The 54,640-nt window shown below is 71.0% G+C and carries 53 protein-coding genes (1 of these 53 cut by a window edge); 27 read left to right on the top strand and 26 right to left on the bottom strand.

Going from position 1 to position 54,640, the window contains the following annotated elements; genetic code table 11:
* Positions 1-87 precede the first annotated feature (87 nt).
* On the top strand, positions 88-1,104 hold the full coding sequence (locus ACN4JJ_RS00005; protein WP_440707850.1) for an alpha/beta fold hydrolase: 1,017 nt from the start codon (positions 88-90) through the stop codon (positions 1,102-1,104).
* On the top strand, positions 1,101-1,493 hold the full coding sequence (locus ACN4JJ_RS00010; protein ID WP_440707851.1) for a RidA family protein: 393 nt from the start codon (positions 1,101-1,103) through the stop codon (positions 1,491-1,493). The genes ACN4JJ_RS00005 and ACN4JJ_RS00010 overlap by 4 nt, the downstream gene beginning before the upstream one ends.
* Before the next feature lie 239 nt (positions 1,494-1,732).
* On the opposite strand, the gene ACN4JJ_RS00015 is transcribed toward ACN4JJ_RS00010, so the two are convergent.
* Positions 1,733-2,278 carry a Dps family protein gene (locus ACN4JJ_RS00015; RefSeq protein ID WP_440707852.1) on the bottom strand — a complete coding sequence of 182 codons (546 nt, stop codon included), beginning with the start codon at positions 2,276-2,278 and terminating at the stop codon, positions 1,733-1,735.
* Between the two features lie 145 nt (positions 2,279-2,423).
* Here ACN4JJ_RS00015 and ACN4JJ_RS00020 point away from each other — a divergent pair, with 145 nt between their 5' ends.
* The 4 genes from ACN4JJ_RS00020 (at position 2,424) to ACN4JJ_RS00035 (ending at position 6,007) form a co-directional block, all read left to right on the top strand.
* Complete coding sequence (locus ACN4JJ_RS00020; protein ID WP_440707853.1) at positions 2,424-3,314, top strand: SDR family oxidoreductase; 891 nt, start codon at positions 2,424-2,426, stop codon at positions 3,312-3,314.
* Between the two features lie 58 nt (positions 3,315-3,372).
* Positions 3,373-3,519 (top strand): hypothetical protein, encoded by a 147-nt coding sequence (locus tag ACN4JJ_RS00025; RefSeq protein WP_440707854.1) that lies wholly within the window; start codon positions 3,373-3,375, stop codon positions 3,517-3,519.
* Positions 3,520-3,609: 90 nt separating this feature from the next.
* Positions 3,610-4,167: an SDR family NAD(P)-dependent oxidoreductase gene (locus ACN4JJ_RS00030; RefSeq protein WP_440707855.1), complete on the top strand. Its 558-nt coding sequence runs from the start codon at positions 3,610-3,612 to the stop codon at positions 4,165-4,167.
* Entirely contained in the window at positions 4,154-6,007 is a 1,854-nt protein-coding gene (locus tag ACN4JJ_RS00035) for a glycoside hydrolase family 15 protein (RefSeq protein WP_440707856.1), read from the top strand. The genes ACN4JJ_RS00030 and ACN4JJ_RS00035 overlap by 14 nt, the downstream gene beginning before the upstream one ends.
* Here ACN4JJ_RS00035 and ACN4JJ_RS00040 read toward each other — a convergent pair.
* Entirely contained in the window at positions 5,998-7,293 is a 1,296-nt protein-coding gene (locus tag ACN4JJ_RS00040) for a Glu/Leu/Phe/Val family dehydrogenase (RefSeq protein WP_440708772.1), read from the bottom strand. The genes ACN4JJ_RS00035 and ACN4JJ_RS00040 overlap by 10 nt on opposite strands.
* Positions 7,294-7,587: 294 nt before the next feature.
* Positions 7,588-8,130, bottom strand: a complete 543-nt coding sequence (locus ACN4JJ_RS00045; RefSeq protein ID WP_440707857.1) for a Pr6Pr family membrane protein — start codon at positions 8,128-8,130, stop codon at positions 7,588-7,590.
* Positions 8,131-8,362: 232 nt separating this feature from the next.
* Between ACN4JJ_RS00045 and ACN4JJ_RS00050 the strand changes: the two genes are divergently transcribed.
* Entirely contained in the window at positions 8,363-10,048 is a 1,686-nt protein-coding gene (locus tag ACN4JJ_RS00050; RefSeq protein WP_440707858.1) for a cellulase family glycosylhydrolase, read from the top strand.
* A gap of 42 nt (positions 10,049-10,090) precedes the next feature.
* Here the strand turns inward: ACN4JJ_RS00050 and ACN4JJ_RS00055 are convergent, their stop codons facing one another.
* Positions 10,091-10,570, bottom strand: coding sequence for a MarR family winged helix-turn-helix transcriptional regulator (locus ACN4JJ_RS00055; protein WP_440707859.1), 480 nt, complete (start codon positions 10,568-10,570; stop codon positions 10,091-10,093).
* A gap of 23 nt (positions 10,571-10,593) precedes the next feature.
* Here ACN4JJ_RS00055 and ACN4JJ_RS00060 point away from each other — a divergent pair, with 23 nt between their 5' ends.
* Positions 10,594-10,848 (top strand): hypothetical protein, encoded by a 255-nt coding sequence (locus ACN4JJ_RS00060; protein WP_440707860.1) that lies wholly within the window; start codon positions 10,594-10,596, stop codon positions 10,846-10,848.
* A 91-nt stretch (positions 10,849-10,939) separates the two neighbouring features.
* Here the strand turns inward: ACN4JJ_RS00060 and ACN4JJ_RS00065 are convergent, their stop codons facing one another.
* On the bottom strand, positions 10,940-11,548 hold the full coding sequence (locus ACN4JJ_RS00065; RefSeq protein ID WP_440707861.1) for an HD domain-containing protein: 609 nt from the start codon (positions 11,546-11,548) through the stop codon (positions 10,940-10,942).
* A gap of 367 nt (positions 11,549-11,915) precedes the next feature.
* Between ACN4JJ_RS00065 and ACN4JJ_RS00070 the strand changes: the two genes are divergently transcribed.
* The gene (locus ACN4JJ_RS00070) at positions 11,916-12,404 is read left to right on the top strand and encodes an FBP domain-containing protein (RefSeq protein WP_440707862.1); all 489 of its coding nucleotides are present in this window, start codon (positions 11,916-11,918) and stop codon (positions 12,402-12,404) included.
* 2 nt (positions 12,405-12,406) lie between these two features.
* Here the strand turns inward: ACN4JJ_RS00070 and ACN4JJ_RS00075 are convergent, their stop codons facing one another.
* Genes ACN4JJ_RS00075 through ACN4JJ_RS00085 form a run of 3 tightly spaced genes read right to left on the bottom strand, consistent with a single transcriptional unit; the run spans position 12,407 to position 15,669 of the window.
* The gene (locus ACN4JJ_RS00075) at positions 12,407-12,952 is read right to left on the bottom strand and encodes a DoxX family protein (protein ID WP_440707863.1); all 546 of its coding nucleotides are present in this window, start codon (positions 12,950-12,952) and stop codon (positions 12,407-12,409) included.
* Between the two features lie 51 nt (positions 12,953-13,003).
* Positions 13,004-13,870: a VOC family protein gene (locus tag ACN4JJ_RS00080; protein WP_440707864.1), complete on the bottom strand. Its 867-nt coding sequence runs from the start codon at positions 13,868-13,870 to the stop codon at positions 13,004-13,006.
* Between the two features lie 56 nt (positions 13,871-13,926).
* On the bottom strand, positions 13,927-15,669 hold the full coding sequence (locus ACN4JJ_RS00085; protein ID WP_440707865.1) for an L-aspartate oxidase: 1,743 nt from the start codon (positions 15,667-15,669) through the stop codon (positions 13,927-13,929).
* 76 nt (positions 15,670-15,745) lie between these two features.
* Here ACN4JJ_RS00085 and ACN4JJ_RS00090 point away from each other — a divergent pair, with 76 nt between their 5' ends.
* Positions 15,746-16,675, top strand: coding sequence for a LysR family transcriptional regulator (locus ACN4JJ_RS00090; protein ID WP_440707866.1), 930 nt, complete (start codon positions 15,746-15,748; stop codon positions 16,673-16,675).
* Positions 16,676-16,765: 90 nt separating this feature from the next.
* Here ACN4JJ_RS00090 and ACN4JJ_RS00095 read toward each other — a convergent pair whose 3' ends face one another.
* The 9 genes from ACN4JJ_RS00095 to ACN4JJ_RS00135 all read right to left on the bottom strand — a co-directional run bounded on the left by ACN4JJ_RS00095 (position 16,766) and on the right by ACN4JJ_RS00135 (position 29,351).
* Positions 16,766-17,179, bottom strand: coding sequence for an SIP domain-containing protein (locus ACN4JJ_RS00095; RefSeq protein ID WP_440707867.1), 414 nt, complete (start codon positions 17,177-17,179; stop codon positions 16,766-16,768).
* A gap of 88 nt (positions 17,180-17,267) precedes the next feature.
* Positions 17,268-19,586, bottom strand: coding sequence for a cell wall-binding repeat-containing protein (locus ACN4JJ_RS00100; RefSeq protein ID WP_440707868.1), 2,319 nt, complete (start codon positions 19,584-19,586; stop codon positions 17,268-17,270).
* 110 nt (positions 19,587-19,696) lie between these two features.
* Positions 19,697-22,876 carry a fibronectin type III domain-containing protein gene (locus tag ACN4JJ_RS00105; protein ID WP_440707869.1) on the bottom strand — a complete coding sequence of 1,060 codons (3,180 nt, stop codon included), beginning with the start codon at positions 22,874-22,876 and terminating at the stop codon, positions 19,697-19,699.
* Between the two features lie 5 nt (positions 22,877-22,881).
* The gene (locus ACN4JJ_RS00110; RefSeq protein ID WP_440707870.1) at positions 22,882-23,931 is read right to left on the bottom strand and encodes a hypothetical protein; all 1,050 of its coding nucleotides are present in this window, start codon (positions 23,929-23,931) and stop codon (positions 22,882-22,884) included.
* Entirely contained in the window at positions 23,928-24,821 is an 894-nt protein-coding gene (locus ACN4JJ_RS00115; protein ID WP_440707871.1) for a heme ABC transporter ATP-binding protein, read from the bottom strand. The genes ACN4JJ_RS00110 and ACN4JJ_RS00115 overlap by 4 nt, the downstream gene beginning before the upstream one ends.
* The gene (locus ACN4JJ_RS00120; protein ID WP_440707872.1) at positions 24,818-25,963 is read right to left on the bottom strand and encodes a FecCD family ABC transporter permease; all 1,146 of its coding nucleotides are present in this window, start codon (positions 25,961-25,963) and stop codon (positions 24,818-24,820) included. The genes ACN4JJ_RS00115 and ACN4JJ_RS00120 overlap by 4 nt, the downstream gene beginning before the upstream one ends.
* On the bottom strand, positions 25,960-27,105 hold the full coding sequence (locus ACN4JJ_RS00125) for a heme/hemin ABC transporter substrate-binding protein (protein WP_440707873.1): 1,146 nt from the start codon (positions 27,103-27,105) through the stop codon (positions 25,960-25,962). The genes ACN4JJ_RS00120 and ACN4JJ_RS00125 overlap by 4 nt, the downstream gene beginning before the upstream one ends.
* A 110-nt stretch (positions 27,106-27,215) precedes the next feature.
* Positions 27,216-28,241, bottom strand: a complete 1,026-nt coding sequence (locus ACN4JJ_RS00130) for a DsbA family protein (protein WP_440707874.1) — start codon at positions 28,239-28,241, stop codon at positions 27,216-27,218.
* A gap of 162 nt (positions 28,242-28,403) precedes the next feature.
* Positions 28,404-29,351, bottom strand: coding sequence for an acyl-CoA thioesterase (locus ACN4JJ_RS00135; protein ID WP_440707875.1), 948 nt, complete (start codon positions 29,349-29,351; stop codon positions 28,404-28,406).
* 162 nt (positions 29,352-29,513) lie between these two features.
* On the opposite strand from ACN4JJ_RS00135, the gene lipB reads away from it, so the two are divergent.
* The 9 genes from lipB to ACN4JJ_RS00180 all read left to right on the top strand — a co-directional run bounded on the left by lipB (position 29,514) and on the right by ACN4JJ_RS00180 (position 37,808).
* Positions 29,514-30,194: a lipoyl(octanoyl) transferase LipB gene (gene lipB / locus ACN4JJ_RS00140; RefSeq protein WP_440707876.1), complete on the top strand. Its 681-nt coding sequence runs from the start codon at positions 29,514-29,516 to the stop codon at positions 30,192-30,194.
* Positions 30,191-31,234 (top strand): lipoyl synthase, encoded by a 1,044-nt coding sequence (gene lipA, locus ACN4JJ_RS00145; RefSeq protein ID WP_440707877.1) that lies wholly within the window; start codon positions 30,191-30,193, stop codon positions 31,232-31,234. The genes lipB and lipA overlap by 4 nt, the downstream gene beginning before the upstream one ends.
* A gap of 10 nt (positions 31,235-31,244) precedes the next feature.
* Positions 31,245-31,766 (top strand): VOC family protein, encoded by a 522-nt coding sequence (locus tag ACN4JJ_RS00150; protein WP_440707878.1) that lies wholly within the window; start codon positions 31,245-31,247, stop codon positions 31,764-31,766.
* 34 nt (positions 31,767-31,800) lie between these two features.
* Complete coding sequence (locus tag ACN4JJ_RS00155; RefSeq protein ID WP_440707879.1) at positions 31,801-32,670, top strand: aldo/keto reductase; 870 nt, start codon at positions 31,801-31,803, stop codon at positions 32,668-32,670.
* A gap of 91 nt (positions 32,671-32,761) precedes the next feature.
* On the top strand, positions 32,762-33,793 hold the full coding sequence (locus ACN4JJ_RS00160; protein ID WP_440707880.1) for a cell wall-binding repeat-containing protein: 1,032 nt from the start codon (positions 32,762-32,764) through the stop codon (positions 33,791-33,793).
* 123 nt (positions 33,794-33,916) lie between these two features.
* Complete coding sequence (locus ACN4JJ_RS00165) at positions 33,917-35,179, top strand: glutathionylspermidine synthase family protein (RefSeq protein ID WP_440707881.1); 1,263 nt, start codon at positions 33,917-33,919, stop codon at positions 35,177-35,179.
* Positions 35,176-35,766, top strand: coding sequence for a hypothetical protein (locus ACN4JJ_RS00170; protein WP_440707882.1), 591 nt, complete (start codon positions 35,176-35,178; stop codon positions 35,764-35,766). The genes ACN4JJ_RS00165 and ACN4JJ_RS00170 overlap by 4 nt, the downstream gene beginning before the upstream one ends.
* A 53-nt stretch (positions 35,767-35,819) precedes the next feature.
* On the top strand, positions 35,820-36,455 hold the full coding sequence (locus ACN4JJ_RS00175) for a DNA-3-methyladenine glycosylase I (protein ID WP_440707883.1): 636 nt from the start codon (positions 35,820-35,822) through the stop codon (positions 36,453-36,455).
* 9 nt (positions 36,456-36,464) lie between these two features.
* On the top strand, positions 36,465-37,808 hold the full coding sequence (locus tag ACN4JJ_RS00180; RefSeq protein WP_440707884.1) for an aminotransferase class III-fold pyridoxal phosphate-dependent enzyme: 1,344 nt from the start codon (positions 36,465-36,467) through the stop codon (positions 37,806-37,808).
* A gap of 117 nt (positions 37,809-37,925) precedes the next feature.
* Here ACN4JJ_RS00180 and ACN4JJ_RS00185 read toward each other — a convergent pair whose 3' ends face one another.
* Entirely contained in the window at positions 37,926-39,383 is a 1,458-nt protein-coding gene (locus ACN4JJ_RS00185; RefSeq protein ID WP_440707885.1) for an amidohydrolase family protein, read from the bottom strand.
* A 229-nt stretch (positions 39,384-39,612) separates the two neighbouring features.
* Here ACN4JJ_RS00185 and ACN4JJ_RS00190 point away from each other — a divergent pair, with 229 nt between their 5' ends.
* From ACN4JJ_RS00190 to ACN4JJ_RS00200, 3 genes are read left to right on the top strand one after another with little or no spacing between them, the layout of a single operon-like run.
* Complete coding sequence (locus tag ACN4JJ_RS00190) at positions 39,613-40,320, top strand: SDR family NAD(P)-dependent oxidoreductase (RefSeq protein ID WP_440707886.1); 708 nt, start codon at positions 39,613-39,615, stop codon at positions 40,318-40,320.
* Positions 40,321-40,367: 47 nt separating this feature from the next.
* Positions 40,368-41,618, top strand: coding sequence for an acyl-CoA dehydrogenase family protein (locus tag ACN4JJ_RS00195; RefSeq protein ID WP_440707887.1), 1,251 nt, complete (start codon positions 40,368-40,370; stop codon positions 41,616-41,618).
* Entirely contained in the window at positions 41,615-42,682 is a 1,068-nt protein-coding gene (locus ACN4JJ_RS00200; RefSeq protein WP_440707888.1) for an alpha/beta fold hydrolase, read from the top strand. Before ACN4JJ_RS00195 ends, ACN4JJ_RS00200 begins: the two co-directional genes overlap by 4 nt.
* A gap of 37 nt (positions 42,683-42,719) precedes the next feature.
* On the opposite strand, the gene ACN4JJ_RS00205 is transcribed toward ACN4JJ_RS00200, so the two are convergent.
* Positions 42,720-43,253 carry a helix-turn-helix domain-containing protein gene (locus ACN4JJ_RS00205; protein WP_440707889.1) on the bottom strand — a complete coding sequence of 178 codons (534 nt, stop codon included), beginning with the start codon at positions 43,251-43,253 and terminating at the stop codon, positions 42,720-42,722.
* 89 nt (positions 43,254-43,342) lie between these two features.
* Between ACN4JJ_RS00205 and ACN4JJ_RS00210 the strand changes: the two genes are divergently transcribed.
* Both ACN4JJ_RS00210 and ACN4JJ_RS00215 read left to right on the top strand, forming a co-directional pair.
* A complete protein-coding gene (locus ACN4JJ_RS00210; protein ID WP_440707890.1) occupies positions 43,343-44,512 on the top strand; it encodes an aminotransferase class V-fold PLP-dependent enzyme in 1,170 nt (389 codons plus the stop codon).
* Positions 44,509-46,050, top strand: coding sequence for a Na+/H+ antiporter NhaC family protein (locus ACN4JJ_RS00215; protein ID WP_440707891.1), 1,542 nt, complete (start codon positions 44,509-44,511; stop codon positions 46,048-46,050). Before ACN4JJ_RS00210 ends, ACN4JJ_RS00215 begins: the two co-directional genes overlap by 4 nt.
* Here the strand turns inward: ACN4JJ_RS00215 and ACN4JJ_RS00220 are convergent.
* A complete protein-coding gene (locus ACN4JJ_RS00220; protein WP_440707892.1) occupies positions 46,040-47,269 on the bottom strand; it encodes an acyl-CoA dehydrogenase family protein in 1,230 nt (409 codons plus the stop codon). The two genes, ACN4JJ_RS00215 and ACN4JJ_RS00220, sit on opposite strands and share 11 nt — an antisense overlap.
* 132 nt (positions 47,270-47,401) lie before the next feature.
* Between ACN4JJ_RS00220 and ACN4JJ_RS00225 the strand changes: the two genes are divergently transcribed.
* Complete coding sequence (locus ACN4JJ_RS00225; protein ID WP_440707893.1) at positions 47,402-47,881, top strand: MarR family winged helix-turn-helix transcriptional regulator; 480 nt, start codon at positions 47,402-47,404, stop codon at positions 47,879-47,881.
* 15 nt (positions 47,882-47,896) lie between these two features.
* Here ACN4JJ_RS00225 and ACN4JJ_RS00230 read toward each other — a convergent pair whose 3' ends face one another.
* From ACN4JJ_RS00230 to ACN4JJ_RS00255, 6 genes are all read right to left on the bottom strand, one after another.
* Positions 47,897-48,982, bottom strand: coding sequence for a zinc-binding dehydrogenase (locus ACN4JJ_RS00230; protein WP_440707894.1), 1,086 nt, complete (start codon positions 48,980-48,982; stop codon positions 47,897-47,899).
* A 2-nt stretch (positions 48,983-48,984) separates the two neighbouring features.
* Complete coding sequence (locus ACN4JJ_RS00235) at positions 48,985-49,821, bottom strand: ABC transporter ATP-binding protein (RefSeq protein WP_440707895.1); 837 nt, start codon at positions 49,819-49,821, stop codon at positions 48,985-48,987.
* Positions 49,822-49,835: 14 nt separating this feature from the next.
* On the bottom strand, positions 49,836-50,699 hold the full coding sequence (locus ACN4JJ_RS00240) for an ABC transporter permease (protein ID WP_440707896.1): 864 nt from the start codon (positions 50,697-50,699) through the stop codon (positions 49,836-49,838).
* Complete coding sequence (locus ACN4JJ_RS00245) at positions 50,699-51,571, bottom strand: ABC transporter permease (RefSeq protein WP_440707897.1); 873 nt, start codon at positions 51,569-51,571, stop codon at positions 50,699-50,701. Before ACN4JJ_RS00245 ends, ACN4JJ_RS00240 begins: the two co-directional genes overlap by 1 nt.
* A gap of 2 nt (positions 51,572-51,573) precedes the next feature.
* On the bottom strand, positions 51,574-52,608 hold the full coding sequence (locus ACN4JJ_RS00250) for an ABC transporter substrate-binding protein (protein ID WP_440707898.1): 1,035 nt from the start codon (positions 52,606-52,608) through the stop codon (positions 51,574-51,576).
* Between the two features lie 150 nt (positions 52,609-52,758).
* Positions 52,759-53,478 (bottom strand): GntR family transcriptional regulator, encoded by a 720-nt coding sequence (locus tag ACN4JJ_RS00255; protein ID WP_440707899.1) that lies wholly within the window; start codon positions 53,476-53,478, stop codon positions 52,759-52,761.
* A 193-nt stretch (positions 53,479-53,671) separates the two neighbouring features.
* Here ACN4JJ_RS00255 and ACN4JJ_RS00260 point away from each other — a divergent pair, with 193 nt between their 5' ends.
* Together ACN4JJ_RS00260 and ACN4JJ_RS00265 are read left to right on the top strand one after the other, a co-directional pair.
* Positions 53,672-54,523 carry an SDR family NAD(P)-dependent oxidoreductase gene (locus ACN4JJ_RS00260; RefSeq protein ID WP_440707900.1) on the top strand — a complete coding sequence of 284 codons (852 nt, stop codon included), beginning with the start codon at positions 53,672-53,674 and terminating at the stop codon, positions 54,521-54,523.
* 102 nt (positions 54,524-54,625) lie between these two features.
* Positions 54,626-54,640, top strand: partial view of an NAD(P)H-binding protein gene (locus tag ACN4JJ_RS00265; RefSeq protein ID WP_440707901.1) — the start only. Its footprint extends 915 nt past the window's final position; the window shows 15 of its 930 coding nt (coding positions 1-15); the start codon lies at positions 54,626-54,628; its stop codon lies beyond the right edge, outside the window.

Here is a 54,640-nt window from a genome sequence, read left to right on the forward strand (position 1 = left end):
TTGTGGGAGAGTAGGACACCGCCGGACTTACTTTGAAAAGGGCCAGCCTTCGGGCTGGCCCTTTTTCAGTTAAGGCAGGCTGTAGCAATGAGCGAATCAGACTCCCCCATCCGGCTCGAGGTGGAGCGGGTGACGTCCACCGCCGGTGCCACCCGCGTGACGCGGGTCACCGTCGACGGTTGCACGGCGGAACGGGCATTCGTGCTCGTGGCCGGCGTGGGAGTGGCAGCGACGTACTTCGAGTTCTTGGCGCCGGCCCTGGCTGAGCACGGTCCGGTCTATGCCCTGGATCTGCCGGGGTTCGCGGGCATGCCGCGGCCGCACGAGCAGCCCACCGCTGACTACTTCGCCGAGCAGGTCGACGGGGTGATCCAGCACTACGGTCTGGAGAACCCTGTGGTGCTCGGACACTCCATGGGTACGCAGGTGGTGACCGAGCTCCTCATCCGCCGGCCGGAGCTGACGGACGCGGTGCTGGTGAGCCCCGTGATCAACGAGGCGGAGTCCGCGGCGGGCGTTCAGGGCATCCGCTTCGCGCAGTCCGCTGTGCACGAGACCCCGCACCTGGCCCTGACGGCGCTGTCGGCCTACATCCTGTGCGGTGCCGTCTATTTCTTGACCGTGCTGCCGCACATGCTGCGGTACCGGATCAGCGACCGCATCGAACTCGTGCAGGCCCGCACCCTGTTCATCCGAGGGGAGCTGGATCGCACGTCGCCCCGGAGGTTCCATACGCGGCTCAGGAAGCGAGCTCGGGATGCGCGCAGTTGGGAGATCGAAGGGGCCGCGCATTCCATCATCAACGCACACGCCATCGGCGTGGCGGAGCTGACGCGGCGGCACCTCGAGGGCTCGCTGGCGCGCCGTGGCCGGATGCCGGCGGAGGAAGCCGCGGTGCCGCCGGCGGCGCATGCGGACCTGGCGCTCGTGCTGAGCGCTGTAGGCAGCCGGATGGCGGAGTGGGTGTGCACGCTGCGCGGCGACGACCGGGGGATCGAACGCGCCAAGTCGGCGCACGCCAAGATTCTCTGGCGAGCCTTCCGGCCGCGCGGTGGTGAGGGGCATACTTCTCGCATCGGGAGCGAGAAGTGGAGCTCGAAATGAATCTACCGACGCCGGTCGATCCGCCGGATGTGCCGTCCAACCCCGCCTTCGCGCAGGGGATGATCGCCGCGGCGGGCGCCCGGATGCTGTACATCGGAGGCCAGAACGGGGTCGACCGCACGGGCGAGCTCGCCGTGGGGCTCGAGGCGCAGACGGCCCAGGCCCTGCGGAACGTCCTGGCCGTCTTGGCCGAGGCCGGATCCGCACCCGAGCAGGTGGTGTCGATGACGATCCACCTCGCTCCAGGCGTGGATCCGAACGAGGCCTATGCGGCGTCGGCCACGGTGTGGGGGCGTCGGCGCACGGCCGTGACCGTGCTCTCGGTGGCGCCGGCGCGGCCTGGCGCGCTCGTGGAGATCACAGCGATCGCCGTGGTGCCAGACGAGTAGCGGGAGCGAGTAGCCGAGAAAGCAGAAGTGCCCGCCCGGACTCCGGGCGGGCACNGTCGGCCACGGTGTGGGGGCGTCGGCGCACGGCCGTGACCGTGCTCTCGGTGGCGCCGGCGCGGCCTGGCGCGCTCGTGGAGATCACAGCGATCGCCGTGGTGCCAGACGAGTAGCGGGAGCGAGTAGCCGAGAAAGCAGAAGTGCCCGCCCGGACTCCGGGCGGGCACTTCCAGGCGGCCGGCTCAGCGGCGCTTGGCGGGGGTGCGGTTCTCGGCGCTGACCATCCAGGCGTACTGCTCGAGCTTCTCGATGATGCCGTGCAGGATGTCGGCGCTGGTGGGGTCGGCCTCGTCGACCGAGTCGTGCACCTCGCGGATGGTGCCGACCGTGGCTTCGAGGCGCTGGGTGATGAGGTCGACGGTGTCGGTGGTGAGGACCTCGCCGTTGGGGTACTCCGGCAGCGTCGTGGTGGCTGCGACCGTGTCGCTGCGCCCATCCGGAACCGCGTGCAGCGCGCGGAGACGCTCGGCGACCACGTCGCTGAACTCGCGGGCGGCGTCGATGATCTCGTCGAGCTGCAGGTGCAGGTCGCGGAAGTTCTTGCCCACCACGTTCCAGTGGGCCTGCTTGCCCTGCAGGTGCAGCTCGATCAGGTCGACGAGCACCTTCTGCAGGTCGTCGGTCAGCTCCTTCGAGGCGGTGAAGCCCTTCTCGGCGTTCTGCCGGCGGGTGGTCTTCGCACCGCCGTCGGCGGGGGCGTTCACGGAGCGTTCGAGGGTGGTGGCCATGGTGGTGATCCTTTCGATGATCCGACTAGCGACGCTACGCCCCTTGGGGAATGCCGCCGAGGGGTTGACGGCCGGGATTCAGCTGTCTCGGAGGCTTCTGTCAATCCCATGGCCGGGTGGGCCCGACCGTCGTACGGTGAAGCCCATGTCCACGATCTACACACCCCAGGATCCGATCAAGCAGTACCCCAACCCGCCGTTCCCGCCGCAGCAGCAGTCGGCGCCCGGTGACATCCACGAGATGGACCCCGCGCCCGACCACGGCGAGGAGAGCTACGTGGGCTCCGGACGGCTCGCCGGGCGGAAGGCGATCGTGACCGGCGCCGATTCCGGTATCGGCCGTGCCGTCGCCATCGCGTACGCCCGGGAGGGCGCCGACGTGGCCCTGTCGTACCTGCCGGTGGAGCAGAAGCAGGCCGAAGAGGTCGCCGCCCTCGTGGAGGCGGCGGGCCAGAAGGCGCTGCTGTTCCCGGGCGACCTGCAAGACGAGGCCACCAACGCAGCGCTGGTGCAGAAGACCGTCGAGGAATTCGGCGGCGTCGACATCCTCGCCATCATCGCCGGCACCATGCCGACCGTCGACAGCATCGACGACTTCGAGACCGAAACCCTCGACCACGTGCTGAAGACCAACATCTACCCGCTGTTCTGGCTCACCAAGGCGGCGTCGCCGCACCTGGAGCCGGGTGCGTCGATCGTGACCTGCTCGAGCATCCAGGGCTTCAACCCCTCGCCGCAGCTGGCCGAGTACGCCGTCTCGAAGGCCGGGATCGCGAACTGGACCCGGGCGATGGCCCAGCAGCTCGCCGAGCGCGGTATCCGGGTCAACGGCGTCGCGCCCGGCCCGGTGTGGACCCCGCTGCAGCCAGCCTTCGTGCCGAACGAGAAGATCGAGTCGTTCGGCAGCGAGGCGGCCTACGGCCGCCCCGGCCAGCCGGTGGAACTCGCTCCGCCGTTCGTGATGCTCGCCTCGCAGGAGGCCAGCTACATCAGCGGCGAGACGATCGCCGTGACCGGCGGTACGCCGGTTCACTGACCCGACAGGATCGATCCTGATCGACATCGATGACCCACCCGCTACGAAAGGAACCATCATGAGCGACGACAAGAACACTCCTACGGATCCGAGCGACGAGAAGCGCCCCGACGCCGAGGGACTCCCGGACGGATCGGGATCCGACGGCAGCGACAGCAGCGACGGCGCCGACACCGCCTCCGGTGGGGGCGCCGACGACGAGTGACCTCGCTCGCGTGACGCCGGGGAGCTCTGCAGGGACCACCGCGGAGCTCTCCGGCAGACGACCCACCCCCCCTGTGGAAGGACCCGACGGATGGATCTGGGAATCACCGGAAGGACGGCGCTCGTGACGGGCGGCGACTCCGGCATCGGCTGGCGCACCGCCCGCCTGCTGCTCGCGGAAGGGGTCACCGTGGTGACCTCCGACATCGACGAGGACGAGCTGGACGAGGCGGCCGCCGAACTCGATGCGCCGGAGGACCGCCTGCACGCCTTCGCTGCCGGGATCCTGGTGCAGCCTTACGACGACGAGCTCCCCTACCGCGCGGCCGAGGCCGGCATCCTGGCGCTCGCCAAGGGGCTGTCGCGCTCGTACGCGCTGGAGGGGCTGCGCGTGAACGCGGTCTCGCCCGCCGTCATCCAGACGCCGATGACCGACGCCACGATGCACAAGCGCGGCGAGGAGCTCGGGGTGCCGACCGAGGAGGCGATCGAGTCGTTCTTCGACGAGGAACGGCCCCACATGGAGCTCAAGCGGCGGGGCGAGCCCGACGAGGGCGCCAACGTCGTGTTGTTCCTGTGCTCGGAGGCGGCCTCCTTCGTGAACGGGTCGAACTACCGCGTGGATTCGGGTTCCGTTGCCACGATCTGACTCGCTCCGCACGCCCGAGGGCTACGCCGAACTGCGCGACTACGCCATGATCGGCGATGGCCGCACAGTGGCCGCGATCGCTCGCGACGGGCAGATCGACTGGTTGCCGATGCCCGCGCTCGACACCGCACCGGTGTTCGCCGGACTCGTGGATGCGCACTCCGGCGGATATTTTGCCCTGCGCCCGGTCGGCCCGTTCCGGTCGAGGCGGGAGTACGCGCCCGGGACCAATGTGCTGCGCTCCACGTTCACGACGCCCGGCGGTGAGGCCGTGGTGACGGATGCCCTCGTGACGGGGGTGGCCGGGAGGCTGCCGTGGGCCGAGCTGGCCCGCCGGATCGAGGGCACCCGGGGGTCGGTGGACTTCACCTGGGAGGTCGTGCCGGGGCCGCTGTTCGTGGAGGAGCCGGTGCAGCGGGTGGAGACGCTGTACGGGCCCGTGCTGAAGGTGGGCACGGTGGATCTGGTGCTCGTGGGGTTCGAGCACGGGCGATCGGATGCACGCGAAGGCGAGGACGCGCGGGAGGACGCCCGCTTGAAGGCACGCGGCGAGGCATCCGATGGCCCCTTGCGATTCGAGGGGGCGTTCACGACGTCGATCGGCTCGCGGCACCTGATCGCGCTCTGCGGCACCGACGACGAGCCGATCCATCTGCCCGATCCGCGGATCGTCGACCAGGGGATCGACCGCACCATCGACAACTGGGCGGGCTGGTCGGAGGTGTTCTCCTACGACGGGCCCTGGGCCGAGGCGGTGCACCGCAGCGTACTGGCGCTCAAGCTGCTGATCTACTCGCCCACCGGCGCGATCGCCGCCGCGGCCACCACCGGCCTGCCCGAGAACGTGGAGGGCGGCAAGAACTACGACTACCGCTTCGCCTGGGTGCGCGACCTCGCCTACACCGTCGGCGCGCTGACCCGCTTCGGCTTGCGTGAGGAGACGCACGCGGCCGTGTCGTGGGTGCTCTCCACCATGAAGGCGCACGGCGGCGAGCTCGGCATCTTCTACACACTGCAGGGCGGCACGGCGCCGGGGCTGCAGCGAACGGATGCGGAAGGCTGGCAGGGCATCGGCCCCGTCGACACCGGCAACCAGGCCGGCGGGCAGTTGCAACTGGGTGTCTATGCCGATGTGCTCGGCATCATGCGGCAGTACGTGGAGGCCGGCAACATCCTGGACGGCAACACCGGTGAGCTGCTGTGCGGTTTCGCCGACAGTGCCTGCCGGATGTGGCCGAAGAAGGACTCGGGGATGTGGGAGCTGCCCGAGAAGCGGCACTACACGACGAGCAAGATCGGCTGCTGGCGCGCGCTCGAAGACGCCTGCCGGCTGGCGGAGCTCGGCGAGATCAAGCCGTCCGCCGAGTCGCTCGCGCGGTGGCAGAAGAACCGGCGGTTGCTGGAGCGCTGGATCGCGAAGCACGGGTGGTCGAAGAAGAAGCAGGCCTACGTGATGTACCCGGGCTCCGAGGTGCTGGACGCCTCCGTGCTGCTGCACGCCTCGAGCGACTTCGGGCCGGAGGAGCGGATGCGGGCGACCGTGGACCGCATCGTCGAGGAGCTCGCCGTGGGGCCGCACGTGTACCGCTACTCCGGGGTCGACCGGGAGGAGGGCACCTTCGTGGCCTGCAGCTTCTGGCTGGTGCAGGCGCTCGCCGAGCTCGGCGACCGGACCGAGGCGACCACCCGGATGGACGCTCTGGTCGCGGCCGCCAACGACGTCGGGCTCTACTCCGAGATGATCGAGCCCACGACGGGGCGCTTTCTGGGCAACCTCCCGCAGGGGCTCAGCCACCTCGCCCTCGTGAACGCGGCGACCGCCTTCGGTGATCAGGGGTAGAGGCCGCGGAGACGGTGCGCCTCGGTGACGCGCTGCACCGCCAGGGCGGTCGCGGCGGCGCGGAGGGTGATGCCGTGGTGGGCCGCGAAGTCGGTGACGGCCGTCCAGCCGCTGCGCATCCGCTCTTCAAGGCGGGACTCGACCTCGTCGAGACCCCACCGGAACGACTGGTTCGACTGCACCCACTCGAAGTAGGAGACGATCACGCCGCCGGCGTTGGCGAGGATGTCGGGCACCACGACCACGCCCGCATCGGACAGGATGTGGTCGGCCTCGCGGGTGGTGGGGCCGTTCGCGCCCTCGACCACGATCCGGGCTCGGATGCGGCCGGCGTTCTCGGCGTTCAGCACGCCTTCGACGGCGGCGGGCACCAGCAGGTCGACGTCGAGCTCGAGCGCTTCCGCTCCCTCCAGCGGCGCCGACCCGGGGAAGCCGACCACGGTGCCGTGCTCGTCGACGTGGCGGCACAGTCGCTCGACGTCCAGTCCCGACTCGGCGTGGACCGCCCCGTACTGGTCGGCCACGGCGACCACGTGCACACCGGCCTGGTGCAGGAAGCGCGCCGCGTCACGCCCGACCTTGCCGAAGCCCTGCACCACGGCGGTCGCGCCCGCGGGTTCGATGCCGGCGGACTCGAGGGCGGCGAGTGCCACGTGCACGACTCCGCGCGAGGTGGCGCTGGAGCGGCCGAGCGAGCCGCCGAGGCTCAGCGGTTTGCCGGTGACGACGCCGGGTACGGTGTGGCCCAGACTGACGGAGTAGGTGTCCATCATCCAGGCCATCACGCGCTCGTCGGTGCCGATGTCGGGGGCCGGGATGTCGCGTTGCGGGCCGATGATCGGCAGGATCTCGGTGGTGTAGCGGCGGGTGACCCGTTCGAGCTCGGCGCTGGAGTAGCGGCGCGGATCGATCGCGACCCCGCCCTTGGCTCCGCCGTAGGGCACGTCGAGGAGCGCGCACTTCCAGGTCATCCACATGGCGAGGGCGCGCACCTCGTCGACGTTCACGTCGGGGCTGAAGCGCAGGCCGCCCTTGGCCGGGCCGCGGGAGATGTTGTGCTGGATGCGGTAGCCGGTGAGCACTTCGACGGTGCCGTCGTCGCGACGCAGCGGGATGCTGACGGTGAGCTCGCGGCGCGAGGCCTTGAGCATCGCGTGGGTTCCCTCGTCGTAGTCGTGGAAGGCGATGGCCTCGGCGAGCTGGGCGTGCGCGTCGGCCAGCGCCTGGCTGCCGGGCGAGTGCACCGTGCTCTCGGCGGACTGCACCGTGGGTGCGGGTGTTGCGATGGTCACGGAACCTCCTCGTTCTCTCCGAGCCAACGGTAGGTTCGGCTCTCCGGGGCGACGACTGCCGGACCGGCGCGACCGGCGGGGAATCAAGCCGGTCCGGAGGTGGTGTTTCTGCTCACCCCGGTCCGGGCGTGCCGCTCGGCTTTGCCCGGGCGTCAAGATCGGCGGATCTTCGCGCGCGCGATCCCCGCCACGGGTCGCGGGCGGCGGGCAGGATCGGAGGGTCCGGTCGCCGCGCGCTGCACGAATGGTTAGGTCCCAGAAGCCGATGCGACCGGACCCCAGTCCGTCTCAGCCCTGGACAGCGCTGCGCCGTCGGCGGCCGAGCAGCAGCACCAGCGCCGACACCGCCGTGAGGCCCACGATCAGGGCCACCAGGTAGAGCGCCACCGGGCCGTAGCCGCCGAGCGCGGCCGGGTTGTAGAACGGGTACGGGTAGAAGCCCGTGATCGCGCCGCGCACCAGCGAGTAGAGGCTGTAGACGACGGGGAAGACGAGCCCGATCCAGAGCAGGCGCCAGGCGAGCGGCCGGTGCGGTGGGATCAGGATCCAGTCCAGCAGCACCGCGAGCGGCATCACGATGTGCACGACGACGTTCACCCACGGCAGCACCGCCCCGACGTCGACCCCGGTCAGCAGGAAGTTGAAGACCAGGCCGATGAAGACCATGTTGACCACCGAGATGAAGCGCAGCCGGTCTGCGGTGCCCGACTCGGGCATCCGGCGCAGCGTGCGCACCGCACCGACCACGAAGATCGCGATGGCGATCAGGTTGCCGAGGTTGGTGAAGTACGAGAAGAAGTCGACGATTCCGAAGTCGTTCGCCAGCGTCACCTGGAACTAGGCGCCCACGGCGACGAGCGCCAGCGCGGCGAAGACGAGGCGATAGGCGACGGACCAGAGCGGGGCGACCATGCCGAAACGCTACTGGATCGGCGGCCGGCCGCGCGAGCCCCGCCCCGGCACTTCTCGCCTCCGGCGGCCTCGGGTAGTCTGGGATCGGGTCGGTCGCGGGTTTCCACTCGGGTGGGTGGCCGCGGTCTGGATCTCCTTGGGGGGAGAGTCGATGCGTAGTCGTTCTGGAGCCGGGTCGCCGCTGCGGCGGCGGGTGATCGCCGTGCTGGCCGCCGTGGCGCTCGCCGTGGGCGGGGCGGTGACGTCGGTGGCGCCGGCCTCGGCCGCGACGCTTCCCGGCTTTCTGCACACCAGCGGCGCGAGCATCACGACCGCCTCCGGCAGCACCTACGTGGTGAAGGCCGCCAACTGGTTCGGCATGGAGACCTCGAACTGCGCGCCGCACGGGCTGTGGTCGATCTCGCTGGACCAGGGGCTCGCGCAGATCGCCTCGATGGGCTTCAACACCATCCGGCTGCCGTTCTCGAACGAGTGCCTGGCGCAGTCGTCGTCGAACTCGATCAACCAGCAGGTGAACCCGACGCTGGTGTCGCTCAGCCCGCTGAAGCTGATGGATGCCGTGATCGCGCGGGCGAAGACGTACGGGCTCAACGTCATCCTCGATCGGCACCGCCCCGACTCCGGCTCGCAGTCCGAGCTCTGGTACACCGGCCGCTACAGCGAGAAGCAGTGGATCGCCGACTGGACGATGCTCGCGGCGCGCTACAAGACGCAGTCGTCGGTGATCGGTTTCGACCTGCACAACGAGCCGCACGGCACCGCGTGCTGGGGGTGCGGGGACCCGGCCACCGACTGGCAGGCCGCCGCCACGCGGGCCGGCGACGCCGTGCTGGCCGTGAACCCGAAGCTGCTCATCCTGGTGGAGGGCGTCGAGCGGCAGCCCTCGGGCGGCTCGACCTGGTGGGGCGGCGGGCTCTCCGGCGTCGCGAGCAAGCCAGTGACGCTGAAGGTGCCGAACCAGGTCGTGTACTCGCCGCACGACTACCCGTCGACGGTGTACAACCAGACCTGGTTCCAGGCATCCGACTACCCGGCGAACCTGCCGGCGGTGTGGGAGAAGAACTGGGGCTTCATCGTGACCAAGAAGATCGCCCCGGTGCTGCTCGGCGAGTTCGGCACGACGTACGAGACCACCAGCGACAAGCAGTGGCTGGCCTCGCTCGTGAGCTATCTCGGCACGAAGAAGATGAGCTTCGCGTACTGGTCGTTCAACCCGAACAGCGGCGACACCGGCGGACTGGTGAAAGACGACTGGACGACACCGCAGACCGCGAAGCTGGCCGCGCTGAAGCCGCTGATCGGGGCGGGGTCGGTGGTGACGCCGACGCCCGCGCCGACCGTCACGCCGACACCGACCGCCACGCCTAAGCCGACCTCAACGCCCAAGCCGACGCCCACGCCCACGCCCACGCCGACGCCGACGGCCACGCCGAAACCGACTGCTCCGCCGACTCCGACTCCGACGGCTACGCCGACGCCGACCGCAACGCCCACTCCGACGCCGACCGTCACCCCGACGCCGCCGCCGGCCACGGGCGGGGCGGTCTCGGCGACCTGGATGCTGCAGAGCGCGTGGGGCGAGGGCTACGTCGCCGAGGTGCTCGTGACGGCGAGCGCGAAGACGGCCGGCTGGTCCGTCAGCTGGCGCGATCCGACGGTCACCGGTGTGGTGAACGCCTGGGGCATGACCTGCACGGCGGTGCCGAAGACGTCGATCACCTGCACCGGTGCGGACTGGGCCGGGGCGCTGGCAGCGGGGCAGTCCGTTCGGGTGGGGCTGCAGGTCGCGGCATCCGCGGCACCCTCCTCGCCCGCGCTGACCGTCACGGCTCGTTGAGAAGCCTGTTCGGGGGGCTCCAGCCCCGAGCGGGCGGTCGGGTCAGGTCGTGGCGAGCGGCGCGATGCGCTGGATGATGGCGCTGAGGCGGGCGTGCAGCTCGAGGAGTTCGTCGACATCGACCCCGAGGGCCTCGACGACCTGAGGGGGGACCTGCTCGGCGTGCGCGCGGAGGGCGGCGCCGGCCTCGGTGAGGCGCAGGGCGAGCTGGCGCTCGTCGGCGGCCGAGCGCTCGCGGGTGACCAGCCCGGCGGCCTCCAGGCGTTTCACCAACGGGGAGAGGGTGGCCGGCTCCAGGCGCAGCACCTCGGCGAGCTCGGAGAGCGAGCGCGGGGCGCGTTCCCAGAGCGCGAGCATCACCAGGTACTGCGGATGCGTGAGCCCGAGCGGCTCGAGGATCGGCTTGTAAGCGCCGATCACGGTGCGCGAGGCGACGGCCAGGGCGAAGCAGAGCTGGCGGTCGAGGGCGAGCAGGTCGTCGGCGGGGACGGTGGTCGTGGCATCCGTCTGACTGGTTCCCATAATTAGTTAGTATACTAATTGTTATGGCACGAAAGAAAACCCGCGAGCCCAACCCGATGAACCCGTTCGACGGCAAACCGGGGTTCCTCAACAACCTCAACCGCATCGTGTTCATGTTCACGGGACCGGCGCAGGTGGGCATCGGGCGCGCCGAGGCGCCGTACGTGCCGCCGGCCGATCCGCGCTGCCCGCTCTGCGGCCAGGCGATGGCGCGGCACGAGATCGACCGCACGGGCGAGCGCACGCAGCTGCACTGCCCGGCCGCCGCATCGGTCTGATCTGCTGACGGTCGCCCGATCCGTCGACGCTCAGCTGATCCGCGGTCGGCCGCCTCGGTCTCGGCCGCGGGCTCGGCTCGGCCGCAGTCGCTCAGGGGGCGAACGTCGTCCAGGCCTCGGCCCCGGCGGGGATGCGGCCCGAGCGGTTCAGGCGGGCGGCGGCGCACTGCGGCTTGAGGGTCGCCTGGTCGTGGATCGCCTCGGCGAATCGGGCCGAGAAGTCCCGCCGCGGCACGCGCGCGGTGACGGCGGCGAGCACGGCGGGATCCCAGAGCTGGGGATCGGCGCCGGCCACATCGAGACTGGTGGCGGCCTCGAGCAGGTAGCCCTCGGCATCCTGAGCCGGATCGACGCTCACCCACATGTGCCGCTCGATCACCTCGAGCACGCGGGTGCGGCGCGCCTCTGGCCAGCCTGCCCCGGCCGCGAACACCCAGGCCGCTGCGCCGCCCGCCGTCTCGAAGGGCAGGGAGTGCGAGTCGAAGGCGGGGGTGACGCCGAGGTCGTGCAGCATGGCCGCGACGAAGAGCAGCTCGGGGTCGTAGTCGAGCCCCAGCGAGTCGCCGAGGGTGCGCGCCCAGGCCCAGGAGCGCAGGGAGTGGTCGGCCAGCTCGGGGGAGCTCCAGTGCCGAGCCACCTCGAGGGCCAGGGCGGAGGACTCGGTCGGCGGGCGCAGGAGGTCGTCGATCGGGGCGGGCATCGGGCTCCAGTTCGTCGTGCTGCGGGCCACGCCGAGTGCCGCGTGGCGGGCGGCGGGCGGCGGGCGTCGGTTGTCGACCAGTCTCGCGGGTGTCGGGGAGGCGGATGCGGCGGTCGGTCGAGAATGGCAGGAAACCGCCCATCGGCGACCGGAAATGCCGGGCCCGCCCGGGCTCGGGCCGGGCGGGCGTAGGCTTCAGGGTGTGAACGAGATGGAACGCGGTCTGCCCTCGGGGCGTCAGGAGGTCGTCGGCGCGTCATCCGCCGACGTCAGGTAGAGCATCCGGGTCGTCCGGATCCGCTCCCTGCCCTCCACCCCGCTTCCCGCTGCGCCCTCCGCCGGCGGTTTCTCTGAAGGACATCTCCTCATGCATTCTCTGACCGAAAAAGACATCCGCACCTCGTTCGTGAACGCCTCGCAGCGCGAGCGCGGCACACTCACCCTCCCGGCCGGCTTCGAGGCGCTCGACTGGGCCAGCCGCGACTTCCTCGGCTGGCGGGATCCCAAGCTGCCGGCGGTCGGCTACGTCGTGGGCCGCGTGGCCGACGACGTGGTGGGCGTTCTGCTGCGCCAGGCCGACGGGCGCATCCGCACCCGGCCGCAGTGCTCGTGGTGCGAAGACGTGACACTGCCCAACGACGTGGTGCTGTTCAGTGCCAAGCGCGCGGGCGCGGCCGGGCGCAACGGCAACACCGTGGGCGTGCTGGCCTGCGCCGGGTTCGAGTGCTCGGCGAACGCGCGCCGCCGGCCGCCCCTGGCGTACGTCGGGTTCGACGTGGAGGCGGCGCGGCAGCAGCGCGTTCTCGCGGTGCAGCAGCACGTCGAGAGCTTCCTGCGGACTGTTCGCGAGGGGTGAGCTCAGGCCTCGCCGGGGTCGGATGCGGCGTCGGCTTCGGCGTCCGCTCCGGCCCCGGCACGCGCCATCCGCTTGCCGAGGAGGATGGCTCCGGCGGCGCCCGCTGCCCCGGCCGCCAGCGCGAAGACCCCGGCCTTGGCGCCCCAGCTCGCCTTGCCGAAGGCGGCGTCGACGGATGCCCGGCCCGGACCGGCGGACGCGATGGCGGTGACCGCGGCGATCAGCACCGCGTTGTACTCGTAGCCGCCGCCGGCGTTCCACGGGCCGTTCTTGGCGTGCACCTTGCTGATGGCGGTGACCATCGTGGCCACCAGGCCCGTGGCGGCCACGGGGGTCGCGAGGCCCAGAGCGAGCGCGGCGCCACCACCGGCCTCGGCGATGCCGGCCGCCAGGGCGTTCGGCTTCGCCGGGTGCATCTCGAGGTTCTGCATCATCTGCGTGGTGCCGTCCAGGCCGTGCCCGCCGAGCCCGGTGCTGAGCTTCTGGATGCCGTGGCCGACGAAGGCGCCGCCGACCACGAGGCGCAGTACGAGTAGTCCGAAGTCCATCAGGTCCGATCCCTCCCGCGGATGCACCCGCATCCGTCGTTGGGCCGGAGCCTACGCCGAACGGAGCAGGATGGTGTTGTTCCAGGGGTCGGAGACCGTGACGGTGGCACCGTCGTCGGCGGTCTGCAGGCCGTGGTGGCGCAGGCGTTCGTCGGTCGCGGCCACCGCGTCGGCATCCGGGAGCACGATCTCGACCTGGCCGAGGCCGAGCGTGGGCTGACGGCGGCCGGCGCCGGCGGAGTTCCAGACGTTCATCGCCATGTGGTGGTGGTAGCCGCCGGCGGAGACGAACAGGGCGCTGGGACCGTAGGTGGTGGTGACCTCGAAGCCGAGCTTGTCGACGTAGAAGTCGCGCGCCTGCGGCACGTCGCCCACCGAGAGGTGGACGTGGCCGATGGTGGCGGCGCCGATCCGAGGTTCGTCGACGACCGCCGGGGTGAGGTGCTCCTGCAGGAAGGCGTTGGGGTCGAGGTAGAGGGTCGACATCTCGAGCTGACCGTGGGTCCAGCTCCAGGTGCTGCGGTCGCGGTCCCAGTAGAGCTCGACGCCGTTGTTCTCGGGGTCGGTGAAGTAGAAGGCCTTCGACACCAGGTGGTCGGACGACCCGGTGAAGGAGTTCGGGAAGCGCTGCGCGACCGAGTACACGGCGGCGGCCAGGGCCTGCTCGGTGTCGAACAGGATGGCCGTGTGGAACAGACCCGCCTCGCGGGAGCCCGGGCTCTTCAGCTCGGGGGCATGCTGCAGCACCATCGAGGGCACGCCGCCGCGGCCGAGCACCGCGATGTCGCCCTGCTGCGAGATGACGTCGAGCGCCACGGCGTCGCGGTAGTAGGCGACCATGCGGTCGAGGTTCCCCACCCGGAGCGTGACGGCTCCCATGGTGGTGTCGGGGGCGAGGAGATCGGCTGCGTTCGTCATAGTGTCCAGTAAAACACTTGTCGCCACAACTAAATTCCCCGCCCCCGAGGGGGCTGCTATTCGAGGAGCTTGCCGACCGTGGCGACCTCACGCATGTGGGACGCGATCTCCTCGGGGATCGGGGGGATGGACTCGCGGGTGATGCCCGCGGTGGGGCTCCAGACGAGGTTGACCTGCAGGGCGGGGTCGAGCTCGGGGAAGTCGCTGCGGTTGTGGCATCCGCGAGTCTCGCGACGCTCACGGGCCGCCTCGAGGGTGGCGCGGGCCGCCAGGGCAGCCGACTTGAGGTCGAAGGCGTGGGCGAGGTCGTGGTAGCCGGCGACATCCGGATGCACGCCGATCGCGGCCATGCGCGCCTCGATGGCGTCGAGCTCGGCCAGGCCCTTGGTGAGGCCCTCCTCGTCGCGCACCACGCCGGCGTGCTCGGTCATGGTGTTGCGGATGGCGCGCTGGAGCGCGCGCACGTTCTCGGGGCCGTCGGCCGCCAGGAGGTCGGCGATCTCGGTGCGGGCCGCATCCGTCGCCGCCTTCGAGCGCTTCTGGGCGGGCAGGGCCGCCGCATAGTCGGCCGCGGCCTGACCGACGATGCGGCCGAAGACGAGCAGCTCGATCAGCGAGTTGCCGCCGAGGCGGTTGGCGCCGTGCAGGCCCGAGGAGGCCTCGCCGATGGCGTAGAGGCCGGGCACGTCGGTGGCGTGGTCGTCGGGCCGCACCCAGACGCCGCCCATCGAGTAGTGCGCGGTGGGCGCGATCTCGATCGGGTCGACCGTGATGTCGAGCATCTGCAGCTCGAGCATGGTCTGGTAGACGCGGGGGAGGCGGGTCATGATCGTCTCGCGGGGCAGGTGCGAGACGTCCAGCCAGACACCGCCGTTGACCGTGCCGCGCCCCTCCTTGATCTCGGTGTAGGCGGCCAGGGCCACGCGGTCGCGGGTGGAGAGCTCCATCCGCTCGGGGTCGTAACGGGCCATGAAGCGCTCGCCGAGGCCGTTGCGCAGGATGCCGCCCTCGCCGCGGGCCGCCTCGGAGATGAGCGTGCCGGCCGCGTTCTCGGGCTCGATGATGCCGCTCGGGTGGAACTGCACGAGCTCCGGGTCGCGCAGGCGCCCGCCGGCCTCGACGGCCAGGCGGAAGGAGTCTCCCGTGTTCTCGTCGCGCCGGGAGGAGGTGCGGCGCCAGATGCGGTTGTGGCCGCCCGCGGCGAGGATGACGGCATCCGCGTGGATGAGGTAGCGCGTGCCGTCTTCGAGGTCGAAGCCGTAGGCGCCGAAGATGGCGCCGTCGTCGTTCGTGAGCAGGCGCGTGATGTAGACGCGGTCGAGGATGGGGAGCTCGAGCTGGGTGGCGCGGTTGATGAGCGTGCGCTGGATCTCCAGGCCCGTGTAGTCGCCGGCGAAGGCCGTGCGGCGGAAGGTGTGGGCGCCGAAGAAGCGCTGTGAGATGCGGCCGTCCTCCTCGCGGGCGAAGGGCATGCCGTAGCGCTCGAGGTCGTCGATGCCCTGGGCGGCACCCTCGGTGACGATCTGCACGGTGTGCGGGTTGGCGAGCAGGTACGACTCCTGCAGGGTGTCGGCGGCGTGCTGCTGCCAGCTGTCCTCCGGGTCCATGGTGGCGAGGGCCGCGTTGATGCCGCCGGCGGCGAGCGAGGTGTGCGCATCCGACTTGGGGCGCTTGCCCACGGCCAGCACGTCGACGCCGGCCTCGGCCAGCTCGATGGCGGCGCGCAGGCCCGAACCGCCCGTGCCGATGACGAGCACGGTGGTGGAGATCTGACGTTCGGAGGGGCTTGAAGAACTCATGCTTCGAGGCTAGGTCGGGCTCTTGCATCCGTCCAATGCATATATCGGGTCGGCATGATGCGCCTAGGCTATGGATATGAATCTCGAACAGCTGCGCGCCTTCGTCGAGGTGGCGAACGTGGGCAACTTCACCCGGGCGGCCGAGCAGCTGCACCTGGCGCAGCCCTCGCTGAGCCGGCAGATCGGCTCGCTGGAGCAGGATCTGGGCGCCGAGCTGTTCCGGCGGGCACGCGGCGGCAGCACGCTCACGACCGCGGGGGAGTCGCTGCTGCCTTTGGCCCGACGGATGCTCGCCGACGCCGACTCGGTGCGGCGCGAACTCGCCGAGCTGGCCGGGCTGGAACGCGGACGGGTGCGACTGGGGGCCACGCCGACGCTCTGCATCAGCCTCGTGACCGAGGTGCTGAGTGCGTTCCACGCGGCGCATCCGGCGATCGAGCTGCACCTGTCGGAGCAGGGGTCGTGGCGGTTGCTCGACGAGCTGGCGGCCGGCGAGCTGGACCTCGCCCTGATCACGACCTCGGATGCCCCGGCCTCGCGCTTCGACGTGTCGCCGCTGCTGGCCGAGGAACTCGTGGTGATCTCCTCGGGGGCCGCCGATCCACTTGTGGACGGCGACGCCATCCGCTTGGCCGAGGTGGCTCGTCTGCCGCTGATCGTGTTCAGTTCGAGCTACGACGTGCGGATCGCGAGCGACGTCGCGTTCCGTGCGGCCGGGCTGACGCCCGACGTGGTGCTGGAGGGCGCCGAGATGGATGCCGTGCTGCGCTTCGTGGAACGCGGGCTCGGGGTGGCGATCGTGCCGGCGACGGTGCTGATCGACCGGCCGGCGCTGCGCTCGGTGCGGCTGGAGGAGCCGACGCTCACCCGCACGATCAGTGTGGCGCGCCCCGTGGGGCTCGCGCCCACCCGGGCGGTGCAGGTGATGCAGCGCACGATCGCGGCCACCGCGACGGCGTTCGCGGCGCAGGCCGGCGCCACGATGCGCCTGGCGGGAGCGGTGTAACGACGGAGGGTCGCCGCTGATACGGACTGACGATCCGTCGTTGCCCGCGAACGGGGCGGAACTCCGTCGTTGGAGGCGGGGAGGGGCGGGTCAGGGCTCGGTGGGGCCCGCCGAGAGGCGGGAGGCGAGCTCGCGGTACATCGAGCCGACACGGGGGCTGGCGTTGCAGCCGACCCAGAGGTGGATGCGCTCGCCGCCCTCGGCCGGGGCCTCGGGCATCCATTCGGAGACCCAGGCGGTGACGGCCGAGCGGATGAGTTCGCCGCGCGGGGCGATCTCACGGAGGCCATGCGGCACCAGGTCGCGGCGCAGCCAGGTGAGGTTCACGCCCGCGGGCCGCTCGAGCTGACGGATCTGGATCGGCGACACGATCTCCAGGTAGACCTGGCCGTAGGCGTCGTCGGGCAGCTCGCCCAGGATGCGGCGGATGGGGACGAGGTCGGTGGTGTCGCCGGCCAGCAGCACGTGCGGGGTGACGCCCGCCTCGAGGGGGAAACTCTCCATACCTACAAACTTAGGTAAGCCTTACCTAAAACACAAGAGGGGCCATCCGGAATCCGGATGGCCCCTCAGTGGTGCGGCTGCTAGGTGATCAGAAGGCGCAGGCGGTGAGCGAGGCGACCTTCGCGCTGAGCGAGTTCGGCCCGCCCAGCAGGGTCACCTGGCCGGCGCCGAGCCGGTCGATGTCGGCCAGCACGCCCTGCGGCACGCAGTCGCCGGGCACCACGTACAGCGGCGATCCCTTGAGACCGGCCAGAGCGGCACCGGCGAGGGCGTCGGGGTAGTTGTAGCCCGTGGCCAGGTAGACCGTGTTCGCCCAGCTGAAGGCGCTGTTGTTGATGCTGATCGAGGCGGCGAAGCGGTCGGCGCCCGACAGGCGGGTCACGACGACCTTCTTGGCGGGATCCGTCTTGCCGTTCAGGGCCTCGATCGAGGTCTTGACGCCCTCGGAGACCGAGTTCGGGCCGCCGGCGATCGACACGGTGTCCACACCGAGCTCGCCGAGCAGCGCGGTGGTGGGCGCGTCGATCGACGAGGCGCCGCCGTTCACCAGGAGCACGGGGGTCGACGTGGAGCCGCCGGCCGCGCTCGCCGAGAGGGCGTCGGGGAAGTTCGCGCCCGTGGCGACGTAGGCGTTCTTCGCGCCGGCGCTGCCGAAGACGGCGTCGACGACGTTGCGCGAGGCCTCGTAGCGGTCGGCGCCGGAGATGCGCACGACGTTCGCAGACAGCTTCTCGAGCTCGGCCTCGACCTCGGGGGAGACGGAGTTCGGTCCGCCGACGATCACGATCTTGTCGGGGGAGAGGCGCTGCAGCTCGGTCTTCACCGCGGCGGGGAGCGCATCCGGAGTCGTCAGCAGCAGGGGAGCCTTCTCCTTGACGGCGGCGGGGGCGGCGCTCAGGGCGTCGGCGAAGGTGGTGCCGGTGACGACGTAGGCGACGTCGGAGCCCGACTCGGTGGGGTAGGCCTTCTTCGACACGTTCACGGCGACCTCGTAGCGGTCGGCGCCCTCGATGCGGTCGACGGCGGGGTCGGCGAAGGTGACCGGGGTGAAGGTCTCGAACGGGGCGTAGACCGCTCCGCCCGCGGCGTAGGTGTACACGCCGAAGGTGCCGTCGGCCAGCGCTCCCGAGAAGCCCTTCACGACGTCGATGGTGAAGCTGAAGCCCCCCTCGGCGTCGAGCGCGACGGCGCCGCGGCTCGCGCCGCCCACGGTCTCGACGTCGGCCGCGTCCAGAACCCACTTGGTGGTGCTGCTGAGCGACTTGCGAGCGGTCGCAGGTGCACCCTCGGAGGGCTTCCAGGTGTCGAGGAAGGTGCCGAAGGTGACGTAGGCGCCGGCGAACTTGCCGGCCAGCGGCGGGCGGGTGCCGGTGGTCTCGGGGGCGTGCGGCGTGAAGCCGGTGCCGGTGACGGTGATGGTCTCGCCGCTGGGGTTCAGCCCGGTGGTCTTGGAGACCGTGACGCTGGGGGCGGCCGCGGGCGGGGTGACCGTGTAGGCGACCGTCAGGGGCGTGGCGACCTTGGCGGCATCCGTCGACCCTCCGCTGGAGTACCAGTACGAGGACTGGCCGGTCTGCAGCTGGTAGTCGACGAAGCTCTGCGGGAAGGCGCCCCAGGCGTCACCGGTGGCGACCTGCGGGGTGGCCGTCGCGGGCAGCGTGAGGGCGACGCCGAGGTAGTCGGGCGAGGAGGCGATGCCGGAGGGGGTGACGTCGACGCCGGTCAGCGAGGCGATCGTCACCTCCTTCTCGGGCAGGGGGGTGAACACCGAGGTGTCGTTCATGTCGGTGCCGTAGCCGTTGAGTGTGGCGGTGACGGTGCCGGTGCCGTTCTCGACGGTGAGGTGCGGATCGCTGATCGAGAACTGCGTCATGCCGCTGTAGAACGCCACGGTGAAGTCGCCGTCCCACTGGATGTCGGCGTCGTCGGCCTCGGCGTCCAGGGTGCCGGTTCCCGCGGAGATCGCGGCGGTGACGCCGGAGAATTTACCGCTGGTGGGGCTCGTGATGGCCGCGCCCGAGGGGTCGGTCTTGATGTTCGACCAGGTGGCGGCCGAGAAGGCGCCGGCCGTGTCGGGCTTCAGGATGCTGACGTTGCCGTCGGTCGACTTCCACTCGCTCTCGGAGATGGTGTCGGCGGCGTCGGCCTTCGGCGCGATGCCGGCGCTCAGGAAGTTGTAGGTGCCGGGGGCGAAGGCGCGGTTGCCGACCTCTTTGCTGAGGCCCCACTGGAAGACGGCGTCGGAGACGGTGCCGGCGGTGGGTGTGGCGGCTGAGGGAGCGGCGGCCGGGGCTGCGGGAGTTGCAGCCAGGGCGGGCGCTGCCGCCAGGCCGGAGAGGGCGAGCGCGGCCGTGAGGCCGGTCGCGACAGCGGCGCCGGTGCGCCTGCGGATACGGGGGGATGTCATGGAGGTGCTCCGAGTCGAAGAAGGCCGGGCTCAGGGCACTCAACGCCGCCGTTCCCAGCAGATCAGCAGGATAAGGACAGCCTAGCCTTAATTAGGTTAGGCACGCCTAATTAATTTGCGGATCGGGTGGCGGCGCCGCTCAGCAGGACGAATCCACCGCCGGCCCCGACGATCACCACGATCAGGCCGAGCAGCACCACCAGGGCGAGCAGGAGCAGCACCACGTCCTGGCCGAGTGACTGTGCCGCCGGAGCCTCGACGATCACGACGGATCCGGCTGGGCCGAGGGACGACGCGGTGAGTGCACTCGCTCCCGGGGCGGCGGCGGCCGGCGCCGCGACCATCGGCAGGCGCGCCGGCGGGAGCTTGGCGACGGGCGCCCGGGCGCCGGCCTGCTCCTCGGCCGCTGGAGCGGGTGCGGCGGGGGGCGTGAAGGTGGCGGCGTCGTAGCCCACCACGAAGGGCTGCGCGGGCTTGGCGCCATCCGCCTGCCCACCGCTGGAGTACCAGTACGCGGCCTGGCCGGTCTCGAGCTGGAAGTCGATGAAGCTCTGCGGGAACGCGCCCCAGTCGGCCCCGGACTGCGCCTGCGGCGTCGCGCCGGCGGGCAGCGCGACCGCGACCCCGCGATAGTCGGGGGTGACGGTGAAGCCGTCGGCGTCCACCTGCACGCCGCTGAAGACGGCGAGGGTGACGGTGCGGTCGGGCAGGGGCACCCACTTCGTCTGGTTGTCCATGTCGGTGCCGAAGCCGCCGGCGGTGGCGGTGAGGGTGCCGGTGCCGTTCTGCACGGTGAGCACCGGGTCGCTGAGGTACCAGAAGGTGAGGCCGCCGTAGTAGGCCACGGTGACGTCGCCGTCCCAGCGGATGCTCGCGCTGCCGGTGGCGCGGTCGACCTCGCCGGTGCCGCCGGTCATCACGAACTGGTTGCCGCCGTAGGGCGTGGCGGTGCCCGAGCTGAGGGGGGCGCCGGTGCGGTCGAGGCACTTGGTGTCCCAGTTCGCCCTCACGTACTGGCCCGAGGCATCCGGTTTCTGGATGCTGACGTTCTCGGAGACGTTCGCGTACTGCGCCGCGGTGAACAGCGCCGAGCCGCCCGGATCGGGGGTGCGGCCGGCCGAGAGGAAGTTGCAGCCGCCGAAGTAGGCGCCGTTGTTCGCCTCGTCGTTCAGGCCCCAGCGGAGCACGGCGTTCTCGAGCTGCAGCACGGCCGCGGTGCTGGGGGTGACGGTGACCTGCACCGCGGTGGCGCGGCCGCCGGCGGGGGCTGGGTCGCCGTCGAGCTCGGTGTCGGTGACGAAGAGCAGCCAGTGCGTGCCGACCGGGAGGCCGGCGGTGCTGAGGGTGACGGATGCGGCGGCGGTGCCGCCGCTGGTGCCCGAGCCCGAGCCCGTGCCGGTGCTTGTGCCGTTCGTGCTGACGGGGCCTGCGAAGGTGCGGGAGCCGTACCACCAGGCCTCGCCGCTCTGGGCCGAGGTCCAGGGGAGGCCGACCACGGCATCCGCACCCTGCTCGACGGTGAGGGAGGCGTTGGCGCCGCTGCGGTCGACCCCGACGGTTCCGGCCGCGATGGCGGCGTCGAGGGCGGCCCGGTCGGTGAAGGCCGGGGGGCGGCTGCCCGGGGTGGAGCCCGCGGGCAGGGTGGTGACGGGGCTGAAGTCGGAGAGCTCGCCGACGCCCACGGCGTTCACGGCGGCGACCCGGATGGAGTAGTCGGCACCGGGGGTGAGGCCGGCGAAGTTCGTTCGCGGGTCGGCGGCCGGGTCGGTCACCGCGACCTGCTGCGTGCTCACCAGCCCGACGCCCCGCTGGTGCAGCTCGACGCGGTAGCCGGTGATGGGGGATCCGCCGGTGAAACGGCCGGTGGTGGCCGTGCCCTGCCAGTCGAGCACGCGCGCCGAGAGGGCGGTGGCGGCGGCGGGCCGGGCGGAGAACTCGGTGCTGGGGGTGCGCTCACCCAAGGTCTGGGCGGGATACTCGCTCGCCCAACCCGGGGCGCCGCTGGTGGCGGAGGAGGGGCGGTAGCGGGCAACGCCGTCGACGAGGTCGTAGGCGACCACCGCGGCCACGTAGCGGCTGTCGCCCTGCAGGCCGGTGACGACCGCCCGGGTGGTGGCGCCGACATCGAGCGTCGTCGCGATGAAGAAGTTGGCGGTGGGGGCGGCGAGGTCGTGGCGGCGCTCGAGCACGCGCAGCACATAACCGGCGGGGGTGATGTCGCTCGTGGGTGCGGTCCAGGTGGCGGTGAAGCCGTCGGAGGTGGGTGCGGCGAGCTCGGGAACGCCGGCGCGGGCGGTCGAGAGGGTGCCGGTGCTGGAGGCGGGGAGGCTGAGTGAGGCGCTGACCAAGGGGTCGGGCAGGGCCTCCGCGCCGTCGAGCAGCGTGATGCGGGCCGTCACCGCGCCTGCGCCGAACGAGACGCCCTCGACGCGGTAGCGGGTGGTGGCCGCGTCGACCTCGGTGCGGGCGATCAGCGATCCGGATGCCGTGACCGAGCGACCCGAGAACAGCTCGACGCGGTACCCGAGAACGGATGCGGGGGTGATGGTGGCGGGGGTCGTGGTGGTGGCGGATGCGGCGCCGGTGGATGCGGGGGTGGTGGTGGCGGGCGGTGAGGGCGGGGCCCACGCGATGTCGACGGCGTAGTCGATGCCTGCGGCGTCGGACTGCAGCAGCACCTCGCCGGGCGCGGGGGCGGTGGTGGCGACCCAGGTGGAGGCCGGCAGCGGCGTGGGCTCGGCGACGGCGGGGGTGGGCGTGGGGGTCGGTGCCGCGGTCGGCGCAGGGGTGGGGGTTGCGGTGGGGGTTGCGGTGGGCGTCGGTGGGGTCGATGTGGGGGCTGGGGTGGGGGCCGGTGGTGACGTGGGTTCCGGGGTGGGGGCCGGCGTCGGTGTCGGAGTGGGCAGCGGTGTCCCGGGGGTGGGGGTTTCCGGCTCGGGCGCGGGTGTCGCTGCGGGATCGGGTGCCGCAGCGGGATCGGGGGTCACGGTCGGATCGGGGGTCGCGGTGGGATCCGGGCTGGCAGCGGAATCCGGCACGGCGGCGCCGGGTGTGGGTTCGTCGGTGGCGGGTGCGTCGGAGACGGAGGTGGCTGACGTGGGGTTCGCGGAGGCGGAGGTGGCCGACGTGGCGTTCGCGGAGGCGGGGGTTGCCGACGTGGGGTTCGCGGAGGCGGGGGTTGTCTGCGCGGGGTTTGCGGAGGTGGGGGTGGAGGCCAGGGCGGGCGCGCCGAAGGCCGCCAAGGCGAGCAGGGCGCCGGCGGTTCGGAGGGTGAGAGAGCGCGTCCGCATGGGGGTCAGGCCTGCTGCCCGGAAGTGGGGCCGGCGGCGCCCGCTGAGGGTACGGTCGCCCCACCGGCACCGGCACCGGCACCTGCACCTGCACCGGCACCGGCACCCGCACCCGCACCCGCAGCGGCGGCAGCGCGCTTGCGGGAGCTCAGCACCGCCCAGACGAGGAACGCGATCGCGCCGATCGCAAGTACGCCCACACCGCCGACGGCGCCGAGCAGGATCGGCACGAGGTCGGAGTCGTCGGTTGCGGCGGCGGGGGCCGCGATGATCGTGGTCGTCACCGGGGCGGGGGCCTCGCCGGCGGGGGCGGCGGTCGGCGCGGGGGCGACCGTCTCGGTGGGCGGCACGGCCGCAGCGGCCGCGGCAGCTGCTGCGGCGGCGGCCTGCGCGGCGGCGTCGTCTGAGTACAGGTCTTGGAAGCTGATGGGCGTGAAGCTCTCGTTGCTCGGGTTCACCACGCCGTGCGCGCCGATCGTGATGATGCCGCACTGCACCGAGAGGCAGTCCACCGTGGTGACGTCGCCGTTGCGGTCGTACGACTCGAAGCTCGAACCGGGGATCTTCATCGTGCCCGACCAGCTGCCGTCGGCCGCGATCTCACCGCCGTTCGCGGCGTACTCGGTCGAGCTGCCCGGGAAGCTCACGAACAGCTGGTACCCCACGGGATTCGACTCGTCGTCGTAGACGTAGCGGTAGGTCGATCCGGTCGCACCGCCCTGGCTGGGCGCCCAGGCGCCGCCGTCGACCCAGCCGAAGAACACGTAGATGCCGCCGAAGCCGCTGGCGATCGACTGGAAGCCCGTGCCGGTGACGTTCACCTCGGTGAGGTAGGTGGGGTCGGCCACGCCGACGAGCTCGGGCTGGCCGACCACGGTCACGTTCACGGTGCCGGCGGCGTACGCCGGGGCGGCGGGTGCCGCCACGAGCGAGGTGAGCGCGGCCACGCCGAGCGCGGCGGCCGCGGCCAGCGCGCGCACTCCGCGGGAACGACGACGGCGCGAGGCGGTGCGCGCAGCGTCGACGGGGGGAGCGGATGCGATGGCGTCGGTCATGAGATCTCCTCGGCGGGGACGGGGTGGTGTTCGTGGGCTGCGGTGGCAGCATCCGGATGCCGCATCGGCAGGATGATGGCGGTTCCCGTCACGGGGTGCCGCATCACCTCCACAGGCAGCTCGTAGACGGCGGACAGCAGGGGCGGGGTGAGCACGGCGTCCGGCGGCCCGTCGGCCACTACGCGGCCCTCGGCGAGCAGCACGATGCGGTCGGCGTAGGCGGCGGCGAGGCTCAGGTCGTGCAGCACGACCACCACGCAGTCGCCCGCGCGGGCTCGGTCGCGGGCGATGCGCAGCACGTCCTCCTGGTGGCGCAGGTCGAGCGCCGCGGTCGGCTCGTCCAGCAGCAGGATGCCCGTCTCCTGGGCCAGGATGCGCGCGAGCGAGGCGCGGGCGCGCTCGCCGCCGGAGAGCGAGGGCAGCGGCCGGTCGCGGAAGCGCGTGGTCTCGGTGAGCGCGATCGACTGCTCGATCACGCGGTCGTCGTCGGCGTCGCGGGGCGTGCCCTGCCACGGCGCGCGGCCCATCTCCACGACCTCGCGCACCGTGAACGGGAAGAACACGCCGTTCTGCTGCAGCAGCACCGCGCGGCGGCGGCCGAGCTCCTTGAGGCCCCACTCGCCGAGGGCGCGTCCGTCGATCTCGACCCGGCCGGCGGTCGTCGCCTGATCGCCCGTGACCACGTTCAGCAGGGTCGACTTGCCGGCGCCGTTCGGTCCGATCAGCGCCACGACCTCGCCCGGCGAGGCCTGGAACGAGACGTCGTCGAGGATGGCGGCGCCCCCGATGGCGACGCTCGCCCCCTGCACGCGCAAGGCGGGCCCGGCGGATGCGCGGGTGGCGGCATCCGGGATCTCCGACTGCGTCTTCCGGCGGCTGAGCGCGCTCATCCCCAGCCCCCCGACTTCTTGCGGGTGCGCCGCAGCAGCCAGAAGAAGAACGGGCCGCCGATCAGCGAGGTGAGCATGCCGATCGGCAGGTCGGCCATCGGCACGACGGTGCGCGCGAACAGGTCGGCGGTCACCAGCAGCAGGGCGCCGCCGAGCACCGAGGCGATCAGCAGTGGCCGGTGCGAGGGGCCGATGATCATGCGCATCAGGTGCGGGATGACCAGGCCTACGAAGGCGATGATGCCGCAGAACGCCACGGCGGCGCCGGTGAGCAGGGCCACCAGCACGATCGAGAGGATGCGCAACACCTCCACGTTCACGCCCAGGTGCCGAGCGGCCTTCTCGCCCAGGGAGAGCAGGTCGAAGCGACGCGACAGGATGAGGGCGGCGACGAGGCCGACCACGACGACCGGGAGCACGACCAGCACGTCCTGCCAGCGGGCGCCGTTGAGGCTGCCGAGCTGCCAGAACACGATCGCCTCGCGCGACTGGGTGTCGGCCAGGAACATGAAGAGCGCGAGGCCGGCGCCGGCGAAGGCGTTGACCGCGATGCCGGTGAGCACGAGGGTGACGACCTCGGTCTTGCCGTTGGCGCGGGAGACGGCGTAGACGAGGAGGGTGGCCACGAGGCCGGCCGCGAAGGCGGCGGCGGCGATGGTCCAGTCGCCGAGGAAGTTGAGGCCGAACACGATCGAGGCCGAGGCGCCGAGGGCTGCGCCCGAGCTGACGCCGACCACGCCGGGCTCGGCCAGCGGGTTGCCGAAGATGGCCTGCATGATCATGCCGGCGGCCGCGAGGGCGGCGCCCACCAGGATGGCCAGGGCCACGCGAGGGAAGCGGATGGTCCAGAGCGCGCTGTCGCCGTTCGGATGCTGGGGCGGCGGCCAGATCGTGACGCCGATCCTGTGCATGATCGAGCCGAGCACCTCATCCGGAGCGATCTGCAGCTGCCCCGTGCCCGCCGCCACCAGCGACATCGCCACGAGCGCCACGGCGAGCACCGTGAACAGCGCCACCTTGCGCCGAGGCCGCACGCGCCCCTTCGGCAGCGGATCCACGCTCGACTCCAACGAGGAGGGAGGCGGGGACGCCGGGGCGACGAGGGGCGGCGCGGCGTCGGGGCGGGCGGGGGTGTGCGTCATGGGGCGTCCGTGACGGCGCCGGAGTCGTCGGGGGCGTAGATGGCGCGCGCCAGGGCGTCGAGCACACCGGCGGTGCGGGGGCCGAAGCTCATGATCTGGTAGTCGCTCATGTCGACGATGCGGCGGTTCTGGCCGGCGGGCGTCTCGGCGACGGCCGGGATGCGCTCGAGCAGTCCGTCGACGCCGCCGACGGACTCCAGTCCCTTCGTCATCATCAGCAGGATGTCGGGCTGCGCCTTCACGAGCGCCTCGGCCGTCATCGGGCGCATGCCCTTCCAGCCGATCTCGCCCGCCACGTCGACGCCGCCGAGCGCCTGGATGAGGGTGTCGGCCCCCGACTCCTCGCCGAAGATGTAGTACACGCCGGCGTTGCCGCGCACGTAGAGGAAGAGGATGCGCGGGCGGTCGGCGGGGTCGGCCGGGGTGACCGCGGCGATCTGGCGCACCTCCTCGGCGATCTCGGCGTTCACCCGCTCGGTGAGTGCCGTGCCGGCATCCGGGACCCCGAGCCCTTGGGCGACCATGGTCACGATGTCGCCGACGTTGTCGAGATTGCGGTCGGGCGTGGTGACGATGACCGGGATGCCGGCCTCGCGCATCTGCAGCACGACGTCCCAGGGGCCGATGGAGGAGTCGGTGATGATGACGCTCGGGTTCAGCTCGAGGATCGCCTCGCCGTTCAGCTCGTGCCCGTTCTGGGTGACCAGGGGCAGGTCGGCGGCGCCGTCGAAGCTCGTGGAGGTGTCGCGGCCCACGACGCTGTCGCCGAGGCCCAGGCCGAACACGGTGGCGGCGAGCGATCCGTAGATGTCCAGGGCCAGGATGCGGCTGGTGTCGGTGACCGTGACCTCGGTGCCCTGGTTGTCGGTGACGGTGGCCGGCAGCACCTGCAGGGCGGCGGCATCCGCGGTCACCGGCTCGATGCCGTCGTCCTCCATGCAGGCCGTGGACTCGCCGACGTGGGTCTTCGGATCGGCCGTCAGCTGCAGGTCGGCGAGGGCGGTGGTGCCCTCGACGCACGCGGAGGCGGTGGTCGAGGAGGCTGACGCGGTGCACGCGCCGAGCGCCACGACGGTGGCGGTGGCGAGGGCGAGCGCGAGGCCCGCACGGAGGCGACGACGGAGGGGGAGGAGGGAGTCCATGGGTCCGAACTGGTGGGAGGGGCCGGTCGGACGAGCCGACCCGCGGATGCTCCCGATACTAATTAGGTAAGGCTAACCTAGTCAAACCTACCGGCCTCCGCCGGACCTCGTCACTCGGTGGGGGTGGTGCCCTCCGAGCCGCCGTCGGTGGTCCCGTCCGTGCCGCCGTCCGTCGTGCCGTCCGTCGTGCCGTCGGTGCTGCCGTCGGTCGTCCCGTCGCCGGTGTCGGTGGCGCCGGTGGCGGCGGAGAAGACCTCGGTGATGAACGTGTTCAGGGCCTCGGTGTCGTCTAGTCCGCCGGTGTAGGCCTTGCCGTCGATGACGACGAGCGGCACGGTGCTGAGCGTCGTGACGTCGGAGTTCGGGATGTTCGCCTGGGCGCGCGCGGTGGCGTCGGCGACCCAGTCGGAGAACTCGTTGCCGGTGATGCACGAGGCGGTCGCCGCATCCGTCACGCCGGCCGTCTGCACGAGCGTGACCAGCTCGTCGTTCGAGAGCCCGCCGTCGGGCAGGGTGGCCTGCGCGGCCACCAGCGCGTTGTGCACCGCGAGGCCGGCATCCGGAGTCGTGTTCGCCACGCAGGCCAGCGCGTTCGCCGCTCGCGCGGAGTAGCTGTCGGCGCCCTCGAGGGCGACCGGGTGCAGTTCGATGCTCGCGTAACCGGCCGCGACGTAGCCCTGCAGCGCTCCGCCGTTCGCGGTCTCGAAGGTGGCGACGTCGGGGCTGGAGTAGTCGACGTACTCGGTGATGCGCAGCACCGTCGAGGTGTCGAGCTCGGAGGCCGTGGGCTGCTCGCCCGGCTGCAGGGCGGCCGTGGTGGTGGCCGTGACCGTGCCCTGGGTGGTGGTGCCGTCGGCGGCGGTGGTGCCGCCTGATCCGGTGAACAGGATGCCGTCGCTGGCCATGTTCGCCGGCCCCACGAAGGTGGCGCGGATGCCGTTGTAGACGAGCAGGCCCACCACGGCGACGATCGCCACGGCTCCCACGATCAGGCTCGAGCGCAGGATGATGCGGTTACGGCGCTTGCGCTTGCGCTCCTCTTCGCGCCGGATGCGGGCGAGTTCGCGGGCGAGGGCCTGCCGGTCTTTCTTGGGGAGCCCGTCGTAGACGCTCTTGTCGGCCTTCGCTGGGCTCATCCCGGTGCTGCTCCTCGTGTGTGGTGCGGGTGGTGCGGGTCGTGGTCGTGCGGATGCGCCGACGCGGGCGCACTGCGGGCTGACTTTAGCGGGTGAAGCTATGGGCGCGCCATGAGGATGCCTCGATCGTGGCCGCCCGGCTCTGGCGACGACGCGGGTGGGTCAGCCGATCGGCAGGGCCTCGAGTTCACCGCGCATCCGGATGAGGTCGAGCGCGTGCGCGTCGAGCCGGCGGTCCTCGTCCGAGAGCAGGGGCAGCGGCGTGACCTCCTGGGCCCGCCCGTCCGGCCCCAGGTCGACGAAGATGCTCATGCACTGCGTCGTGAGCTCGAGCGCGCCAGGCGTGCGCGGCGATCCCGAGCGCACGTGCACGGCGACGTGCATGCTGCGCTCGCCGGTGTGGATGAGGCGGGCGTCGACCTCGACGATGTGCCCGATCCGGATCGGGCGGAAGAAGTGGATGCCGCCCGAGTACACCGCCACCGCGGCCTCCGACGACCACCCGGCGGCGCAGGCGTAGGCGGTCTCGTCGATCCAGCGCAGCACGGTGCCGCCGTGCGCGTTGCCCCCGTAGTTGGCGTCGGCGGGCGCGGCGAGGAACCGGAACACGGTGCGCGGCGTGGTGCCCTCATCGGTATATGCCTCGGCGAGCATGGAGTCGCGGATGGCCCGGCGGGGTGCGAGGCGCTCCTCGGCTCGGTCGTTCAGCAGGCGGTCGTCGTCCGTCGACGGATGCCACGCCGGCACCTCGATCGGAACCCCCGCGGCGTCGACCGCGACGAACACGAGGATGCAGTGCGTGGCCGGGGTGAACTCGCGGCTGCGCACATCCGCCGCCCCGACCGTGACGAGAACCTGCATGCTCGTGCGTCCGGTCTGGATGATGCGGGCGCGCGCCTCGATCATGTCGCCGGCCGCGATGGGCCGGGTGAAGTGCACGTTGCCGACGTAGGCGGTGACGCAGTAGGACGAGCTCCAGCCGACGGCGCAGGCGTAGCCGGCCTTGTCGATCCACTCGAGCACGCGGCCGGCGGCGACCGTCGCGCCCCCGGCCGCGGAGTCCTGCGGGGCGGCCAGGAAGCGGAGGGTGATGCGGTCGGAGGTCGTCACGTTTCCAGGATGGCAGGGCGGCGCTGCTCGTACGGGCCGATCCGCAGATCGACGGCGTCAAGATCGGCCGATCTTCTCGTCTCGGAAAGAGCGTGCGCTGAGGGGCGCAGCATTGGCGTGCCGCATTGTTGTACTCAGTCCAGTTAATCGTAGGATGGCCGCATGACAGACTTCGTCGTCGAAGGCGTCGGGCGGCGGTTCGTCCCCTACGTCGAGGGATTGCAGCTGCAGGCGCGGTGGCACGGGCGGGTGGTGGCGGGCGAGGCGCCCGGCACCGTCATCCTGCTCGAGCACGAGGCCGTGTACACGGCCGGCAAGCGCACCGAGGCGTCCGAGCGGCCGGTCGACGGCACCCCGGTGGTGGACGTGGATCGCGGCGGCAAGATCACCTGGCACGGGCCGGGACAGCTGGTGGGCTACCCGATCGTGCGGCTGCCCGATCCGATCGACGTGGTGGCCTACGTGCGTTCGCTCGAGGCGATGCTGCTCGACATGGTGCGGGAGCTCGGCGTCGACGCGTACCGGGTGGAGGGGCGCTCGGGCATCTGGACCACCTCCGGCGGTCGCGACTGCAAGCTCGGCGCCATCGGCGTGCGGGTGTCGGGCGGCGTGACGAGCCATGGCTTCGCCCTGAACTGCAGCAACGACCTCGCGCCCTACGACAAGATCGTGGCCTGCGGCATCCGCGATGCCGGTGTGACGACGATCAGCGAGGTGCTCGGGCGGCGGGTCGAGCCGGCCGATCTGGTCGACGCGGTGAAGCAGCGCTTCGCGGCACCCGGCCCGGCATCCGCGCCGGCCTCCGCGCCGGCCTCCGCGCCGGCCCTGGCGGGTGCCCGATGAGCTGCGGTTGCGGACCGTCGGCCTCGGCGACGGCATCCGCGGGCCCCGCCTCGCTGCCCGGAGACCGCAAGCTGCTGCGGCTGGAGATCCGCAACGCCGAGACGCCGATCGAGAAGAAGCCGGCCTGGATCAAGACCAAGGCGCGCTTCGGCCCGGAATACCGCGAACTGCAGGCCCTGGTGAAGACGAAGGAGCTGCACACCGTCTGCCAGGAGGCGGGCTGCCCGAACATCTTCGAGTGCTGGGAGGATCGCGAGGCGACCTTCCTGATCGGCGGATCGCAGTGCACCCGCCGCTGCGACTTCTGCCAGATCGACACCGGCAAGCCGGCCGACTACGACCGCGACGAGCCGCGCCGGGTCGCCGAATCGGTCGTCTCGATGAACCTGCGCTACGCCACGGTCACGGGAGTCGCGCGCGACGACCTGCCGGACGAGGGTGCCTGGCTGCACGCCGAGACGGTGCGCCGCATCCATGAGCTCAACCCGGGCACCGGCGTCGAGATCCTCGCCACCGACTTCTCGGGCAACCCCACCCTGCTGCAGGAGGTGTTCGACTCCCGGCCCGAGGTGTTCGCGCACAACGTCGAGACGGTGCCGCGCATCTTCAAGCGCATCCGCCCCGCCTTCCGCTACGAGCGCTCGCTCGACGTGCTGACGCAGGCGCGGGATGCGCGGCTGATCACCAAGTCGAACCTCATCCTGGGCATGGGCGAGACGCGCGAGGAGGTGTCGGCGGCGCTGCAGGATCTGCATGATGCCGGATGCGACATCATCACGGTCACGCAGTACCTGCGCCCCTCGCCGCGGCACCTGCCGGTGGCGTCGTGGGTGCGGCCCGAGGAGTTCGTCGACATCAAGGAGGAGGCGGAACAGATCGGCTTCCTCGGCGTGCTCGCCGGGCCGCTCGTGCGCTCCTCGTACCGGGCGGGCCGCCTCTGGGCGCAGTCGATGCGGCGCAAGGGCTGGGACATCCCGGCCGCGCTCGCGGGCCTGGCGGATGCGGCAGACGCCGAGGGTGGCTTCGCGCAGGCGGTGTAACGTGCCTCCCATGAAGCAGGGAGTCGACTTCATCACGCTCTCCACCGGCGACCTGGAGGCGGTGCGGGCGTTCTATCGCGACGGGCTCGGGTGGACACCGCTGCTCGACCTGCCGGGCGAGATCCTGTTCTTCCAGGTGGGGCACGGGCTCGTGCTCGGGCTGTTCGAGGCGGGCGCCTTCGCGGCCGGCCTCCTGCCGGTTCCGGATGCCACGGGTGCGGCGGCCTCCGACGCCACGGGTGCGGCATCCGTCGACGCCACGGATGCGGCATCCGTCGGCCGACCCGCATCGGCGCCGGCCGGGCTCACGCTGTCGCAGAACGTGGGCTCCGCGGCGGAGGTCGACGCCGCGGTCGAGCGGATGGCCGCCGCCGGCGGGGCGGTGCGCAAGGCGCCGCAGCGGGCCGCGTTCGGTGGGTACCACGCGCACGTCGAGGATCCGAACGGGGTGATCTGGGAGATCGCGTTCAACCCGGGCTGGTCGGTGGGAGACGACGGGGCTGTGAGTCTGATGCCGGTCGAGGGCGACTGAAGCCGCCCGCCGCCCGCGGTGGTTGACTCGGAGCATGACTGATACCACCACCGCTCCCGCCGCCGCAGCCGGCACCTTCGCCATCGGCGGCGACCTCGTCGTCAACCGTCTCGGCTTCGGCACCATGCAGCTCACCGGACCGGGCGTCTGGGGTGAACCCGCCGACCACGACGGCGCCGTCGCCGTGCTCCGCCGGGCCGTCGAGCTGGGTGTGAACCTCATCGACACCGCCGACGCCTACGGCCCCTTCGTCACCGATGCGCTCATCCGCGAAGCGCTGCATCCGTATGCCGACGGCGTCGCCATCGCCACCAAGGTCGGCTTCACGCGCCAGGGCCCGGACGAGTGGATCCCCGTCGGGCGCCCCGAGTACCTGCGCCAGCAGACCGAGCTGAACCTGCGCCACCTCGGCGTCGACCGGATCGACCTGCTCCAGCTGCACCGCATCGACCAGAAGGTGCCGCTGGAGGATCAGATCGGCGAGCTGAAGAAGCTGCAGGACGAGGGCAAGGTGCGCCACATCGGTCTCTCCGAGGTGAGCGTCGACGACGTGAAGGCCGCCCGCGCGATCGCCGAGATCGTGTCGGTGCAGAACCTCTTCAACCTCTCCGACCGCCGCGCCGCCGAGCTGCTCGACTACTCCGAGGCCGAGGGGATCGCCTTCATCCCGTGGTTCCCGCTGGCCACCGGCAAGCTCGCGGGCGAGGGCAGCCCCCTCGCCGAACTGGCCGAGAAGCACGACGCCACACCCAGCCAGCTCGCGCTCGCCTGGCTGTTGCACCGCTCACCGGTGACGCTGCCGATCCCCGGGACGAAGTCGGTCGAGCACCTCGAGCAGAACGTGGCCGGAGCGGCCCTCTCGCTGAGCGAGGACGAGTACGCGGCCCTGGATGCGTTGAGCTAGCAGAGGTCTCCGAACCTGAGGTCGCCACGGACATAGAATGCATCGACCAAAGTGACTTATGCTCATGTAATATACTGCTATGAGCCCAAGAGTGCTGATCGTTCGTCTGGCGGTGCCCGCTGCCTTAATGCTGATCGCCGCACTCGGTGTTCAGCCGGCGCAAGCAGAATCCCTCTCTCCCAAGCCTTGCGTCCCGGACTCCGGTGCTGTGAGCGGGGTGTCACGTACTGCCGGCGCCGACCGCTTCGAGGTGTCGGCCAACTTGTCCATGAACAACTTCTTTCCTTATGTCGACGAGGTGTTCATCGCGTCAGGGCTGAACTTCGCAGACGCATTATCAGGCTCGGCGGTGGCGGGATATCGGCAGGCCCCGATGCTGCTGGTAGGCGGAGGAAGCGAGGCGCCGGCGGTGATTCGCTCGGAGTTGTCGCGGCTCAAGCCCAAAAAGATCATCGTTGTCGGTGGCCCCGCCTCGGTATCGGTGGAGCTCGAGCACGGCCTGTCGCAGTTCGCCCCCTCGGTCGTCCGTGTCTCCGGTGCCGACCGGTACGAAGTGTCCGCGAACCTGGCGAGTCTGGGATACGGCACCGGCACTGAGACCATTTACGTCGCGTCCGGCGATGTGTTTCCTGATGCGCTGTCCGCTGCCGCGGCTGCGGGTGATGAGCCCGGTCCGGTCGTGCTTGTACAGAGAGATGCCATCCCGCCGGCGGTCGAGCAGTATCTTCGTCATGATGCGAGCCTCACGCAGATCGTCATGATCGGCGGCCCGTCGACGATCAGTTCGTCCGTCGCGCTACAACTGTCCCGCTTCGCCCGTGTTCAGGGAATACCAGGGGCGGACCGCTTCGCCGTGTCGGCGGCGACGTCGGCAAACCATTTCTGTGCCGACCGATCAATGGTCTTCATAGCCTCGGGCGAGGTGTTCCCTGACGCCTTGTCAGGCTCTGCCGTAGCGATCCAGTGGGGCAGTCCCGTTCTGCTCGTGAGCAAGAACGACATCTCCTTTCAAGTAGAGCAGGAGTTGAGGCGGCTCAATCCGCAGCACATCACAGTATTGGGTGGGGAGAACACGATCTCGAAATCTCTCGAGGAGAAGCTCGCCAACTATCTCAGAAAGTAGAGTCGAGTCCGGATCTCAGGTGATCGGCCGATGGTCGGAGCCATATGAGTCGACTCCGACCGGGGCGGGTAAGGTCCAGGCGAGTCAGGCAGGCCGTACGCACGCGGGGATAGGCTTCCGGTGATGCGACGAACCGACATGACTCCGCGCGCCGAGTGGCGCAGCCGGCTCGACGAGGTGGGCTTCACCTTCTACGACCTCGAGTCGGAGGGTGGACGGCCGTACTGGAACGAGTCGGCCGCGTACGTGTTCACCATGCCCGAGATCGAGGCGCTCGAGGCGGCCACGAAGGAGCTCTTCGACCGGTGCATGGATGCGGTCGAGGTGATCGTGCGCGCCGGGCGCTTCGCCGAGTTCGGCATCCCGGAGCGGTTCCACGAACTCGTGCGCGCATCCTGGGACGACGACGACCCGACGGTCTACGGGCGGTTCGATCTCGCCTACGACGGGCTGGGCGGCGGGCTCTCGGCGGGTGGCTCGGGCGGCATCAAGCTGCTCGAGTTCAACGCCGACACCCCGACGTCGCTCGTGGAGACGGCGGCGGCGCAGTGGCAGTGGCTCGAGGAGGCCGGCCCCTCGGGCGCAGATCAGTTCAACGGGCTGCACGAGCTGCTGATCGAGCAGTGGGAGCACATCCGCACGGCCCGCTGGGGGCTCGCCCCGGGCGCTCGGCTGCACCTCGCCTCGCTGCACGACGGCGGCGACGGCGAGCTGATCGTCGAGGACTTCGACACCGTGGCGTACATGGCCGAGACGGCGAAGGCCGCCGGGTTCGATCCCAAGCTGATCTTCATGGAGGACCTGCGCTGGAGCGTCGACCGGCAGCTCTTCCTCGACGCCGACGACGAGGTCGTCTCGCGCATCTTCAAGCTGTATCCCTGGGAGTGGATGATCGCCGAGCAGTTCGGCGGATTCCTCGCACCGAGCCGCACGAGCACGCAGTGGGTCGAGCCCGCCTGGAAGCTCCTGCTCAGCAACAAGCAGCTGTTGGTGGTGCTGTGGGAGCTGTTCCCGGGGCATCCGAATCTGCTGCCGGCGTTCGCGACGCCCGATCCGCTGCGAGGACGGCCGCACGTCTCGAAGCCGCGCCTGGGCCGCGAGGGCGCCAACGTCACGGTGTTCGACGGCAGCGGGCACGAGGTCGCCGCCCAGCCGGGGGAGTACGGCGACGAGGGTTTCGTGTACCAGGAGCGCGCGGTGTTCGCGCCCGTCCCGGGCAAGACGGCGGTGATCGGCAGCTGGATCGTGGGTGAGACGCCCGCCGGCATCGACCTGCGCGAGACCTCCGGGCCGATCACCGGCGACCTCGCCGAGTTCGTGCCGCACTACATCGAGCCGTCCTCGGCCGGGGCCGGCTCGCCCACCATCGAAGGGGGTCGCGGATGACCGTCAGAACCGTTCGCTCGCGCGCATCCGGAGCCGGTACTCCCGCCCTCTCGGGCATCGCCGCCGACCGCCGGGCCGCGCTCAAGCGGGGTGCCGCCGTGGTGACGGTGGCCGGTGCCGTGCTGGCGCTCTCGGGCTGCGCGCCCACCGACGAGGGCATCGTGCTGGAGGGTGCCGACGGCGAGAAGTACGTCGTGCCCGAGAACGCCGAGCGGCCGATGTACGACTCCAAGGAGGACTGCATCGCCGACGTGACCGAGCAGATCGCCGTGCTCGAGCAGCAGGGGCAGGACATCGTCGACACCCCCGAAGACCTGTGCGAGCCCTCCTCGCGGTACCCCTCGGCGCACTACTCGGGGCTGTGGCTCGGTCCGCTGCTGTTCGCGGGCTCGCGCTGGTCGTCGTCGCGGGTCTCCGGATGGGCGCCGGTCTCGTCGGGCGGCTTCGCGGCGCCGGGCTCGCGCCTGCAGGGCGACGTGGTGTCGCCGGCCCCCGCGGGCTCCACCACGGGCGAGCGGGCGCCGCTGAAGAGCGGCTTCGGCAGTTCGGGCAAGTCGGGCTTCGGCTCGGCCACCGCCGGCGGCTGAGCCGGCGGGAGGGCGGTTGGGTCGATGTCGGGGGCGGATGCGATGATCGGTTCATGACTGAAACTCAGCTCGACGACGGCACCTGCTCCTGGGCCCAGGGCTCACCCGCGATGCGTCGCTATCACGACGAGGAGTGGGGCGTGCCGTCGTGGGACGACGGATACCTGTTCGAGTTCCTCATCCTCGAGGGGGCTCAGGCGGGGCTGTCGTGGTCGACCATCCTCAACCGGCGGGAAGGATACTCCGCGGCGTTCAAGGGCTTCGATGTGGCGGCCGTGGCGGCGATGACCAACGACGAGCTCGAGCCGCTGATGCTCGAGCCGGGCATCATCCGCAACCGCCTGAAGATCTACGGGGCGCGCAAGAACGCCCTCGCGTTCCAAGCCGTGCAGGCCGAGTTCGGCAGCTTCGCGAACTACCTCTGGGGCTGGGTCGGCGGTGCGCCGCTCGTGAACGGGCCGCGCAGTACCGGCGAGCTGGTGGCCACCACCGAGCTGTCCGACCGGCTCAGCAAAGACCTCAAGAAGCGCGGCTTCACCTTCGTGGGGTCGACGATCGTCTACGCCTACCTCGAGGCGGTGGGCGTGGTCGACGACCACGTGCTCGGCTGCCCGGCGAAGCGCGCGGGCGGGCCCGGGGTTCCGGATGCCGCGGTGCCGGGAACTCTGCCGAAACGCCCGACGGTTTAGGCTCGGAGCATGGCTTCTCCCGAATTCTCCGTGTCCCAGGAGCGCAAGCTCGTCACCGAACTGCCCGGCCCCAAGTCGCGCGCGATGCACGAGCGCCGCCGCAAGACGGTGTCCCGCGGAGCCGGTACGCTCGCCGACATCTACATGGACCACGGCGCGGGCGCGATCCTGGTCGACGTCGACGGCAACCAGATCATCGACCTGGGCTGCGGTATCGGCGTCACCACCATCGGGCACGCGCATCCGGAGGTCGCCGCGGCCGCCGCCGCACAGGCCGGCAAGCTCACGCACACGCTGTTCACCGTGACGCCGTACGAGAACTACCTCAAGGTCGCCGAGAAGCTCGCCGAGATCACGCCCGGCGACTTCGAGAAGCGCTCCATCCTGGTCAACTCCGGCGCCGAGGCCGTCGAGAACGCCGTGAAGATCGCCCGCAAGTACACCGGCCGCCGCGTCATCGCCACGCTCGACCACGCCTTCCACGGCCGCACGAATCTCACCATGGCCATGACCTACCGCCCCTGGCCGGAGCGCGCCGGCATGGGGCCGATGCCCGGCGACATCTACAGCGTGCCGATCAGCTACCCCTTCCGCGATCCCGAAGGGATGACGGGCGAAGAGGCCGCCGAGCGCACCATCGACTACATCACCACCCACATCGGTGCCACCGAGCTGGCCGCGCTGTTCGTCGAGCCGATCCAGGGCGACGGCGGCATCGTCATCCCCGCGCCCGGCTTCTTCACGCGGCTCAGCGAGTTCTGCACCGAGAACGGCATCGTGTTCGTGGCCGACGAGATCCAGGCCGGTATCGCGCGCAGCGGCGCCTGGTACTCCATCGAGCACCACGGCGTGGTGCCCGACCTCGTCACCAGCGCCAAGGGCATCGCCGGTGGCTTCCCGCTCGCCGCGGTCACCGGCCGCGCCGAGATCATGGACTCCGTGCAGCCCGGCGGCATCGGCGGCACCTTCGGCGGCAACCCGGTCTCCACGGCCGCGGCGCTCGCCGTGTTCGACATCATCGAGCGCGACGACCTGATCGCCGAGGCGCAGCGGGTGGAGAGGGCGTTCTTCGCCCGCATCGGCGACTGGGCCGAGCGCTTCCCGATCGTCGGCGAGGTTCGCGGCAAGGGTGCCATGATCGGCGTGGAGCTCGTGCTCCCCGGCACCAAGAAGCCCAACCCCGAAGCGCTCACGGCCGTCATCCGGCACGCCGCCGCGAACGGCGTGATCGTGCTCGACGCGGGCAGCTGGGACAGCGTGTTGCGCTTCCTGCCGAGCGTCGTGATCAGCGAGGCGCTGATCGACGACGCCGCCACCGTGATCGAGCAGAAGCTGGCCGAGCTCTCCGCGTAGCCGCTGCGCGGCGGACGGGCCTTCCGGCGGCACGATCCGCCCGCCGCCCGCGCGCGCCCGCACGAACAGAGGGCCCGGTGTCGCCACCGGGCCCTCATCCGTCTCACCGCCCAGGCGCTAGTGCGCGTGCGTGTGCGTGTGCGCCGCGTCGTCCTTGAGGTACTGGTACGGGTTCGAGAGGATCTCCACCTCGGGGATCTCCGGGTTCATGCCGGAGGCCCAGGTGGCGTCGCCGAGCTCGGACTGCAGGTACGAGACCGTGTCCTCCAGCTTGGCCCTGACCTCGGGCAGGTGCCCACCGGTCAGCTTGCCGTCGAACTTCACGGCCTCGCCGCCCACCAGAACGGTGTGCACGTCACCGCGACCGGCCTGGTAGACCACGTGGCCGTAGGGGTTCAGGATCGGGCTCATGGTGGGCGAGTCGTCGTTCTTGATCAGCACGATGTCGGCCAGCTTGCCCTTCTCGAGGCTGCCGACCTTGTCGAACTTGCCCAGGGCCTTGGCGCCGCCGCGGGTCGCCCAGTCCACCACGTCCTCCACGCGCAGCACGGCGTGGGTGATGGTCTCGTCCTTGGCGTGCGCGTGCAGGTGCTCGAGCGAGCGATCGGCGCCGATGGTGGCGCGCATCGCGGCGAACATGTCGGCGCTGAACCAGACGCTGGTGTCGACCGACAGCGAGGCCTGGATGCCGTGGCGGCGCAGCGCATGCGCCGGCGGGTAGCCCTGGCCGCAGGTCTGCTCGCTCTCGGTGGAGAGCGACACCGTTCCGCCGGTGCCGGCGATCATCTGGTACGACTCGTCGCTGAGCGACGCGGCGTGCACGTAGACCGTGCCCGGATCCATCACCTTGTTCTCGTACATCCGGCGGATGCCGGTGTCGTTCGTGGCCCCCCAGACGCCGGCGTGCGTGGTGACGCCCACGCCGAGCTCACGGGCAGCCTGGAACGCGAGGCGCTCGGGGAACTCCTCCTCGGCGGCCGGCACGTCGAAGGCCAGCTGGGCGCCGAACAGGCGGGAGTCGTCGCGGGCACGTTCGACCAGACGGCGCACCTCCTGGTCCTGTGTCCACTCCCAGGGCGCGGCCGCCAGGTTGCCGTAGGCGAACACGAACCGGCCGGGTGAGTCGGCCAGCGCCTCGAGGGCGGCCTCGCCGTGCTCGGGGGTGCGCAGCCCGTGCGACCAGTCGACGCTGGTGGTGACGCCGGACTCCACGGCATCCAGAGCCGAGATCAGGTTGCCGGCCGCGACGTCCTGCGGACGGAACTTCATGCCGTGCTCGAGGTAGTACCAGACGAAGTACTGCGTCAGCGTCCAGTCGGCGCCGTAGCCGCGCATCGCGCTCTGCCACATGTGCCGGTGGGTGTCGACCATGCCGGGGAGCAGGATGCCGCCCTTCGCATCGATCTCGAACGCTCCGTCGGGTGCGACGAGGTCCACGCCCACGTCGGCGATCTCTCCGTCGACGACGAGCACGTCACCGCGCGGGATGACGGTGTGCGCATCGTCCATCGTCAAGACGATGCCGTTGCGGAACACGATGGGCTGGCCGGGTTGCGGCTTCGGGGTGCTGGACATGTAGGCGCTCATCCTCCTTGACTGGCGTTGATGTCACGCGCTCACGCGTGTAGTCGGAGGGTGGTCACGGCTTCTGCGCCGCTTGACTTCGCCCCACCGCCCGACTTGACTCAGATTAAGCAACGCTGCACATATTGTCCAGTGTTGCTTTGTTAAATTGTCAGACAAAATCCAGTGGAATTTAGTTATAGTATGTAGAACCACTGGGCGCGAAGAAGGGCTGTACACAGTGACCGAAAGAACGATCGTCGTCGTCGGCGGAACCTCCGGCATCGGGCTGGAGATCGCCCGCGACACCATCGAGCGCGGCGACCGGGTGGTCATCACCGGCCGCGACCAGGCGCGCACCGAGGAGATCGCCTCGAGCCTCGGCTCCTCGGCCACGGGCATCGCCCTCGACATCTCCGAGCCGCGCACGATCGCCGGTCAGCTGCGGTCGGTCGGCCAGGTGCACGGTCTCGTGCTGGCGGCCATCGAGCGCGACCAGAACACCATCCGGGACTACGACATCGAGCGCGCCATCCGCCTCGTGACGCTGAAGCTGGTCGGCTACGCCGAGACCGTGCACGCCCTGCTCGACCGGCTCGAGCCCAGCGTCGACACCGGCATCGTGCTGTTCGGTGGCCGGGCGAAAGACCTGCCGTACCCGGGCTCCACCACCGTCTCCTCCATCAACGGCGGCGTCACGGGCCTGCTCAACACGCTCGCCCTCGAACTCGCCCCCATCCGGGTCAATGCGCTGCACCCCGGAATCATCGGTGACAGCCCCTTCTGGGCGGGCAAGCCCGAGGGCGTGCTCGACGGCTACGAGAGCCGCACTCCGGGCGGAAAGCTCGCCACCATGGAGGACGTCGTGGATGCGACGCAGTTCCTGCTGCGCAACCGCGGCGTCTCCGCCGTGAACCTCTATGTCGACCGGGGTTGGTCGATCACCTGATCCGACACCCGCAGGGGGTGCCTTTTCAACGACGAAAGGAACGCACGATGACCGACACCCAGGTGGCCGGCGCCCGAGAGACCTATCGGGAGATCCTCGACGACCCGAAGGCCCTCGAGGCCCGGCTGGTGGCCGCGGCCCGCGCGATGCGGGACGAGATCATCTCGTACACCGCCGAGGGCCAGGCCGAGACCCACATCCCCGAAGGCCTGCACCGGCGCTTCGAGGAGGAGGGCTTCTACCTCATGTACATCCCGCGCGAGCACGGCGGGCTGGAGGTGCCGCCGGTGACCTTCTTCAAGGTGGTGCAGGAGATCGCGCGTGCCGACATGGGCATCGGCTGGAGCTTCTGCCTCTCGGCCAACCACGCCCTGATGTTCGCGAACTGGTTCCCCGAGGCGATCCACGCCGAGGTGTACGCCGGCGGCGACTTCCGCGCGGCGTCGATGTACGCACCCACCGTGAAGGCCACCCCGGTCGAGGGCGGCTGGCAGCTGAACGGCGTCGTCAACTACTGCTCGGGCATCCCGTGGTCGACCTACTTCCTCGGCCAGTGCATCCTGCCGGGCAAGACGGAGCAGGGCGGACCGCGGTTCGGCCTCTACATCGCGCCCAAGGACACCTTCGAGATCCTGGACGACTGGGGCAACATGATCGGCCTCAGCTCCTCGGGCTCGAACAGCATCCGCTTCGACGGCTCGTTCCTGCCGGCCCGCTTCCTGGTGGAGGACGCCGACCTGATGGACTACGCCTTCGACGGCGACAGCCCCGGCTCCCGCGCCTACGGCAACGCGATGTACTCGGCGCGGCACATGAGCTCGTTCGGCCTCGCGCTCGCCGCGCTCTGCGTCGGCGGCGCCTACGGGGCGCTGGACGAGTACGCGGCGCTGATGACCACCCGCAAGACCACCATCCCGCCCTTCGTGATGCGCAGCCAGGACCCCGACTTCCTGCGCTACTACGGCGGCGCCATCGCGAAGCTCGCCACCTGCGAGGCCGCCACCTTCAAGGCGCTGGAGATGTGGCAGGACGCCGCGGCCGACAACGTGGCCGGCATCGCCCCGTTCTCGCAGGAGACGGATGCGGTGCTCGGTGCGATCGGCCGCGAGGTCATCATCCAGAGCTGGGAGGTGGTGGAGCGCGACCTCTACCGCACCATCGGCGCCTCCGCCTCGAAGAAGGGCGAGCGCTTCGAGCAGATCTTCCGTGACATGGCGCAGGCCGCCGGTCACCGCAACCCGCAGCTGCGGGACGCGACCTTCCAGCTGATCGCCCGCCAGACGCTGGGCGTGATGTGAGCGAGGCGACACAGACCGCTGCCGAGCCGGCCCCCGCGGCCGCGGCCACCGCCGAGACGACACCCGCCGCCCTCCCTACCGAGTTCGCGCATTACCCCGTGCGGGCCGTGCGGCGGGGCCACTTCTGGATCCCCGGCGAGCGGGTGGAGAGCGAGCGCGGCACCGTGCAGCGCGCCCCCCTGTTCGTGGAGTGGGAGGCGCCCGAAGAGATCACGCGCCCCTACCCGCTCGTGCTGGTGCACGGCGGTGGCGGTCAGATCACCGACTGGCGCGGCACGCCCGACGGCCGCCCCGGCTGGTCGGACAAGTTCGTCGACGCGGGCTACCTGGTGTACCTCGTCGACCGGCCGGCGCACGGCCGCTCCTGGGCGCATCCGGATGTCGTGGGAGCCCTCGGCGCCCAGTTCAGCTACGAGATGGCCATGGGCCTGTTCGACACCGAGATCGAGGGTCACGACCAGTCGCTCTGGAGCGGCGGCATCGGCGATCCGATGCTCGACCAGCTGATCTCGGGCATGGGCTTCCTGCCCGCCGACCTCGCCGAGTCGCACCGGATGGACCAGGACCGGATCAGCCGGCTGCTGGACCGCATCGGCCCGGCCGTGCTCGTGACGCATTCGGCCGGCGGCCCGACCGGCTGGCTCGTGGCCGACGCCCGGCCCGACCTGGTGAAGGCGCACGTCGCGATCGAGCCGATGGGCCCGCCGTTCCACGAGTTCGGCCCGGGCACCCGCCTGGACTGGGGCATCGCGGCGGCGCCGCTCACCTACGAGCCGCCGGTGACGGATGCCGCAGCCCTGGAGAAGGCCGTCACCGAGACGCCCGGCGCGCACACCCTGCCGAACCTGGTGGGACTGCCCGTGGTGGTGGTCGTGGGGGAGACCTCGCCGTTCACCGCCTGGGCCCCGCTGATGGTCGACTACGTGAACGCGGCCGGCGGATCCGCCGAGTTCCTCAACCTCGGCGAGCACGGCGCCCGCGGCAACGGCCACGCCATGATGCTGGAGAAGAACTCCGACGAGGCGATCGTGCCGATCCTGGACTGGATCGCGCGGATCGCCTGAGCGGTCGAGTGTCGGCTGCGCGGGCCGGGAGCTCGATTCAGTAGCTCGGCGGGGTGATGGCGACGATGTAGGTCGCCTTCTCCTCGCTGTCGTTGAAGAGGCGGTGGGGCAGCCGCGAGTCGTAGTGGCAGCTGTCCCCCGCCTCGAGCACCACGGTGGAGCCGTCGACGTCGATCGACAGGGTTCCCGCCACCACCACGATGCACTCCTCCGCGGCGTGACTGCGCGGTTCGGTGCTCGACTCGCCGCCGGGCGCGATGTCGCCCTGCAGCACCTCGATCTGGCCGCGCGGCTTCGACAGGCGCGTGTAGGTGATCGAAGTCGCCGGCGTGGTGATCTCGATGTGCTCGCCCCGCCGCATCACGGCCACGCGGCTCGACTCCTCCTCGACGAAGAGCTCGAAGAGGGGGACCTCGAGCACGCGCGCGATCTGGCGCAGCGTCTCGAGGCTCGGATCGGCCAGTCCGCGCTCCACCTGGCTGATCAGGCCGCTCGACACGCCCGCCGACCCGGCCAGCTGCGCGACGGTCAGGCCGCGCTGCGCACGGATCTCGCGGATTCGGAAACTCATGATCGAATCCTACGGGGCGGCTCTCGCCCAAGTTTCAATCACGTTAACTCTCTTTCATCCAGGTAATAGTTCGCACTAGAGTCGCCCGCATGACGACGACGCATCTCTCTTCGACGCCCTTCTCGGCCGAGGACTTCCGAGCGAACTTCCCGCCCCTGGCGAACATGGTGCACCTGGCCAGCTGCAGCCAGGGCGCGCTCTCGAACCAGCTCTCCGCCTCGCTGACCGCGGTCACCGACTCCATCACCGATTCCGCCGCGCCGTGGGGGCTGTGGATGGACGAGGTGGAGTCGCTGCGCGGGCGCATCGCCGCGTTCATCAACGCCTCGCCGGACGAGATCGCCATCGTGCCCTCGGCCTCCGAGGCGGCCTACCAGATGGTCTCGAGCTTCGACTGGTCCACCGGCGGGGCCATCCTCACCTCGAACCTGGAGTTCCCGTCCGTCGGCCACGTGCTGCGGGCGCAGCAGGCCAACGGTGCCGTGATCCGCTCGATCGACGACCGCGTCGCCGCCCTCGAGGCCGAGGCGTGGGCCCCGCTCATCGACGAGGGGGTGCGGCTCGTGTCCGTGCCCCTCGTGAGCTACCACGACGGCTCGCGGGCCGACGTCGCGGCCGTCACCGAGCTCGCCCACGCGGCGGGCGCGCGGGTTTTCGTCGACGCCTACCAGGGCGCCGGGGTGGTGCCCATCGACGTCAAGGCGCTCGACTGCGACTACCTCACGACCGGCTCGCTCAAGTACATGCTGGGTCTCGCGGGCGTCGCCTTCCTCTACGTGCGCGGCGGCATCCGGAGCGAACGGATGCCGGAGCTCACGGGCTGGTTCGGCCGCGTCGACCCCTTCGCCTTCGACCCCGCCCTCGTCGACTACCCCGAGACCGCGCGGCGGTTCGAGAGCGGGACACCGGGCGTGCCCGCCGTCTACGCCGCCGGCGCCGGCCTCACGCTGCTGGAGTCGGTCGACCAGGAGGCCGGCTGGGCCCATGTCCAGCGGCTCACCGACCTGCTCGCCGACGGGCTCACCGAGCTCGGCGTGGAACTCAGCCGCCCTGCTTCGGCCGCCCGGCGCGGCCCGCAGGTCGCCCTGTACGACGACGACCCGGTGGCGCTCTCGGCCGCCATCCACGAGCACCGCGTGATGTCGGCGCCGCGCAGCCGCCTGCTGCGGCTGTCGCTGCACTACTACAACACCGAGGCCGACGTGCAGGCCGCGCTCACCGCCATCGCCGCCGTGCGGCACGGAAAGGACGCATCATGACCGACCGTACGGCCGCCGCCAAGACACCGGCCGCCGCCTCCGACTCCGCTGCCGCTGCCGCTGCTGCCGGTTCCGCCGAGGCGACCGGACCGCTGACCTTCCGCATCGGGATGCTCGGCGCCCTCATCGCGCCGCTGGTCTTCCTGATCGGCGTGATCGCCTACTTCGTGATCTTCGCCGTCTTCGACATGAACGCCCTCACCGCCTCCGGGCTCGCGGGCCTCCTCGTCGCGGCGCTGTTCTCGCGCCGGTACAGCCGGTTCTGGGACGCGGTGATCTCCGGGGTCTCGTCGCGACCCTCGGTGACGCTGCTGCTCATCCTGCTCACGGTGAGCCTCGTCTCGGCGCTCATCACGGCCACGGATGTCTCGGGCGGGTTCATCTGGCTGGCGAGCACCCTGGGCGTCAGCGGTGGCGTCTTCATCGCCGTGATCTTCCTCATGGCCTGTGCCATCTCGATGTCCACGGGCACCTCGATCGGCACGCTGTTCACGGCGTTCCCCATCTTCTACCCGGCCGGTGTGCTGCTCGGGGCCGATCCGCTGCTGCTCGCCGGCGCCATCCTCTCGGGTGCGCTCTTCGGCGACAGCCTGGCGCCCATCTCCGACTCCACAATCGTCTCGGCGTCGACCCAGCGCTACCGCCGCAAGACCGGCACGGCCGAGATCGGCGGCGTCGTGCGGTCGCGGGCGAAGTTCGCGCTGCCGGCCGCGGCGGTCAGCGCCGTCCTCTTCCTCGTGATCGGCTCGGCCGTCTCGCCGGGAACGGAGATGAGCGCCACCGACATCGTCGACGCCACCGGAGCCGGGCCGCTGCCGTTGATCATGCTCGTACCCATCGCGCTGCTGCTGTTCACGGCGTTCTGGAAGCGCGACATCTTCCTCGCCACCACCGTGGGCCTCCTCTCGGGAACCGTGCTCGGGCTCGTGACCGGTCTGCTCGACTTCTCCGACATCATCTCGGCGAACGCCGACGGTACTCCCGGCGGGTTCCTCGTGGCGGGCATCGGCGACATCATCCCGCTGATCGGCCTCGGCATCGTGATCTTCGGCATGATCGGCGTGCTGCAGGAGGCCGGCGTGTTCGACGCGATCGTGAACGCGGCGAGCCGGTCGGCGTTCGCCCGGACTCCGCGCGGGGCGGAGGTGGTGATCGGCCTCGGCGCCCTGGCCACCGCCACGGTCTTCGCGGGCGTGAACGGGCCGTCGATGATCCTGTTCGGCCCCGTGGCCGACCGGATCGGCGCCGCAGCCGGGCTGCATCCGTACCGCCGGGCCAACGTGATGGAGGGCTTCACCCTCGGCCTCGGCTCGGTGGTGCCCATCGTGAGCTCGTTCCTGCTCATCGCGAGCCTGCTCACCCAGGGCCACGAGGGGGTTCCCGAGGTGGCGGCGCCCGCCATCTTCCTCGGCGCCTTCTATCCGCTGGCGCTCACCCTCGTCATCGCGATCTCGGTGCTCACCGGATGGGGCCGGCGCTTCGAGGGGGACGGTGGCGCCGAGAGCCGCGTACCCGTGCAGCAGCCGGTCACATCGTGAGGGGCTGGCCGAGCAGCACGCGGCCGAGGGAGGCCAGCAGCACGTCGTGCTGGGCGCCGATGTGGGTGCGGTACATGGCCGCGTCGAGGTAGTACTTGCCGAGGCGGGCGCCGGCGAGCCCGGCCGAGCTGGTGCCGGCGGTGCTGAAGGCCACGTCGATGGCCTCCTGGGCGAGGCGGGCGGCCTGCACGATCTGGCCGCGGATGCGCACGTCGTCGCGGGTGGTGAACTCGGGGCCGCCGTCGACCCAGGCCTGATTGAGCTCCTCGAACTCGCGCACCGCGGCCAGCAGCAGGGTGCGCGACGACTCGGCCAGGGAGGTGACCTTGCCGTACCAGAGCTGGTACTCGGGCGACTGGCTGCGCGGGATGCGCGGCGGGAAGCTCGATCCGCGGTCCATCAGCCGCTCGTACTCGTCCAGGCAGGCGAGCGCGCAGCCCACCATCGTCTGGGTGAGCCCGGCGATGAAGATGGAGGAGGTGCGGCCGAGGTAGAGCGGGTTGCCGTGCAGCTGGTAGCCGGGGGTGCCGTCGGAACCCCACTCGATGTCCTTGAAATCGAACGGCACCGCGTTGTAGGCGGGGATGAAGGCGTCGTCGATCTCGATCGAGTTCGAGCTGGAGGCGTGCAGGCCGATGGTGCGGCCCTCGCCCCAGTCGTCGACGATCGTGAAGTCCTCCCGCGGCAGGATGAACATGTAGGGCAGCTTCCGGCCGTCCTCCTGCTCGATCATCGCCACCGGCATGAAGTGCGTGCTGAAGGTGCATCCGCTGTTGTAGTCCCAGCGGCCGGTGAGCCGGTAGCCGCCCTCGACGGGTGTGACGACGGCCTTCTGCGGGAAGGCCCGCGAGGCCGACACGAAGGGCTCCGAGGCGAAGGCCTCCTCCTGGGCGCGCTCGGGGAAGTGCGAGGCGAACTGGTAGGCGTGGCTGGAGCCGAGCTCCCACGACCAGCCCACGCCCGGGTCGCCACGGGAGATCTCGACCGCCACCCGGAAGTAGGTCTCGAGGCCGAGCTCGAGGCCGCCGTACCTCTTCGGGCGCAGGATGTCGTAGAGCCGCCCGGCCACGAAGGCCTCGTGGATCTCGGCCGAGTAGGTGCCGAGCTTCGCGTGCTCGGGCTGCAGTTCGCGCAGCCGGTCGCGGAGCCCCCGCGCGTACTCGACGAGCTCGTCGGGCGTGGGCGTCTTCGTGATCGGGGTGTCGTGCAGGAGGGACATGCGGGCGTCTCCGATTCGCGTCGTTGCGGTTCCGGCACCCGGTCTCGACCAGGTGATTATAGTAACTATAACTATATAGACCAGGCGGCACGCCTGCAAGCGCCGGCAGCGGGGCGGGGATACACTCATCGGATGACCGGCTCTCGGCCCCGCTCCGACCTCCTCGGTGAGCTCGGGGAGCGCGTGATCGACTCCTTCCGCTACCTGCAGCGCGAGGTCACCGTTCCCCACGCGGGCCTCATCCACATCACCCGCTCCGAGGCCGACATCATGCGCATCCTGATGGAGGATCCCGGGGTGACCGTCACCGAGATCGCGCGGGCCTACGGGCAGCACAAGAGCAACACCAGCGCGCGCATAGCCGCCCTGGTGGAGAAGGGGCTGGCCCGCAAGGGCTCGTCGCAGGACGACGGGGCCAAGGCCGACGGCCGCGAGGTGCGGGTCTTCCCCACCGAGCTCGCCGTCACGAACCTGGCCGGCTACCGGCGCATCTGGGCCGACCACCTCGCCCCCCTGTCCACCGCCGACGACGAGCGCCTCGCGATCGCGGTGGAGGTGCTGGGCGAGATCGCCGAGAAGCTCGCCGCCGCCGGCACCGCGACCACGGACTGAGATCGGCGAACCGCCTCAGGCCGTCAGCACCCCCGTGATGTCGTCCAGCGCCATCGAGCGCCGGGCCACCGTGTCGATCTCCTCCAGCGCGTAACGCCGGGTGATGAACGGCGAGGCGTCGAGCTCGCCCGAACCGAGCATCCCGATCCACCGCGGCATGTCGACGTCGGGCCGGATCTGGCCGTTCTGGCATCCCAGGATGCGCTTGCCGTGCACGGTGAGCTGCAGCTGCGGCAGCTCCACCTCGGTGGCGGAGTGCGCCACGCCGGCCAGCACGACGGTGCCGGCCCGCCGCGCCATCAGCACCGCCTGGCGGGTGGCGAGCGCCGGCCCGGCCGCCTCGATCACCACGTCGGCGCCGCGCCCCTCGGTGAGCGCCTGCACGGCCGCCACCGGATCGTGCCGCGCCGAGTCGACGGTGTCGCTCGCGCCGAGTGCGCGCGCGAGCTCCCGCCGCCCGGGATGCCCGTCGAGGCCGATGACCGACCCGGCGCCGGCCAGCCGCGCGCCCTGCACGGCCCAGAGGCCGAGGTGCCCGAGCCCCACGATCGCCACGGACTGCCCGGGCTGCACCTCGGCGATGCGGAACACGGCACCGAGCGCGGTGGAGACGCCGCAGCCCAGCAGGCACGCGGTCTCGTCGCTCAGCCCGTCGGGAAGCCGGTGCACCTGGATGCGCTGCGCGAGCATCCGCTCGGCGTAGGCGCCCACCCGCCCGGCGGCGCGCACCTCGCGGCCGTCGGGCAGGGCGGCCACCACGGGGTCGCCCTGGTCCATCAGCACCGAGCACTGGTCGGGCCGGCCGATGCCGCAGTAGAAGCACTCGCCGCACTGCGGGGTGCCGGCCACGACCACCCGGTCGCCGGGCGCGAGGTCGGTGACGCCCTCGCCGAGGTGCTCCACCACCCCCACGGCGGTGTGCCCCAGCACCACCGGCGGCACCTTGCGGCGCATGGCGCGCCAGCCCATCCAGTCGGTGGAGCAGAACGGGGCGGCGGTCATCCGCACCACCAGCTGTCCGGGGCCGGGCTCCGCCAGGTCGATCGGGCCCACCAGGAAGGGGCTGTCGAAGTCGGTGAGCACCGCGGCGCGGGCGCGCATCCTCAGTGCCCCGGGGTGCCGTGGATGAGCCGCGCCACATGACCGCGCAGCCGGATGAAGTCGGTGTCCTCCCGGGTGGTGATCTGGTCGCGCGGCTCGGGCAGCTGCACCCGGATGTCCTCCACCAGTGTCGCCGGCGGGCGCGAGAGCACGAGCACCCGATCGGCCAGGTACACGCTCTCGTCGATGTCGTGGGTGACGAACAGGATGGTCATCTCGTAGCGGTCCCGGATGCGCAGCACCAGGTCTTCCAGGCCCTCGCGGGTCTGCGCGTCGACCGAGGCGAAGGGCTCGTCCATCAGCAGCAGACGCGGCCGGTAGGCGAGAGCGCGTGCGATCGCGACGCGCTGCTGCATGCCGCCGGAGAGCTGCCAGGGGTAGCGCTTCTCGAAGCCACGGAGCCCGACGGCCTCCAGCGCCTCGTCGACGAGCTCCTTACGGGCTCCGGCGGAGCTGCGGCCGGCCAGCGGGAAGGCCACGTTCTTCTCGACCGAGAGCCACGGCAGCAGGGAGCGGCTGTAGTCCTGGAACACCATGGCCATGCCCGCGGGCACTCCGGTGTTGCGCACGCCGTTCACCCAGACGGCACCCTCGCTCGGCTGCAGCAGCCCGGCGAGGGTGCGCAGCAGGGTGGTCTTGCCGGCGCCGGAAGGGCCCACGATGGAGACGAACTCCTGCGGCATCACCTCGAAGGCGAGGTCGCGGATGGCGTGGTGCGCGCTCTCGCCGCGACCGTAGGTGTGCGAGACGTGATCCACCACCACGGCGGCGCCGGGGGTGCCGGGCACGCCGGAGGGGGACGGGGCGGAGGCGGGCGGGGTGGTCGTGGTGTCGGTCATCGGTGCACCGTCTTTCAGATCTTCTGGCGGGAGAGCCGGTGCCAGGACAGCACCCGGCGCTCCACGAGGTCGAGAAGGGAGTTGAGCAGCAGGCCGAGGAGCGCGAGCGCGAGCATCCACGACCACATGTCCAGCAGCAGGAAGCGACCCTGGGCCTGGATCAGCTGGAAGCCGATGCCGTTGGTGGCCAGGATGAACTCCGACACGATGGCCAGCAGCAGCGCGGCCGTGCTGGCGATCCGCAGGCCCGCGAAGATCTTCGGGCTCGCGGCCGGCAGCACGATCGAGAACAGCCGCCGGGCGGGGGAGATGCGGAACACCCGGCCGAGATCGAGCATCGTGCGGTGGATGGAGCCCACACCCGAGGCGGTGTTGATGAGCACGAACCAGGAGACCCCGTAGGCGATGAACACCACCCGCATGTCGTCGTCGCCGCCCAGCAGGATGATGAACAGCGGCAGGGTCGCCGTGGCCGGGATGGAGCGCAGGAACTCGACGATCGGGGTGACGGTCTCGCGCGAGGCCCGGCTGAGGCCCATCGCGGTGCCCACCACCACGCCCCAGGCGCAGCCGATCGCGTAGCCGAGCAGCATCCGGCCCACCGTGGGGAGGACGTCGTTCACGAACACCGGCGTCACCACGGCCGGGCCGCCGAACAGCAGCGCGACCAGGTTCTGGCCGATGGCCACCGGCGGCGGGAAGAACGGCGAGGGGGCGAGTGTGGTGCCGAGCTGCCAGAGCGCCACCAGCACGGCCAGCGGCACGACGAAGTAGGCCAGGCCCACCAGGGCGCCGCGGGCGTGCCGCGGGCGGCCGGCGGATGCGGGCCGGGTGCTGCCGGATCGGCCCGTCCCGGATCGCGGTGTGGTCGCGGTCATCAGTTCGCCTCACGGGTGGTGGCGTCCCAGCCGAACCAGCGGCGCTCGACGGCGCCGATGGCCAGGTTGATCACGAGGCCGAGCACCCCGGCGGTCACGGTGGCGGCGAGCACCGCCAGGTACGACTCGGCGTCGCTGAACGCGCGCTCGCGCGAGATGAACGCGCCGATGCCCTGGGCGCCGCCGGCGATCAGCTCCACCGTGATCACCACGATCAGCGCGATCGAGGAGGCGATCCGGACGCCGGTCACCACGAACGGCGCCGCCGAGGGCAGCACCACCCGGCGCACCACGCCGAAGCGGCTCACGCCGAAGCTGCGCGCCATCTCCTTGGCGTAGGGATCGACGTCGTGCACGCCGTAGAGCGTGTTGAACATGATCGGCCAGACCGCGGCGAACACCACGATCACGAGCTTCATCTCCAGGCCCGCGCCGAGCACCAGGAGCACGAGCGGCACCAGCGCCACCGGCGGGATCGGGCGCATCAGCTCCACGATGGCCCGCGCCGCCCGGTAGGCGGGGGCGACGAGACCGAGGGCGATGCCGAGCGGCAGGGCGATCGCGCTCGCGATCAGCATGCCGAGCAGGTAGGTGACGAGGGTGGCGAGCACGTCGACCCGGAACTGCTCCTCGCCCCAGAGCAGCACCGCTTTGGTGAGCACCTGGGAGAAGGGCGGCAGGAAGGCCGGGTTCACCAGCCCCGAGCGCGAGACGATCTCCAGCAGGACGATCAGGCCGGCCACCCCGGCGAGCCCGCGCCAGAGCGCGGTGCGCCGCGGCGCCCCCCGGGAGCGCCTGGAGCGCCCCGGGGGTGCGGCGAGGGGGGTGACCGCGCTGCCGGCGGTGCCGGGCGCGGCGGCGGTGGCCGACACGATCAGCAGCTCTCCGGGGCGGGCAGCACATGTGCGGCGAGGTCGAACTCCTCGGTCAGGCGGCCGCTTGCGAAGTACACGTCGGCGTTGCGCTGGATGTCCTCGAGACGGTTCTCGCTCTGGTAGTCGAGCATCACCTCGGCGGCGGCCACCGCGGCGGGGGCGCCGAGGAAGGAGGAGAACTGGGCCTCGAACTCGGCACGGTCGGCGGCGAGGGCGCCCTGGGCGCCGAAGATCGAGCACTGGATGGCGGCGACCGTGTTGGGGTTCTTCTCGGCGAAGGTGCGCGAGGCCACCCAGCCCGACTCGGCCATGCCCTCGTACTCGCCCGATCCGTAGTCGAACACGGTCACACTGCCGAGCCCGCGCACGGCGGCGAGGGTGGGGCCGACGGCGCTCGAGGCGTCGATCGTGCCCTGCTCGAGCGCGGCGGCCACCTCGCCGTAGGGGAGCTCGACCCACTTCACGGCATCCGGGTCCAGCCCCTCCTGCAGCATGGTGTTGCGCAGCTTGATGGCGTGGCTGCTGCTGAGCGAGATGACGTTGACGGTCTTGCCCTCGAGGTCGGCGAGGTCGGTGATGCCCGAGCTCGGCAGGGCCTCGAGCGAACCGGTGCCGGGCGTGCTGGCCCAGCCCTCGGCGATCACCACGAGGTCCAGGCCCTGCTTGATGGCGTCGATCACGCCGAAGTAGCTGGTGTTGGCGGCCGCGGCGTCACCGGAGATCACGGAGGTCACGGCCACACCGCTGTTGTCGACGAAGTAGGGCTCGATCGTCAGCCCGTAGTCGGCGGCGGTCTGGTCGGCGGCGTACTGCAGCGGGATGGTGCCCGGGCCCTTGATGCCGGTGAGCTTGACCTCGGTGGTCTCCGGGGCGTTCGGGTCGCCGGGGGTGAGTTCGGCGACCGGGTCACCGGATCCGGCCGACCCGCCGGCGCCACCGGCCGAGCAGGCGGCGAGGGATGCGGCGAAGGCCAGAGCGAGTGCGCCTCCGAGCGCGCGTCGCCGGGCCGAAAGGTGCGGGGTGCGTGCGGGCATGATGATTACCTCTCCATTGAGTCACTGATCATCTTGTTTGTCAGACAATATGATGAGCAGGCTGAATGGTCAACCCCTCCCCGTCGCCGTCGAGACGTCGAAAAGGGCCCCTGTTCCATATGGAAAGGGGCCAAGTGCGACTTCTGGAGATCAGAGGGCGGGGGTGCCCTTTTCGGCGAGGCGGAGGTGCTTGAGGGCGGTTTTCGAGGCGTTGCGGACGTGGGTGGCGCACAGCTGCGCGGCCTTCTTCGCGTCGCGCTTCTCGGCGGCCGCGGCCATCGCCCGGAGCTCGGCTGCGGCTTCCTCGGCTCGGCCCGGCTCGCCCATCGAGGTGGCGCGCAGGATGCGCACGCGCGCCTGGATGCCCTCGATGATGTTCTTCAGCGCCGGGCTCGCGGCGCCCTCGATCAGCACCTCGTAGAGGTAGTCCTTGGCGTCGAGGATGACCCGGATCTCGTGGCTGCCGGCCGTGGTGACGGCGAAGTGCTCGACGGCGTCGTGCAGCCGGGCGAGCTGCGCGTCGCTGGCCCGCTCGACGAAGCGCTCCACCAGCACCGACTCGAGCACGGCCCGGATCTCGTAGAGGTCTTCCGCCTCGGGCAGCGACGGGGCGCTCACGATGGCGCCGCGCTGGGGCACGACCGTCACGAGGCCCTCACTGGTGAGCTCGCGCAGGGCCTCGCGGATGGTGGTGCGGGAGACGCCGAGCTGCTCGATCAGCTCCCGCTCCACCAGGCGCTGGCCGGGGCGGAGGGTGAAGTCGAGGATGGCCGCGCGCAGGGCGGCGATCACCTGTTCGCGCAGCGGTGCGGCGACCCGGTCGACATGGGCGCTCGTCCAGGCTTCGGAGAGGGTGTTCGGAGCGGTCATCGTGACTCCCTTACGGCATGATGTGTGCCGATCATACAGGGGCCCTGTGTCCAGGGCGGGAGCGCCGGGGTTGCGAGTGGTGCAATCCGATCGGCAATATATTACTGTCAGACAATCTGAGGTGAGTGACGGGACGCGACGGCGCGTCCGGCCACCCGGAGCGGCCCGCAGCGGCCGGACGGAAGGCGGCACGATGACGTACGCAGGAATCGACGGCAAGGTCGCGATCGTGACCGGAGGCGTCGGCGGTATCGGGTCGGCCGTCGTGCAGCGCCTCTCGGAGGCCGGCGCGCGGCTGGTGATCGTCGATCTCGACGGCGACCGCGCGAAGGCCGCGGCCGACGCGCTGCAGGGTGAGGCCATCGGCGTGGGGGCGGACGTCTCCACCGAAGCCGGGGTCGACGCCTACCTCGAGGCGGCCATCCACACCTTCGGCTCGGCCGACCTGCACCACCTGAACGCGGGTATCGCCGGCAAGCCGGGCGTGCAGCTCACGGATGCGGCGGTGGACGAGTGGGACGCGGTGATGGCGGTGAACCTGCGCGGCCCGTTCCTGGGCACCCGCGCGGCGCTGCGGCACTTCGTGGCCACCGGCACCACCGGTTCGGTGGTGGTCACGGCCTCGATCGCGAGCCTGCGCGGCGCAGCCGACCTGCTCGCGTACACCACCTCGAAGCACGGCGTGATCGGCCTCGTGCACGGCGCAGCCGTGTACGCGGGCCCGATCGGGGTGCGGGTGAACGGCGTGGCGCCGGGCATCGTGCCCACCCCGATCTTCGGTGAGGCCGGTATCCAGGACATGAAGAAGCGTGCGAGCACCTCGCCTCTCCGCCGTGCGGGCGAGCCCGACGAGGTGGCGGCGGCCGTGGCCTTCCTGCTGAGCGAGGACGCCTCCTACATCACGGGCGCAGTGCTCTCGGTGGACGGTGGCGCGAGCGTGCAGAACACCAACCGCTACGGCGGGGGCGCGGGCTTGTGGGACACCGCCGCGGTGGACGCCGAGCTCGTGCAGGCCTTCGGCGCCGGACCGGCGGCGGGCGCCTGATCGAGTAGATTGTCATACGATATTGACATCATACAATCCGTGCGTCAGCATGGGATCGAGGGCCGCATCGACGCGGCCCGGCCGTTTCGAAGGAGAAACCGCATGTACATCGTCACC

The organism is Herbiconiux dendrobii (genome assembly GCF_052048175.1).
Classification (GTDB): Bacteria; Actinomycetota; Actinomycetes; order Actinomycetales; family Microbacteriaceae; genus Herbiconiux.

Bases quoted from the DNA above. Each gene is read 5' to 3' on its own strand.
- ACN4JJ_RS00015 (WP_440707852.1), bottom strand. From the start codon at position 2,278: ATGGCCACCACCCTCGAACGCTCCGTGAACGCCCCCGCCGACGGCGGT.
- ACN4JJ_RS00255 (WP_440707899.1), bottom strand. From the start codon at position 53,478: ATGACCGCTCCGAACACCCTCTCCGAAGCCTGGACGAGCGCCCATGTC.
- ACN4JJ_RS00195 (WP_440707887.1), top strand. From the start codon at position 40,368: ATGACCGACACCCAGGTGGCCGGCGCCCGAGAGACCTATCGGGAGATC.
- ACN4JJ_RS00205 (WP_440707889.1), bottom strand. From the start codon at position 43,253: ATGAGTTTCCGAATCCGCGAGATCCGTGCGCAGCGCGGCCTGACCGTC.
- ACN4JJ_RS00130 (WP_440707874.1), bottom strand. From the start codon at position 28,241: ATGAGCCCAGCGAAGGCCGACAAGAGCGTCTACGACGGGCTCCCCAAG.
- ACN4JJ_RS00210 (WP_440707890.1), top strand. From the start codon at position 43,343: ATGACGACGACGCATCTCTCTTCGACGCCCTTCTCGGCCGAGGACTTC.
- ACN4JJ_RS00125 (WP_440707873.1), bottom strand. From the start codon at position 27,105: ATGGACTCCCTCCTCCCCCTCCGTCGTCGCCTCCGTGCGGGCCTCGCG.
- ACN4JJ_RS00110 (WP_440707870.1), bottom strand. From the start codon at position 23,931: ATGACCGACGCCATCGCATCCGCTCCCCCCGTCGACGCTGCGCGCACC.
- ACN4JJ_RS00060 (WP_440707860.1), top strand. From the start codon at position 10,594: ATGGCACGAAAGAAAACCCGCGAGCCCAACCCGATGAACCCGTTCGAC.
- ACN4JJ_RS00050 (WP_440707858.1), top strand. From the start codon at position 8,363: ATGCGTAGTCGTTCTGGAGCCGGGTCGCCGCTGCGGCGGCGGGTGATC.
- ACN4JJ_RS00165 (WP_440707881.1), top strand. From the start codon at position 33,917: ATGCGACGAACCGACATGACTCCGCGCGCCGAGTGGCGCAGCCGGCTC.
- ACN4JJ_RS00155 (WP_440707879.1), top strand. From the start codon at position 31,801: ATGACTGATACCACCACCGCTCCCGCCGCCGCAGCCGGCACCTTCGCC.
- ACN4JJ_RS00120 (WP_440707872.1), bottom strand. From the start codon at position 25,963: ATGACGCACACCCCCGCCCGCCCCGACGCCGCGCCGCCCCTCGTCGCC.
- ACN4JJ_RS00085 (WP_440707865.1), bottom strand. From the start codon at position 15,669: ATGAGTTCTTCAAGCCCCTCCGAACGTCAGATCTCCACCACCGTGCTC.
- lipB (WP_440707876.1), top strand. From the start codon at position 29,514: ATGACAGACTTCGTCGTCGAAGGCGTCGGGCGGCGGTTCGTCCCCTAC.
- ACN4JJ_RS00025 (WP_440707854.1), top strand. From the start codon at position 3,373: ATGAGCGACGACAAGAACACTCCTACGGATCCGAGCGACGAGAAGCGC.
- lipA (WP_440707877.1), top strand. From the start codon at position 30,191: ATGAGCTGCGGTTGCGGACCGTCGGCCTCGGCGACGGCATCCGCGGGC.
- ACN4JJ_RS00235 (WP_440707895.1), bottom strand. From the start codon at position 49,821: ATGACCGACACCACGACCACCCCGCCCGCCTCCGCCCCGTCCCCCTCC.
- ACN4JJ_RS00100 (WP_440707868.1), bottom strand. From the start codon at position 19,586: ATGACATCCCCCCGTATCCGCAGGCGCACCGGCGCCGCTGTCGCGACC.
- ACN4JJ_RS00080 (WP_440707864.1), bottom strand. From the start codon at position 13,870: ATGACGAACGCAGCCGATCTCCTCGCCCCCGACACCACCATGGGAGCC.
- ACN4JJ_RS00260 (WP_440707900.1), top strand. From the start codon at position 53,672: ATGACGTACGCAGGAATCGACGGCAAGGTCGCGATCGTGACCGGAGGC.
- ACN4JJ_RS00225 (WP_440707893.1), top strand. From the start codon at position 47,402: ATGACCGGCTCTCGGCCCCGCTCCGACCTCCTCGGTGAGCTCGGGGAG.
- ACN4JJ_RS00250 (WP_440707898.1), bottom strand. From the start codon at position 52,608: ATGCCCGCACGCACCCCGCACCTTTCGGCCCGGCGACGCGCGCTCGGA.
- ACN4JJ_RS00010 (WP_440707851.1), top strand. From the start codon at position 1,101: ATGAATCTACCGACGCCGGTCGATCCGCCGGATGTGCCGTCCAACCCC.
- ACN4JJ_RS00170 (WP_440707882.1), top strand. From the start codon at position 35,176: ATGACCGTCAGAACCGTTCGCTCGCGCGCATCCGGAGCCGGTACTCCC.
- ACN4JJ_RS00240 (WP_440707896.1), bottom strand. From the start codon at position 50,699: ATGACCGCGACCACACCGCGATCCGGGACGGGCCGATCCGGCAGCACC.
- ACN4JJ_RS00185 (WP_440707885.1), bottom strand. From the start codon at position 39,383: ATGTCCAGCACCCCGAAGCCGCAACCCGGCCAGCCCATCGTGTTCCGC.
- ACN4JJ_RS00055 (WP_440707859.1), bottom strand. From the start codon at position 10,570: ATGGGAACCAGTCAGACGGATGCCACGACCACCGTCCCCGCCGACGAC.
- ACN4JJ_RS00065 (WP_440707861.1), bottom strand. From the start codon at position 11,548: ATGCCCGCCCCGATCGACGACCTCCTGCGCCCGCCGACCGAGTCCTCC.
- ACN4JJ_RS00095 (WP_440707867.1), bottom strand. From the start codon at position 17,179: ATGGAGAGTTTCCCCCTCGAGGCGGGCGTCACCCCGCACGTGCTGCTG.
- ACN4JJ_RS00180 (WP_440707884.1), top strand. From the start codon at position 36,465: ATGGCTTCTCCCGAATTCTCCGTGTCCCAGGAGCGCAAGCTCGTCACC.
- ACN4JJ_RS00220 (WP_440707892.1), bottom strand. From the start codon at position 47,269: ATGTCCCTCCTGCACGACACCCCGATCACGAAGACGCCCACGCCCGAC.
- ACN4JJ_RS00090 (WP_440707866.1), top strand. From the start codon at position 15,746: ATGAATCTCGAACAGCTGCGCGCCTTCGTCGAGGTGGCGAACGTGGGC.
- ACN4JJ_RS00005 (WP_440707850.1), top strand. From the start codon at position 88: ATGAGCGAATCAGACTCCCCCATCCGGCTCGAGGTGGAGCGGGTGACG.
- ACN4JJ_RS00105 (WP_440707869.1), bottom strand. From the start codon at position 22,876: ATGCGGACGCGCTCTCTCACCCTCCGAACCGCCGGCGCCCTGCTCGCC.
- ACN4JJ_RS00115 (WP_440707871.1), bottom strand. From the start codon at position 24,821: ATGAGCGCGCTCAGCCGCCGGAAGACGCAGTCGGAGATCCCGGATGCC.
- ACN4JJ_RS00020 (WP_440707853.1), top strand. From the start codon at position 2,424: ATGTCCACGATCTACACACCCCAGGATCCGATCAAGCAGTACCCCAAC.
- ACN4JJ_RS00030 (WP_440707855.1), top strand. From the start codon at position 3,610: ATGGATCTGGGAATCACCGGAAGGACGGCGCTCGTGACGGGCGGCGAC.
- ACN4JJ_RS00150 (WP_440707878.1), top strand. From the start codon at position 31,245: ATGAAGCAGGGAGTCGACTTCATCACGCTCTCCACCGGCGACCTGGAG.
- ACN4JJ_RS00230 (WP_440707894.1), bottom strand. From the start codon at position 48,982: ATGCGCGCCCGCGCCGCGGTGCTCACCGACTTCGACAGCCCCTTCCTG.
- ACN4JJ_RS00215 (WP_440707891.1), top strand. From the start codon at position 44,509: ATGACCGACCGTACGGCCGCCGCCAAGACACCGGCCGCCGCCTCCGAC.
- ACN4JJ_RS00075 (WP_440707863.1), bottom strand. From the start codon at position 12,952: ATGGACTTCGGACTACTCGTACTGCGCCTCGTGGTCGGCGGCGCCTTC.
- ACN4JJ_RS00175 (WP_440707883.1), top strand. From the start codon at position 35,820: ATGACTGAAACTCAGCTCGACGACGGCACCTGCTCCTGGGCCCAGGGC.
- ACN4JJ_RS00070 (WP_440707862.1), top strand. From the start codon at position 11,916: ATGCATTCTCTGACCGAAAAAGACATCCGCACCTCGTTCGTGAACGCC.